Raw genomic sequence first — 55127 nt, 5'->3', positions numbered from 1 at the left:
TCCATCCGCGAACGCGGGACGCTGTGCCTCTTCGACGACCACGACATCCCTTTCGTGGTCAACGAGCACCTGCATTTCGAGCGCGGGGAATCGCTCCCCGGCCACCCCAACGGCATGCGTTTCACGGCCTGCGACGACTCCGGCGAAGAACTGCGCTCGAAGGTGTACTACTCGGTCGGCGGCGGCTTCATCGTGGACGAGAACGCCACCGGCGCCGACCGCATCAAGCCGGACGACACCGTCCTGCCGCACCCCTTCGACACGGCCGCCGACCTCCTCGACCGCTGCCGCGAGACGGGCCTGTCCGTCTCGGCCCTGATGCTGGAGAACGAGACGGCGTTCGGCCGCACCCCCGAGGAGATCCGCGAGGACCTGCTCAGCCTCTGGCACGTGATGCGGGCCGCCGTGACCCGGGGCTGCACCCGCGAGGGCCTTCTCCCGGGCGGCCTGAAAGTACGCCGCCGCGCGCCCCAGCTCCACCGGCAGCTCTCCACCGAGAAAGCCTCCGACCCTCTCCACGCGATGGACTGGGTCACCCTTTTCGCCCTCGCCGTCAACGAGGAGAACGCCGCCGGCGGCCGCATCGTCACCGCCCCCACCAACGGCGCCGCCGGCATCATCCCGGCCGTCCTGCACTACTACGACCGCTTCCTGCCCAGCGACGACGAAGGGGTCGTCCGCTTCCTCCTCACCGCCGGCGCCATCGGCGTCCTGTTCAAGCAGAACGCCTCCATCTCCGGCGCCGAGGTCGGCTGCCAGGGCGAGGTCGGCTCCGCCTGCTCCATGGCCGCCGCGGGCCTCACCGAAATCCTGGGCGGCACCCCGGAGCAGGTGGAGAACGCCGCCGAGATCGGCATCGAGCACAACCTGGGCCTGACCTGCGACCCGGTCGGCGGCCTGGTCCAGGTCCCCTGCATCGAACGCAACGCGGTAGGCGCCATCAAGGCCATCAGCGCGGCCCGCATCTCCCTGCGCGGCGACGGCCGCCACTTCGTCACCCTCGACAAGGCCATCAAGACCATGCGCGACACCGGCCGCGACATGCTCGACAAGTACAAGGAGACATCGCGCGGCGGCCTGGCCGTCAACGTCATCGAATGCTGACCCGCCCCGTCAGCCGTTCGCGGACATGTCCGCGAGGCGGCGGGCGAGGCGGACGGTGGCGTCGCGTAGTTCCGGCGGCTCCAGGATCTGTGCGGTGAAGCCGAGGCGGGCGATGTGGACGGCGAGCCAGTCGAGGTCGTCGCCGCCCACGGTGAGCAGGCACCAGCCGTCGCCGTCGTCCTCGACGCGTCCCACCTGGGGCGGGATCAGCTCGCGCACCTGGCCGGACGTGGCGCGGAGCCGGACGCGCGCGAGATGGCGGTAGGGCGCCTCGGTCACCGAGCGCTGGACGTAGGCGACCGGGTCCGGATGCTCCCTCGGCCGGAAATGCCAGGTCGTCGGCGCGGCGTCGCGCATCCGGTCCAGGCGGAAGGTGCGCCAGTCGCCGCGGCCGACGTCCCAGGCCATCAGGTACCAGCGGCGGGCGGTGGCGACCATCCGCACCGGCTCGACCGTCCGCTCGCGCTCCTCGCCGCCGCGGGCGGCGTACCGGAACCGGACCCGGACGGCGTCGCGGCACGCCCGCGCGAGCGTCACCAGCAGCTCGGCGTCGATCTCCACCCCGGGGCCGACGAGGGTCTCGGTGGCGCCGCGCACCGCCCGCACCTCGGCGCGCAGCCGGGGCGGCATCACCTGGTCGAGCTTCGCGAGCGCCCGCAGCGCCGCCTCACCGGTCCCGGCGACGGTGCCGCCCGACGCCAGCCGCAGGGACACCGCCGTCGCGATCGCCTCCTCGTCGTCCAGCAGCAGGGGCGGCAGCCGGGTGCCCGCGCCGAGCCGGTAGCCGCCGCCGACGCCCGCCGTGGCGTGGACGGGGTAGCCGAGCGCGCGCAGCCGTTCCACGTCGCGGCGCACCGAACGGTCGGTGACGCCGAGTTCCGCGGCGATCTCGGCGGCGGTCCAGGGCGAGCGGCGCTGCAGCAGCGCCAGCAGCCGCAGCACCCGCTCGGTCGTCCCCTCGACGGTCACGCGGCTCATCGTTCCACAGATCGCGGAACGTACCTGTCCGCGATTGGGGGAAGACTCGCGTCATGACCTGGAACACCCTGCTGCGGGACCAGCTCACCTGGCACTGGGACCGCCAGCTCCGAGCCCGGCTCGACGGCCTCACCGACGACGAGTACCTCTGGGAGCCGGCACCCGGCTGCTGGAGCGTGCGCCCGCGCGGCACCGGCACCGCGCCGGTGCAGGCGGGATCGGGCGCGATGACGATCGACTTCGCGTTCCCACCGCCGGACCCGCCGCCGTTCACGACGATCGCCTGGCGGCTCGGCCACGTCATCGTCGGCGTCCTCGCGATGCGCAACGCCTCGCACTTCGGCCGCGCACCAGCCGACTACCAGTCGTTCGAGTACGCCGGTACCGCGGCCGGCGCGCTGGCCCAGCTGGACGCCGAGTACGCCGCGTGGCTGGCCGGCGTGGAGTCCCTCGGCGAGGACGGCCTCTCCCGCCCGTGCGGGGAGGCAGAGGGACCGTTCGCCGCCGACTCCATGGCGAGGCTGGTCCTGCACATCAACCGGGAGCTGATCCACCATCTGTCCGAGGTGTGCCTGCTCCGTGACCTCTACCTGCACAGGAAGGCGAGCTGACATGGCCCGCGAGATACAGATCACCTTCGACTGCGCCGACCCCGCCGGGCTGGCCGCGTTCTGGGCCGAGGCCCTCGGCTACCGGCTCCAGGACCCGCCCGGGGACTTCGCGTCCTGGGACGACGCCCTGGAGGCGATGGGCGTCCCGCCCGAGCGCCGCAACGACGCCTCGGCGCTGGTCGACCCCGGCGGCGCCGGGCCCCGGCTGTTCTTCCAGCGGGTGCCGGAGGGCAAGCAGGCCAAGAACCGCGTCCACCTGGACGTGCGGGCCGCGCCCGGCCTGGACGGCGACGCCCGGATGAAGGCGCTGGAGGCGGAGGCCGAGCGCCTCGTCTCGCACGGCGCCACGCGGCTCCAACGGCACGAGCCCGCTCCTCCGCTCGGCGCCGGCCACATCGTGATGGCCGACCCCGAGGGCAACGAGTTCTGCCTCGACTGACCGTCCGGAGGACACGTCGAGCCCGGGGCGCGGCACGTGTGATGATCGCGGATCGCGCTGGCAACGCGTTCTAGCGGAGCGGGATGTCGGCCCCGTGCTCGCTTTCGGGGCGCGGGCCGTGGATGCGGCGGTCGGCCTCGGCGATGGGCACGTCGTTGATGCTCGCCTCGCGGCGCCGCATCAGCCCGTGCTCGTCGAACTCCCACAGCTCGTTGCCGTAGCTGCGGTACCACTGGCCGCCGGTGTCGTGCCACTCGTACTGGAACCGGACGGCGATCCGGTTCTCGCGGAACCCCCACAGGCTCTTGCGCAGCGCGTAGTCGAGCTCCTTCTCCCATTTCTCGGTCAGGAAGGCGATGATCTCGTCCCGGCCGGTGACGAACCGGTCGCGGTTCCGCCAGACGGAGTCGGGCGTGTAGGCGCCCGCCACCTTGCGCGGGTCGCGGGTGTTCCACGCGTCCTCGGCGGCCTGGACCTTCTGCCGGGCGGTCTCCCCGGTGAACGGCGGGTAGGGCGGGCGGTCTTCCGGCATCACGGCCTCCTCGTATTGAGAACGTACGTTCTCAGTCAGTGTGGCCTAATCTAGGGAACGACCGTTCTCAACGTCAAGCGGGAGTGTCGATGCCGGCCGCCATCACCGAGGAGCAGCAGGCCCGGGACCGCCGGGCGCTGCTCGACGCCGCGGAGGACCTCTTCTACCGGCAGGGCATCCAGGCGGTCGGCATGGACGACCTGCGAAGCGCCGCCGGGCTGCCCCTCAAGCGCATCTACCGGCTGTTCCCGACCAAGGAGGCGCTGATCGTCGCGATGCTGGAGCGCCGCGACCTCCGCTGGCGCGGCGACCTGGCCGCCCATCTGGACGCGGTGACCGACCCCCGGGAGCGCGTCCTCGCGCTGTTCGACTGGCTCGGCGCCTGGTTCGCCGAACCCGGCTTCCGCGGCTGCGCGTGGGTGAACGCCCACGGCGAACTCGGCCCGTCGGCCCCGGCGATCGCGGCGGCGGCGCGGTCGCACAAGCGCGCCTTCCATGCCCAGATCACCGCCCTGGTCGACCCCGTGGCCCCGTCCGCCACCGAATCGGTCTACCTTCTCGCCGAGGGCGCCATCGTGGTGGCCGGCATCCACAACGACCCCGCCGTAGCGGCGCGGGCGCGAACCGCGGCCCGCGCCCTCCTCGATGCGACGCCGGACCTGGCAGACGCCCCGCCCGGCAGGTGAGCACGCACCCGCACAGACCTCCGGCCGGCCGCCGCGCCTCCGGACGCGGCGTCAGGACGTGCGGGCGCCGCGGCCGGTGGGCGAGTGGGCGCCGGCGCGGGCCTCGGTGCCGCAGTGGCGGCAGACGACCACGGGGCTGACCGTCTCGCCGCAGGAGTGCTGCCAGCGGACGGGCGGGTCGTCCGGGTGCAGGTGCCGGTCGCCCCAGCTCATGAGGACGAGCAGCACGTCGCACAGCTCCCACCCGGCGGGCGTCAGGTGGTACTCGTAGCGCGCCGGGTGGTCGCTGTAGCGCTCGCGCCGGATGATGCCGTTGGCCTCCAGCTTGCGGAGCCGGGACGTGAGGATGTCGCGGGACGCACCCGTGTTGCGGACGATCTGGTCGAACCGGCGCACGCCGTAGCTCAGCTCCCGGATCACGAGGAGGCTCCAGCGTTCGCCGACCAGGTCCAGGGTGTCGGCGACCGAGCATTCGCGCGGGTCGGCGTCCTTCGGCATGTCCGCAGCCTAGCCGCCGGTCAGAGCCGCTCGACGATGGTGGCGTTGGCCTGGCCGCCCGCCTCGCACATGGTCTGGAGGCCGAACCGCCCGCCGCGGTCTTCGAGGGCGTGCAGCAGCGTCGTCATGATGCGGGCGCCGCTGGCGCCGAGCGGGTGGCCGATCGCGATCGCGCCGCCGCGCACGTTGACCCGCGCCAGGTCGGCGCCCGTTTCGCGCTGCCAGGCGAGGACGACCGGCGAGAACGCCTCGTTCACCTCGAACAGGTCGATGTCGTCCAGCGTGAGGCCGCCGCGGCGCAGCACCTTCTCGGTCGCCGGGATGATCGCGGTGAGCATCAGCAGCGGGTCGTCGCCGGTCACGGCGAACGCGTGGAAGCGGGCGCGGGGGCGCAGGCCGAGCCGCGCGGCGACGTCCGCGCCCATGACCAGGACGGCGGCGGCGCCGTCGTTGACCGGCGACGCGTTGCCCGCGGTGATCTTCCACTCGATCTCCGGGAACCGCTCGGCCATGCGCTCGTCGTAGTAGGCCGGCCTGAGCGCGGCGAGGATCTCCGGGGACGTCCCGGGACGGACGGTCTCGTCCCGCTGCCCCGTCCAGGCGACCTCCCGGTCGAACTCGCCGTTCTTCCACGCCTCGGCGGCGCGCCGGTGCGACTCGTAGGCGTAGGCGTCGAGTTCCTCGCGCGCCAGGTCCCAGCGGGCGGCGATCAGCTCGGCGCTGATGCCCTGGCCGACGAGCCCGCCCGGGTACCGCTCGCCCAGCATCGTCCCGAACGGGTTGCTTCCGGGCAGGACGCTCGACCCCATCGGCACCCGCGACATCGACTCGACCCCGCAGGCGATCGCGATGTCGTAGGCGCCGCTCTGCACGCCCTGCGCCGCGATGTGCAGGGCCTGCTGGGACGAGCCGCACTGCCGGTCGACGGTCATCGCGGGGACGCTCTCGGGGAACCCGGCGGCGAGCACGGCCGTCCGGGTGATGTTGAGCGCCTGGTCGCCGGCCTGCGTGACGACGCCGCCGATGACGTCGTCCACGTCGGCGGGGTCGATCCCGGCCCGCTCGACGAGCGCCTTCAGCGTCCGGGCCAGCAGGTCGGCCGGATGGTCGCCGTGCAGGACCCCGCTCGCCTTGCCCTTGCCGAGCGGAGTCCGCACCGCCTCTACGATCACCGCGTCCCGCACCACGACCACCTCCGTTGTGTTTTCCTACTCACTCTCCCGCAGTATCCGGCGACAGAGTTGGAAAACACAACTCACCCCGCCCGTGGGCTCCCTCACATCACCCGCCGCACGGCTCCGGCCGGGCGCACAGAAAGACCCGGGGGCGCGGCGTACTGCCGCGGCCCCCGGATGCCGGGCCGCTCAGCGGGAGGGGCCCATGCCGTGGTCCGTCTGTTCCCTCCATGCGTCGAAGAGCCCCTGGGTGGAGCCGCCCGTACTTTCACGGTGGGACAAATGCGCCTCCTCGCCCTCGACGTCACGTTCACTTCGGACATTAGTCGCGCGCACGAACATTCCCGACAAACCACACCCAAAGGTGTCGTAAACATGGGAACGCCCGGACTCGCGTCCGGGCGCCGGGGTGCGGTCGGTCAGCCGCCCTTGAACATCGCGCGCATCTTGCGGGCCGCGTCGCCCGGTTTCTTCTTCTGGGGCGCGCCCGTGGCCCGCTGCTCGCGGGGCGGGTCCTCCGCGCGCTCCGGTTCGGTGTTCGCCTTGCCCTCGGGCTTGCCAGGCTTGTCGGTCACGACAACTCCCCCGATGTCGCTGCACTGTCGTCCCATAGGTACCCCGTCTAGCCGGGGTAGAAGCGCACTTCGGGACGGCCGACCTGTCCGTAGTGCGGTTTGCGGTGCGCCAGGCCGTTCGTCGCGAGGTACTCCAGGTACCGGCGGGCGGTGACGCGGGAGACGCCGGTTAGGTCGGCGGCAGCGGCGGCGGACAGGCCCCCGGACGTGCGGGACAGCACGTCGGTGACGGCCTGCAGCGTCTCGCCGCTCATGCCCTTCGGCAGCGCGCGGTGGTCCGGGGTGCGGAGGGTGGCGAGCATCCCGTCCACGTCGGCCTGGCCGCTGACCTCGCCGGTCCCCACCGTCTGCTCCCGGAAGCGGGCATAGCGGTCGAGCTTGTCGCGCAGGGACGCGAACGTGAACGGTTTGAGGAGGTACTGGACGACGCCGACCGAGACGGCCGACCGGATCACCGCCAGATCGCGGGCCGAGGTGACCGCGATGACGTCCACGTCGCGGCCGCCGGCGCGGAGCGCGCGGCAGACGGTGAGGCCGTGCGTGTCCGGCAGGTAGAAGTCGAGGAGGACGACGTCCACGGGGGTGCGGTCGCAGAAGCGGAGCGCCTCCGCCCCGGAGTGGACGACCCCGGCGACGGTGAAGCCGGAGACGCGCTCGACGTAGGTGCGGTGCGCCTCGGCGGCGACCGGGTCGTCCTCGACGATGAGCACTTCGATCATCGGTGGTCCAGGGGGATGCGAACGGTGAACACGGCGCCGTCGTCGTGCCCCACCCGGACCTCGCCGCCGTGCCGCCGGACGGCCTGGCCGACCAGCGCGAGCCCGAGCCCGTGCCCGACCGGCCAGCCGCCGGACGTCTTCGTCGTCCAGCCGCGCCGGAACATGTCGGGCATCACGGACGGATCGACGCCCCGTCCGCTGTCGGACACTTCCAGCAGGAGCGTACCCGCGTCCTCCCGGGCCGCGACGACGACCCGTGGCGGCCGGGCGGACGCGTTCCCGATGGCGGCCTCCACCGCGTTGTCGATCAGGTTGCCGAGGATGGTGACGAGGTCGCGGGCCTCGACCGTCCCCTCGATCGCGGTGTCCTCGGTGATGACCAGCTCGACGCCGCGCTCGGCGGCCTCGGCCGACTTGCCCAGCAGCAGCGCCGCCAGGACGGGTTCGGTGACGGAGTCCACGACCCGGTCGGTGAGGCGCTGCGCGGCCGCCAGGTCGGCGGTGGCGAACGCGACGGCCTGGTCGGGACGGCCCAGCTCGACCAGCGACACCACCGTGTGCAGGCGGTTCGCGGCCTCGTGCGCCTGCGAGCGCAGCGACTCGGCGAAGCCGCGGACGGTGTCCAGCTCACCGGTCAGGCTCTGCAGCTCGGTGTGGTCGCGGAAGGTGACGACGCTGCCCATCGCCCGGTCGCGGGACCGGACGGGCGAGGTGTTCACGACCAGGACGCGGGTGTCGCCGACGTGGATCTCGTCCGAACGCGGGTCCGGCGCGACGAGGGCGGCGACCAGCTCGTCCGGCAGCCCGAGGCCCGTGACGGGACGTCCGCGCAGGTCGGGCGGAGGCAGCACCGGCGACCGGCCTTGCCGCGCCCGCACCGCGCCGTCCGGCGGATGGGCGCGCAGGCCGAGCAGGTCGAGGGCGGCGTCGTTGCACAGGACGACGCGGCCCGCCCGGTCGAGGATGAGCAGGCCCTCCCGGACGGCGTGCAGGATCGCCTCGTAGTACTCGAACATCTCGCGCAGCTCGCCGGGCGCGACGCCGCGGGTCTGCCGGCGCAGCCGGGCGGAGACGAGGTAGCTGCCGGCCATCCCCGCGGCGAGCACGATGCCGGCGACGGCGCCGAGGGCCAGCAGCCGCTGCCGCAGCCGGCCGGTGATCACCCGGACGGTGATGCCGACCGCGACGAGCGCGACGACCTCGTGCCGGTCGTCGAAGACCGGGGCGACGGTCCGGACGGACGGGCCGAGCGTGCCGGTGTAGGTCTCGGTGAACGTCCGGCCGGCGACGGCGGGCGCGGTGTTGCCGACGAAGTGCCCGCCGATCCGGGCCGGGTTGGGGTGCGTGTAGCGGATCCCCGCCGGGCTCATGATCGTGATGAAGTCGACGCCGGTGTCGTACCGGACGCGCTCGGCGTACGGCTGCAGCACCGCGCTCGGATCGGGCGTGGTGAGCGCCGCCCGGACGTTCTGCGCGTCGGCGATGCTGACCGCGACCGCCGTGACGGTCTGCTCCGCGCCGTCGTCGGCGGACCGCCCGGCGTCCAGGTAGGCCAGGACGGCACCGGCCGCGACGAGCAGCCCGACGATCGCGGCCTGCAGCACGAGCAGCTGCCGGGCCACGCTCCAGTTGCCGGGCACCGCCCAGCGGGGACGCCGCATCGGACCTTCGTACCTCCCGTTCCGGACAGGCCGTGAACGAAATGTACACAAGCGTGACCGCCGTCACAGGTTCGTCGCATAGTGACGGTGCAGGAACCGGCCCCTCCGCCGGCCACGCTCCCATCCTGCGCGGCTTACCCCCCACCGCGGGCGCCCACCGTGTGCATGCGCCGTCCGTCCCGGCGCATGGGCGCCCGCCGACGAAGGGGCGCCCGTCCCGGTTCGACCCGGGACGGGCGCCACTCCTCCCCCAGTCCTCCCACCGCGTCAGGGGGCGTCCGTCGCGCGGTGCGGACTCGGCCGCCCGGTGCCAAGCGCCCCGGCACCGGGCGGCCGTCAGGCGGTCTCGGCTTGCGGGCGGCGGCGCCGGGAGCGGGCGACCAGCGGGCGGAAGCGGATCACCACCGGCAGGTCGGGCATCCCGACCGCGCGGCGGTAGCGCTCGACCGGGCCCGCGCCGAGCTCCCCGTACACCTCGCCCACCAGCGTGTCGCCCGCGCAGGAGACGTTCAGCAGGAGGCGCGGTCTGTCCGCCGTCCCGGTCAGGCGGACGCGGACGTCCTCGACGCCGGGCAGCGCGCGCACGTCCCGGTCGAGGTCGCCGCCGGCCGCCCGCGCCCGGGCGCGGGTCTCGGCGTCCAGGTCGGGCCACCACCGGTGGACGAGCGTGCGGCACTGCAGGACGAGCCAGAGCTGACCGGCGAGGGCCAGCAGTTCCGCGGCGCCCGCCGCGGACGGCAGGAACCACCCGGCGCCGTCCGCGAAGCGCACCAGCGCCGGGTCGAGCAGCGGCCTGGACGACAGGGCGCCGAACGCGTCGAACGCGCCCAGTCCGAGAGCGGCGGCGGACGTGCCGGCCAGCAGCAGCACCGCCCCGGTCACCGCGATCGCGATCCGCATCATCAGTCCTTCCGCCAGCCGAGCCGGACGTCGACCGGCGGCCGGTGCATCGGCTCGATCCGGTCCAGGCGCGCGTCGACGGCGGCCCGGACCAGCTCCGCCAGGTTCGACGGGTTCCGGTAGTAGGTGCCGGCCCGGACGATCAGGCCCCGCCGGAAGACCCCGAGGCCCCGGACGCGGGCGCGCTCGATGCCGGGGACGTCCAGCGCCGCGTCGGCGAGCGTGCGGCGCAGCGCGGCCCGCCCGACGAGGCCGGCCTGGCGCGGGTCGGAGCCGGCCAGCGGCACCCCGCGCAGCCGGCCGGGCAGCGCGGCGACCAGGAACGCGGCCCCGAGGGCGGCGACCGCCGCCGCCACGACCACGACGTCCGGGTCGCTCCACGCGTAGCGGCGCAGGACGTCCGCCAGCGCGGCCACGCCCGGCACCGGATGCACCGCGGACCCGAGCGCCGCGGCGAGCAGTTCGATCGCGGCCACCCCGCCCGCCGTCGTCACCAGCAGCGCCGCGGCGAACCCCGCGAACGCGCGGCGCGGCCGGAACGCGCGGACGGCGAGCCGCCGCGCCTCCCGCCTGCTCTGTTCCTCCTCGATCAGGTCCTGGACCAACGCCTCGGCCATAGCCACCCCCGTGAGCCATCGGCACGTCCGACATCGTCACTTGCCGATATCGTCACCCATGGTGCGGCAATGTCACGCGGAGTGAAACACGCCATGCCGACATCTCACGGGAAACCCCAGGTCAGCGTCAGCGGAAGATCACTGTTCGGTCGCCGTTGAGCAGCACGCGGTGCTCGGCGTGCCAGCGGACCGCGCGGGCCAGGGCGAGGCACTCCACGTCGCGGCCGACCGCCACCAGCTCCTCGGGGCTGTGGGTGTGGTCGACGCGCGCGACCTCCTGCTCGATGATCGGCCCCTCGTCCAGGTCGGCGGTGACGTAGTGCGCGGTGGCGCCGATCAGCTTGACCCCGCGCGCGTGCGCCTGGTGGTAGGGGCGGGCGCCCTTGAAGCTCGGCAGGAACGAGTGGTGGATGTTGATGATCTGCCCTGGCAGCTTGGCGCAGAAGTCGTCCGAGAGGATCTGCATGTACCGGGCGAGGACGACGAGGTCGGCGCGGTAGTGCTCGACCAGCGTGAAGATCTCCGCCTCCTGCGCGGCCTTGCCGCCGGAGCCGGCCGGCAGGTGGTGGTAGTCGATGCCGTACGACTGGGTGAGGGGCCGCAGGTCGGGGTGGTTGGACGCGACCGCGACGATGTCGATGTCGAGCAGCCCCGACCGCGTCCGGTAGAGCAGGTCGTTCAGGCAGTGCCCGCCCTTCGACACCATGATCAGGACGCGCGGGCGCTCGGCGAGCGCGTGCAGCCGCCACTGCAGCCCGAGCTCGGGCACCAGCGACGCGAACGCGCCGCGCAGCTCGTCGGGGTCGGTGTCGTCCAGGGCGGCGAACTGCACCCGCATGAAGAACGTGCCGGAATCGCCGTCGCCGAACTGCTGGCTCTCCAGGATGTTGCACCCGCGCTCGGCCAGCAGCCCCGAGACGGCCGCGACGATGCCGGGCCGGTCCGGGCAGGACAGGGTCAGGACGAATTCGTTCAACGGTCTCACTCTTATCGCGGCGCGGCAGCTCAGAACGGGTCACTTCGAGCTTACGCGGCCCCCGCTCGTCCCGCCGCCGTCCTTTCACCCCGTGTCACCGGCGCGGACCGCTTCGTTTACTGATGAGTAGTTTGCGGCCTCCCGTTGGGGTTAGTTTTGCCTGCATGCGGCGAATCCTGCTCGTGGTACTTGCGGTCACCCTCGTTCTGGCTGGCTGCACAGAGGAGCGCGGCAAGAAGGGCGAGGAGGGCGGGCGCCCGGCCAAGGTGGACGGCATCCCCACCTCCCAGGGCACGCACAAGCAGAAGATGGACGTGGGGACATTCGGGCACCGCGAGTTCCTGCTGCACGTCCCGGCCAAGGTGTCGGACGGCAAGTGGGAGGACGGCAAGCCCGCCGATCCGCCCGCGCTGGTCATCGCCCTGCACGGAGGGCTCGCCAACATGGGCCAGATGCAGGACCTGACCGGCTTCGACAAGCTGTCGGACGAGCACGGCTTCCTCGCCGCCTACCCGGACGGGTTCATGACCACGTGGAACGCGGGCGACTGCTGCGGCGCCGCGAAGATCGGCAACATCGACGACGTCGGCTTCCTCACCAAGCTGATCGACACGATGACCGGTGCGGGGCTCGCCGACCCGAAGCGCGTCTACGTCACCGGGTTCTCCAACGGCGCGGGCATGGCGTACAAGATGGCCTGCGAGAAGCCGGGCAAGGTGGCGGCGATCGGGGTCGTCGAGGGCGCGCTGGTGACCCCCTGCGACCCGGACCGGCCGGTCTCGGCGATGATCTTCCACGGGACGGCGGACCGGAACGTCCCGTTCAACGGCGGCGGCGACCGCGACTTCAACGACAAGCGCCCGTTCCCGCCCGTGTCGAAGGCGGTCGAGTTCTGGCGCGAGAAGGCCGGCCTGCCGGAGCTCCACCAGGACGTGAAGGCGCTCGGCGGGAGCACCGACTGCCGGAGCACCGGGAAGGGGTCGCAGGGCGTCGCGGTGACGTTCTGCAAGATCAAGGGCGGGAAGCACCAGTGGCCGGACGAGGCGGCCCCCATGCTGTGGGAGTTCTTCGCCTCTCATCCCCGCGGCGGATCGTGAGAGCTTTTCACATTAGCCGCTAGTGTGGCAGTGTGACGGACATGAACCTCCGGGACCGCTATGACGCCGCGACCGCCGGGATCGAGGCGCCGTTCGCCGTCGTCGACCTGGCGGCTTTCCGCGCCAACGCCGACGGCCTCGTGCGCCGCGCCGCCGGCAAGCCGATCCGCGTCGCCAGCAAGTCGGTGCGCTGCCGGGCGCTCCTGGAGGACGTCCTCGCGATGGACGGGTTCGCCGGGATCATGGCGTTCACCCTCCCCGAGGCGCTGTGGCTGGCCGGCGAGGGCGTCAGCGACGACATCCTGGTCGCCTACCCGACCGCCGACCGCACGGCCATCGCCGCGCTCGCCGGCGACCCCGAGGCGGCCCGCGTCATCACGCTCATGGTCGACTCCCCCGAGCACCTCGCGCTGATCGAGGACGCCGCCGGCGACCGGACGGTCCGCGTCTGCATCGACATCGACGCCTCCTACCGCCCCCTGGGCGGACGGGTCCGGATCGGCGCGCTGCGCTCCCCGCTGCGCACCGCCGCCGAGGTGTGCGCGTTCGCCGAGCGGGTCCTGAAGCGGCCGTCGCTCGACCTGGTGGGGCTGATGGCCTACGAGTCGCAGATCGCCGGCGTCGGGGACGTCCCGCCCGGACGTCCCGCGCGGGGCCGCGTCATCCGCGCCATGCAGCGGCAGTCCCGGCTGGAGCTGGCCCGGCGGCGCGCCGCGATCGTGCGGTCCGTCCGGGAGCTGACCGACCTGGAGTTCGTCAACGGCGGCGGCACCGGCAGCGTCGAGAAGACCGCCGCCGAGCGCGCCGTGACCGAGGTCGCGGCGGGCTCGGGCCTCTACCAGCCGCACCTGTTCGACCAGTACTCCAACTTCACCGGGCGTCCCGCCGCGCTGTTCGCGCTGCCCGTCGTCCGGCGCCCGGCCCCCGGTGTCGCGACCTGCCTCGGCGGCGGCTACCTGGCGTCCGGCCCGGCCGACGCCGTCCGCCTGCCGCAGCCGTACCTGCCGACCGGGCTGTCCTACGACCCCAACGAGGGCGCCGGCGAGGTGCAGACGCCGCTGCTCGGCCGCGCCGCCGACCTGCTGGCCATCGGCGACCGCGTCTGGTTCCGCCACACCAAGGCCGGCGAGCTGTGCGAACGCTTCGACGCCCTGCACCTCATCGACGGCGACCGCCCCGTCCGCACCGTCCCCACGTACCGGGGCGAGGGCCGGACGTTCCTGTAGGACGTAGGTTGGGGGGATGAGCGACGCTCCCCTGATCAGTGTTCGCGGCGAGGCCGTGCTGGAGGCCGAGCCGGAGATCGCGCGGCTGTCGGTGCACGTCCAGTCGCAGGAGTCCGACCGGCGCACCGCGCTGGACCGGCTCACTGAGCGGAACCAGCGGTGCCTCGACCTGGTCAAGTCCTACGGCGAGGCCGTGGAGAGGCTGGAGACGGGCGGGCTGTCGATCACGCCGCTGCTGAAGTACAAGCGGCGCGAGGGCGACGTCCGGGCCTACCGGGGCACCGTCTGGATCAAGATCGCGGTCACCGACTTCGCGGTGCTCGGAGAGCTGGTCACGCGGCTCGGCGACCTGGAGCGGACGTACGTCAGCGGGCCGGAGTGGGAGCTGCGGCGCGACAGCGAGGTGTACGGGCGGGCCGCGCGGCAGGCGGCGCACGAGGCCGTGGTCCGCGCGCGCAGCTACGCCGAGGCGCTCGGGGCCCGGCTCACCGGCCTGGTCGAGCTGTCGGACGAGGGCGTCGGCCGCATGGCGGACGCCCCGGTCGCGCTCGCCGCCGCCTACGGGCGCGCGCCGGGCGGCGCGGCCGACGAGCCCGAGCCGATCGACCTGGAGCCGGAGACGCAGATCGTCCGCGCCGCGGTCGAGGCCCGCTTCACCGCGACGCAGCCCGACCTGGGGCCGCGGTGAGGATCGCGATCGTCGGGGCCGGCAGCGGCTACATGCCCGGGATCATCCGCGGCCTGCTGCACCGCGCCGACGACCTCGCCGGCACCGAGCTGGCCTGCTACGACATCGACGCCGCACACCTGGACGTCATGACGCGGCTCGCGCGGAACATGTTCGCCGCGCGGGGCGCCGCGCTCACCGTGTCGTCGCACACCGTCCTCCGGGCGGCGCTGGACGGCGCGTCCTACGTCTTCACCACGTTCCGTCCGGGCGGGCTGGCCGCGCGGCACCTGGACGAGTCGATCCCGCTGAAGCACGGTGTCGTCGGGCAGGAGACTGCGGGTCCGGGCGGGTTCCTGATGGCGCTGCGGTCCGTGCCCGTCCTGCTGGACATCGCGGCCAAGGCGGACCCGGGCGCGTGGATCGTCAACTACACGAACCCGACCAATGTGGTCACCGATGCCGTGGCGCGCCGTACCGGCGCGCGGATCATCGGGCTGTGCGACCAGTTCATCGGCGACACCGAGATGTGGGCCGACCTGCTGGGGCTGCCGTCCGACGGGCTGGAGGCCGACTGGATCGGCCTCAACCACGCCACCTGGGCGCAGCGGCTCCGCCTCGACGGCCGCGAACTCGACCTCCCGCTCCTGCTCGACGACCTGAAGGTCCCGGGCGGCGGCGCCACGCCGTGGCGCGACCCGTCCCGGATGGCCGAACTCGCCAAGGCGCTCGGATTCCTGCCGAACTCCTACTCCAAGTACTACTTCTTCCACGACGAGGTCGTGGAAGAACTGCGGGCGAAGGGCACGACCCGCGCGCAGGACATCCTCGCCATGCTGCCCGGCTACTACGAGCAGGTCACGGGCGAGTCCGGGAAGGCCGACCCGGACCCGTCCCGGGAGCGCGGCGGCGGCGAGCACGGCGAGTTCGCGGTCGACGTCATCTGCGCCCTGCACCGCGACGAGGGCCGCCGGATGATCGTCAACACGCGGAACGACGGGGCGATCCCGTCCCTGGACGCCGACGCGATCGTGGAGGTCCCGTCCCTGGTCGGACGGTCCGGGCCCGTCCCCCTGACGATGGGCCCGCTGCCCGCCCCGGTGCGCGGCCTCACCCAGGCGATCCACGCCTACGAGCGGCTCGCGTCCGAGGCCGCCGTCACCGGTGACCGCCGCACCGCGCTGCAGGCGCTCATGGCGCACCCGTTCGTCCGCAGCAAGCACACCGCAGGGAAGATCCTGGACGAGGGCCTCGCCGCCCACCGCGACCATCTCCCCCAGTTCCGCTGAACGGGCCGGGCCGCCGTCCCGTACTCCAGGGCGTGGGAGGAACCGACTGCGGGACGTACCGGATCGGCCTCGGCGTCTACGCCATCGGACGGCTGGCGGGCACCGAGGCCGACGAGCTGTCGGCGCACCTGGTGGAGTGCCCGCCCTGCCGCGCGGAGCTCGCGGAGCTGCGCGGCGTCGCCGAACTGCTCGCGCACTCCGTGCGGAGCACCGGCCAGGCGCGCAAAGGCGCCGGCCGCGGACCGCGGACCGGCGCCTCCAGGATGGGCCTCAGCGGTGCCTGCGCCTACGGCGCCAGAGGACCAGGGCGGTCACGGTGACCGCGGCCCCGACGCCCGCGAGCACCACCCGCTTGTCGATCCCGCCGCCCTGACCGTCCTCGTCCTCACCGGAGGGGCGGACCAGCGCGCCGAACGCCTTGGCGACCTGGCCGGCCTCCTCCTTCAGCCGCTCGGCGCCCCGGTGCGCGACGTTCTTCGGGTTGACCCGGTCGGCGAGCTCGTCGACGTTGCGCGCCAGGTCCTTGCGGGTGCGCTCTATATAGCGTTCCAGCTCCTCCGGGTCGCTGAACCTGTCAGCCATGCCGTGTCCTTAATCGTGTCGGGCGAACTCGCGGCGGGGCGGGACGCGAGTGAAGCATGATCCGAACAGTGTTGCAGGTCTTGCCCGTGGACGCCCGCCCAACCCCGGCCGGTACGCTCGGTCCCACCATCCGAGCGAAAGGCGGGTCAGGGTGTCCGAGCGGCTGCAGCCGGGCGACGTCGCCCCCGATTTCGAGCTTCCCGACGCCGGCGAGGACGCGGTGTCGCTGGCCTCCCTGCGCGGCAGGCGCGTGATCCTCTACTTCTACCCGGCGGCCATGACGCCCGGCTGCACCAAGGAGTCCGTCGACTTCGAGGGCAGCCTGGCCGAACTGGAGGCCGCCGGCGCCACCGTGGTCGGCGTCTCCCCCGACAAGCCGGCGAAGCTGGCGAAGTTCCGGGAGAAGGAGGGGCTGACGTTCCCGCTCCTGTCCGACCCGGACGCCGAGGTCCTGCGGGCCTACGGCGCCTACGGGGAGAAGAAGCTGTACGGGAAGGTCGTCGTCGGCGTCATCCGGTCCACGTTCGTCATCGACGCCGAGGGCAGGATCGAGAAGGCGTACTACAACGTGAAGGCGACGGGGCACGTGGAGCGCCTCCGCCGCGACCTGGGGATCTGACTCCGGGGACCGGACCTGCGCCTCGGCCCGCGCGTCACGCGCGGGCCGGGTGCGGGCGGGGGGATTCGAACCCCCACGGTGTCGCCACCAACAGGACCTAAACCTGCCGCGTATACCTGATTTCGCCACGCCCGCCGGGGCCTGCCTCGGTCAGCTTATCGGCTTGATCGGCGGGCCCGGCAACGGAATTCGCGGCCGCCGGCCGGGGCGCGCGGTACAGGGCCGCGACGGTGACGGCGGTGACGGCGAGGGCGATGGACGCCGTGAGGAACGCGGACTGGACGCCGTCGCTGAACGCCGCCCGCGCCTGCTCGGCGACCTGCGGGCCGAGCCGCATCGCCCCCGCGAGCGACTCCTTCGCCCCTTCGGCGGCCGGGCCGGGCAGGCCCTCCAGGGTCAGGTTCGCGCGGTAGGCCGACTGCAGGAGGCTGCCGAGGACGGCGATGCCGAGCGCGCCGCCGAGCTCGCGGGCCAGGTCGTTCATCGCCGAGCCCACGCCCTGCTTCTCGCTGGGCAGCGCGTCGGTGATGGACGCGGTCGCGGGCGTCATCGCCAGGCCCATGCCGGCGCCGAGCGGGATCAGCCCGGCGAGGAGCAGCCAGTAGGTGCTGTCCTCGTCCAGCAGGGAGAAGACCAGCATCGCGACGCTGACCAGCAGCAGGCCGGCCGTGATGACGCGGCGCGGGCCGAGCTTGGCCGCGGCGCGGGGCGCGACGACGCGGGCGAACGGCATCATCGTGAGCGCCATCGGCACCAGGCTCAGCGCCCCGACCAGCGCGCTGTCGCCCTTCACCAGCTGCAGGTACTGCAGGATGATGAAGACGAAGCCGAAGAAGGCGAAGAACTGCAGGGTGAGCGAGAGGGCGCCGGCGGAGAACGCGCGGATCCGGAACAGCCGCGGGTCGAGCAGCGGGTTCGGCCGCTTCAGCTCCCACCCGACGAACCCGGCGAGGATGACCAGCGCGGCGGCGAGGCCGAGCAGGGTGCGGGCGCTGCCCCAGCCCTCGGTCGGCGCCTCGATGATCGAGTAGACGCCCGTGCCGAGCCCCGCGACGGTGATCACGGCGCCGGTCACGTCCAGCCGCGGGGCGTCCGGGTCGGCGGATTCGGGGACGACCGCCAGCGTCGCGACCAGCGCGATGACCGCGAGGACCACGTTCATCCAGAACACCGACCGCCACGACCACACCTCCAGCAGGCTGCCGGACACCAGCAGCCCGAAGATCGCGGACGCCCCGGCGACGCCCGCCCAGGCGCCGACCGCCCGGGTGCGCTGCGCGGCCGGGAACGTCGAGGTGATCGTCGACAGCGTCGCCGGCATCACCAGCGCCGCGCCGACGCCGAGCACGCCGCGCATCGCGATCAGCCAGTTCGGGTCGCTGGCGAGCGCGGCGGCGGCCGACCCCGCGCCGAAGATCACGAGCCCGGCGGTGAGCGCCCGCCGCCGCCCGTAGCGGTCCCCGATCGCGCCGCCGAGCAGCAGCAGCGCGGCGAAGACGAGCGCGTACGCGTCGATGATCCAGGACAGCTCGGTCAGCCCGGCGCGGGTGTCGCGGGCGATGGACGGCACCGCGGTGTTGAGGGACGCCACGGCCGACACGACCGTGGCGAGGGCCAGCATCACGGCCGGCAGCACCGCGCGGTGGACGGTGTCCGGGCCTTCCTTCGCAGTGGTGTTCATACCTCGACCCTCGCTCCCGCCGGGCCTATATTTCAATCATGATGAATAAATCGGGAGCGGGGTCGCGCGGCCGGCGGCGCGGCAGCCCCGACACCCGCGAGGCGATCCTCACCGTGGCGCGCCGCCGCTTCCTCGCCGACGGCTACGGGCCGGTGACGATGCGGTCCATCGCCGCCGAGGCCGGCGTGGACGCCGCGCTGATCAGCTACTTCTTCGGGTCGAAGAAGGGGCTGTTCGGCGCGGTGCTGGGCCTGGTCGCCAACCCGCCCGAGATCCTGGCCGGCGCACTCCCCGGCGACCCCGCCACGCTGCCCGAACGCGTCCTGCGGGCACTGCTGACCGCGTGGGACGACCCCGCGGGCGGCGCCCGGCTCCAGCTGCTGGTGCGGGCGGCCGTGCAGGAACCCGAGCTCGCCCGGCTCCTGCGCGACCTCCTCGAACGGGAGATCATCGGCCGCATCGCCGAGCACATCGGGGGTCCCGGGGCGAGCGCGCGGGCCGGCGCGTTCGGCGTCCAGCTCGCCGGGCTGATCTTCACCCGCTACATCATCGGCGTCGAACCCGTCGCGTCGATGACGCCCGATGAATTAATCGCACGCCTCACCCCGGGGCTGCGCGCCGTCCTGTACCCGCCGCCGCGCCCCCGCGTCCGGTAAGGGACAGGCCGCGGCCCGCGTTCCGGGCAGGACGCCGGGCGACTGTGGCGGCCATTTGAGAAACGGGCCTCGGCAGGCCGGAGACGGGGGCCTAGGCTGGGTGGGTCCGTCCGGCACGCACAGTCGGTGACATCATGATCACACGAGCGGCGGGACTGCCGTGAGCGACACCTTCACGCATCGCGTGCTGCCCTACGACGGGGTGGACGAGTTCCTCGGCGGCGCCCTGCCGTTCCTGCGGGACGGCGTCGACGCCGGCGACCGCGTCCTCGCCGTCTGCGGGACCGCGCGTCAGACGCTGCTCCGCGACGCTCTCGGCTCCGCCGCGGACGCGGTGCGGTTCGCCGACGCCGCCGCCTGGTTCGGCCACCCGTCCCGGACGCTCGCCGACTGCCTGGGCGACGCCGACGAGAGCGCCCGGCAGGGCCGCCGGCTGCGCCTGCTCGGGGAGCCGGCGTGGGCGTCGCGGCCGCAACTGGAGGTCGTCGAGTGGCAGCGGGCCGAGGCGCTGCTGAACGTCGCGTTCCGCGGCACCGGCGCGTCCGTCCTCTGCCCGTACGCCGCCTCGCTTCCCGCCGCCGTCGTCGCGGCGGGCCGCAAGACGCACCCGGAGACCGTGCGCGGCACCCGCGCCCTGCCCAACCCCGGCTTCGTCGACCCGTGGACGTTCTGCGCCCGCTGCGACGCCGAGCCGCTGCCCCCGCCGCCGCCCGGCGCCGACGCGCTGGAGTTCGACGACCGGCCCGACCTGTTCTGGCTGCGCGCCTGGGTCACCGACTGCGCGCTGCAGACGGCGCTGCCCGAGGAGGGGCGGCAGCGGCTGCTGGTCGCGGTCACCGAGGTCGTCACCAACGCGCTCCGGCACGGCGCGCCACCCATCGTCCTGCGGATGTGGGCGGACGCGCCGGACGGCGTCCCGTCCCTGGTCTGCGAGGTCACCGACGAGGGGCGGTGGCCGCCCGGCACCGGATACGGGCTGCTGCCGCCGCGCCCGGCGGACACACCGGCCGGCGGGCGCTTCGGGCTGTGGGCGGTGCGGCTGCTGTGCTCCACCGTGCAGATCCGGACGGGTGCGAAGGGCACCGCGGTACGGCTGCGGCTGGCCCTCCCGGGCCCGGACCGCGCCGTATAGACAGAGCGTGAGGAACTCCATGCGTTGGGCTTCCAAAATGTCCCGAGCGGCGTACTCTGAACAGATCCGACCCGAATCCGATGGGCAGGCCATGGAGACACCCTGGTTCGCCAAACGCCCTGTCAGCGCCGTCCGGCCCGGAGACCACGGCTGGCTGGCCTACACCGGCCCGGAGGAGCGCGACCGTGTCATCGGGCCCTTCCTCCGGGAGGGCCTGGAGACGGACGAGAAGGTCGTGTACGTCACCGACGTCCCCGCCGATCGCCTCCCCGGCATCGGCCCCGGGATCGGCCCCGACATCGACATCGACGCGTGCGTCAGGTCGGGCCGGCTGCGGGTCATCTCCCGGCGGGACGCCTGCCTCGACCGACGCGGCGCCTTCGCCCCGGCCATGATGATCGACACCATCGGGCGGGAGGTCGGCGGGGCGTTCGACCAGGGTTTCCGCGCGGTGCGCCTCACCACCGACTACAGCTGGCTGCTGCACGAGCCCGCGAGCACCCCTCTCGGCCGGATGCTGGGATGCGAGCACCGGGTCGGCGACGCCGTCTCGCCGAGCACGATGGCGATGGCGATCTGCCAGATCGACCGGCGCGCGTGCCCGCCCGGCCAGCTCACCGCCCTCCGCGACACACACGAGGTCCTCGTGGAAGTGAACCCCGAGTTCGACGACGGGATCCTGAAGATCGTGCGCACGTTCGAGCCGGCCGGGCTGCGGATCGAGGGTGAGCTCGACGCCGCCCGGCACACGGTGGTCGCCGAGACGCTCGCGCGGGTGGCCGCCCAGCGCGGCAGCGTCCACCTCGACGTCCACCTCGACCTGTCCCGGCTCGGCTTCATCGACCTGGGCGGGCTGAACCTGCTGGCGCGGCACGCCACCCGGCTGCCCGCCGAGGGATCGCTCGTCCTCGACCACCTCCGGCCGAACGTGGAGAGCGTCATCGAGACGGTCGGCTGGCACCGGCTGCCGGGCCTGGCCCGCGGCGCCGGGCGGGGGCTGCCGAAGACGGAGGACATCGCCTGATGACGTTGGAGCACAGGGCATTCATGTACGACGGCGCCGACGACTTCCTGTCGGTCGCGGTGCCGCACCTGAGATCCGGGCTGGAGCGGGACGACGCCGTCGTCGCGGTGGCGCGCGAGCCCAATCTCACCGCGCTGCGCGACGTCCTCGGCGACAAGGAGATCGCCTACGTCGACTCCGCCGGCTTCTACGAGCATCCCGTCCGCACCCTGCGGGACTACCAGACCATCGTGCGGGTGAGCGCCCCGCGCGGCGTGTGCGCGCTCGCCGAACCGGTGTGGGACCGCTGGGACGAGCGGCAGACCCTGGAGTGGCTCCGGTACGAGTCCCTCATCAACGTGGTGTTCGGGGAGGCCGACGCGCGCGCACTGTGCCCGTACGACACCCGGACGCTGCCGCCCCGCGTCCTCGCGGAGGCGCGCCGCACCCACCCGCTGCTGCTGGCCCCCGGCCACGACGGCGCGAACGCCGAGTACACCGACCCGGTGGACTTCGGTGCCGGCTGCGACCGCGGCCCGCGCGCGGACCGCCCGCACGACGCCGAGTACCTGCCCATCAACGGCGCCGACCTGCACCGGCTGCGGTCGTTCGTCGCGGAGCGGTCGGCCCGGCACGGCCTCGGCGACCAGGCAGCGCAGAATCTCGTCACCGCCGTGAACGAGGTCGCGGCGAACGCGCTGCAGCACGGCACCCCGCCGATCGGCCTCTGGACGTGGCGGGACGGCGACGGCCTGGTCTGCGAGGTCGCCGACCACGGCTTCTGGCGTCCCAGCCCGCTGACCGGCTTCATCCCGCCGGAGTCGGCCCTGCAGAGCGGCTTCGGCCTCTGGACCGTCCGCCTCCTGGTCGACCTGATGGACCTGCGCGCCGGCTGGGACGGCACCTTCGTCCGGCTCCTCAAAAAGATCTAGCCCGGTTGACTGGGCGTCGGGGTGGCGGTGGGCGGGGTGGCGGTTGGTGTAGCGGTGGTCGAAGGGTTGGCGGAGGACAGCTCCCCTGGTGAGGGAACCTGGGTGGTCGGCAAGGCGCTCGGGCTCGGTGCCGGACGGGCGGTCGGCGCCATGGGCCGTGCGGGCGTCGCCGGCGGTGCCATCGGGCGGGGCGGCTCCGGGGCACGGGCATCCGGCCAGAACAGGACGGCGGCCGCCACCAGGACGGCAGCGGTGACGGCGGCGGCCAGCACGGGGAACGTCCAGCGGCGCAGGACGCTCATCCGGGCGGGCGCGGCCGCGTGCCCGGCGTCCTGGAACCGGCGGACGGCGGCGGCGTCCGCGTGGATCTCGTCGGCGGCGGCGCGGTAGTGGTCGCGCAGCAGGGCGTCCAGGTCGTCGTTCACGCGCGGCCCTCCCGCATGTGCTCCCGCAGCGCGGCCATGGCCCGCGCCGCGTGGCTCTTCACCGTCCCCCGGGAGATCCCGAGCGTCTCGGCGATCTCGTGTTCGCTCAGGTCGCACCAGTAGCGCAGCACGACCACCGCGCGCTGCTTCGCCGGCAGCGCGCGCAGCACCTCGTCGAGGTCGCCCCCGGCGGCCCCCGGCGCCGGGGGCGGCCCCGCGAGCCGCTCCACGTCGGCGACGGTCCCGACCGGGGTGTCGCGGCGCCGGGCCCGCCGCTTCTTCTCGTCGATGGCGAGGTTGACCAGGACGCGGCGCGTGTACGCCTCCGGGTCGCCGTCCGCGAGCCGCCCCCACCGCCGCGCGACCCGCTCGTAGGCGATCTGGAGCAGGTCCTCGGCGAGGTGCCGGTCGTAGACGAGGAACACGGCGGTGCGCAGCAGCCGGCCCGCGGTGGCGGCCACGAAGTCGTCGAACGTGGCCTCCGCCCCGCGGATCTCCTGGGCGCTCAACGTGGACAGACCGCACCTACCCGCCGTGGGACGGCTCGGCCGGCGCCGGCGCTCCGGGCGGCTCGTACCCGGGCGGCGCCGGGGACGGGGTGGCGGTCGGCGGTGCCGGCCGCGCCGTCGGGGCCGGCACCGGCGGCGTGGCGGTCGGCGGTTCCTCGCAGGGCGTCGGCGACGGCACCGGCACGGCGGTCTCCGTCGGCACCGGCGTAGCACTCTCCGTCGGCACCGGCGTAGCGCTCACCGTCGGCACCGGCGTAGCACTCTCCGACCGCGCGTGCCCGGGGCGCTGCGACGGCGGCGGGCTCGGCACGGGCGTCGGGCTTTCCGTCCGCGCAGGCTCCGGGACCCGGCACGGCGTGGAAGGCACCGGCGACGGCGTCCGCGCGGGGGCCACCGCGTCCTGGGCGGCGACGGGCCTCGCGTCCGGCGACGAGTCCGAACCGGCGGCCAGCCAGACGCCCGCGGCGACGAGTCCCGCCGCGCCGAGCCCGGCCAGCGCGAGCAGCGGGCCGCGGCGGATGTGACCCTTGTCGGTCATGTTGCTCCTCGGGGGAAAGTTTCCTTACACCCCCGATAACCCCCGCCCGGCCCCGGCAGGTTGTCACGCGCCCGGGATTTCTTGCGGACGGCTCAGGAGCGGCCGGCCGCCGCCAGCGCGTCCGGGAGAATGCCGGCGAGCTCGCGGAAGGCCCTGCCGCGGTGGCTGATGGCGTCCTTCTCGGCCGCGGCCATCTCGGCGGTCGTGCGGGTCTCGCCGTCCGGGACGAAGACCGGGTCGTAGCCGAAGCCGCCCGTGCCGCGCGGCTCGCGGATCACGGCGCCGTGCATGCGCCCCTCGACGGAGCGCTCGACGCCGTCCGGGGTGGCGAGGACGGCCGCGCACACGAACGCGGCGCCGCGCCGGTCGTCGGCGACGTCGGAGATCTGGTCGAGGAGCAGCTCCAGGTTGGCGGCGTCGCGGTCGTCCGCGGCGGCGCCGAAGCGGCCCGACCAGCGCGCGGACAGGACGCCCGGCATGCCGTTCAGCGCGTCCACGCACAGCCCGGAGTCGTCGGCGACGGCGGGCAGGCCGGTGAACGCGGCGATCGCGCGGGCCTTCAGGAACGCGTTGCCCGCGAAGGTCAGCTCGGTCTCGGCGACGTCGGGGGCGCCCGGGAACTCGTCCAGGCCCACGACGTCGAGGTCGCCGAGAATGCGGTGCAGTTCGGCGACCTTGCCCTTGTTGTGGGTGGCGAGGACGATCCGGGTCATCGGCCGAGCGCCTTCTCCTGCAGCAGGGTCAGCTCGGCGCAGCCGCCGGCGGCGAGGTCGAGCAGCGCGTCCAGCTCGGCGCGGTCGAACGGGGCGCCCTCGGCGGTGCCCTGCACCTCGACGAACCGGCCGTCGCCGGTGCAGACGACGTTCATGTCGGTGCCGGCGGCGGAGTCCTCCTCGTAGCAGAGATCGAGGCGGGCCTCGCCGTCGACGACGCCGACGCTGACCGCCGACACCGAGGTGGTCAGCGGGTCGCCCTTGAGGAGCTTGCGCTCCCGCATCCAGCCCACTGCGTCGGCGAGCGCGACGTACGCGCCGGTGATCGCGGCGGTGCGGGTGCCGCCGTCGGCCTGCAGGACGTCGCAGTCGAGCTGGACGGTGTTCTCGCCGAGCGCCTTCAGGTCCAGGCACGCGCGGATCGAGCGGCCGATCAGCCGGGAGATCTCGTGGGTGCGCCCGCCGACCCGGCCCTTGACGGACTCGCGGTCGTTGCGGGTGTTCGTGGCGCGGGGCAGCATCGCGTACTCCGCGGTGACCCAGCCGAGGCCGCTGTCGCGCCGCCAGCGGGGCACCGACGCCTGCACGGACGCGGCGCACAGCACGCGGGTCGCGCCGAACTCGATGAGCACCGAGCCCTCCGCGTGGTCGAGCCATCCGCGCTGGATCGTGACGGGACGGAGCTGGTCTGAAGCGCGATCATCGGGGCGAGCCATGCGCCCAACCCTAGCGGGACTCAGAGCGTGTACCGGGCCCCCACGCGTGCCAGCTCGATGTCCCCGTCGTAGCCCGCCGCCCTGGCCTCCTTGAGGGACAGGTCCTGGTCGTTCCACGGGACGAGGTGGGTGAGGACGAGCCGTCCGGTCTCGGCGCGGGCGGCGTGCTCGGCGGCCTCCCGGGCGGTCAGGTGCAGCTCGGGCGGGTGGCCCGGCCCGTCCAGGAAGGACGCCTCGCAGAGGAACAGGTCGGCGCCCGCGGCCAGCTCGACCAGCGCGTCCGACGGGCCCGTGTCGCCCGAGTAGGCGAGGGCCTTGCCGTTGTGCTCGACGCGGAACGCGTACGCCTCCACCGGGTGCGGCATCAGCGCGGTCGTGACGCGGAACGGCCCGATGTCGTAGGGGCCGCTGCGGAGGGTGCGGAAGTCGAACGTCTCCGTCATGCCGGGGACGGGGTCCAGGTCGTACGCGCGGGCCATGCGGGCGGCGGTGCCGGCGGGCCCGTGCACCGGGATCCTCGGCGCGGGGCCGCCCGGCCGGTAGGTGCGCGCCACCCAGTACCCGCACAGGTCCAGGCAGTGGTCGGCGTGCAGGTGCGAGATGCAGACGGCGTCGATCTCGTACAGCGAGCGGAACCGCTGCAGCGACCCGAGCGCCCCGTTGCCGAGATCGAGCACGAGCGCGAAGCCCTCCGCCTCGATCAGGTAGCTGGACGCCGGGCTGTCCGGCCCAGGGAAACTGCCGGCGCAGCCGATCACTGTGACCCGCACGCTCACTCCTCCTCTTAGAGTCCCCGAGGAATCAGGTGGTCAATGCCTTGTCCGGCGCGGCCTCGGCAGACGCGGCCTCGGCAGACGCGGCCCCGGCCGGTGCGGGCTCCACCGAGCCGATCTCCGGCCCGAGGAAGCGGCGGCCGAGCTCGGCGAACACGGCGGGGTCCCCGGTCGCACGGAAACGGTGCCGCGGCCGGGGCGTCGCCTCGGCGCGGGCCAGCCCCCGATCGTGCAGCACTCGGTACACGTCCTTGGCGGTCTCGTCGGCGCTTGAGACCAGTGTGACCCCGTCTCCGACGACATACGAGATGACGCCCGTCAAAAGTGGGTAGTGCGTGCAGCCGAGGATGAGCGTGTCGCAGCCCGCGTCCACGATCGGGCGCAGGTAGCCGCGGGCCTCCTCCAGCAGCTCCCCGCCCATCGTCACGCCCGCCTCGACGAACTCGACGAAGCGCGGGCAGGCGGCGCTGACCAGTTCGATGTGCGGGGCGGCGGCGAACGCGTCGTCGTAGGCGCGGCTGGTCACGGTGGCCTGCGTGGCGATCAGCCCGACCCGGCCGTTGGACGTGGCGCGGGCGGCGCGCCGGGTCGCGGGGTTGATGACCTCGACGACCGGGACGGCGTAGCGTTCGCGGGCGTCCCGCAGCATCGCGGAGCTGGCGCTGTTGCAGGCGATCACCAGCATCTTCACGCCCTCGTCCACCAGCTGGTCGAGCATGTCGAGGGCGAAGGCGCGGACTTCGGCGATGGGGCGCGGCCCGTACGGCTGGCGGGCCGAGTCGCCCAGGTAGATGATCGGTTCGTTCGGGAGCTGGTCCAGGATGGCTCGGGCCACCGTCAGCCCGCCGAAACCGCTGTCGAAGATCCCGATGGGAGCGTCTGGGAGGCCGTCCCCCCCGGATGGATCTGACATGGTGCACAAGGCTAGGCGACACGGCCCCGCGCAGGTGCGTCATGCGTCGGACATCACACCGTAACGCCCCGGAAAACCGTCCTGGTCACGGGATGCGCGCGCGTTCCGGTCGTCGGGCCGGGCGAAACGCCGGTGAATCGGTCCGCGAGGTCAGGGGCGGGTGCGCGGGACGCGGGCGATCTGGCGGCTCTGCGCGACGAGCCGGCCGGCGGTGTCCCACACCTCGACCTCCTCGTCGAACCAGCCGCCGGCGAGCAGCCGCCCGGTGCCGTGCACGGCGAGCCAGCCGGGCGCCGGGACGGCCCGCATGTGCCAGGTCAGCTCGACGGTCGGCGCCCAGCCCTGCGCGCCGAGGTTCAGCGCGACGGGCGGCAGCGCGTCCACGGCGAGGGCGAGGGAGTAGGCGTCGATCTCGTAGCCGTCGTGGTGCCGGAACCAGGCCCGGATCTCGGGGCTGCCGGTCGGCTGCCCGTCCAGCCAGCCCATCGTCGTCCGGTCGAAGCGCATGTCGACGGTGTCGGCGAAGCCGCCGCCGCTGGGCGGCCGGAACTCCGTGCACGCGTCGAGCGGCGGCACCGGGGTGGCGGGCGCGGCGCCGGCGTAGGCGGGTTCGGCGGACGCGTCGAGGGTGCCGGTGGTGACCAGGGCGTCCACGACCGGGCTGTCGTTCTGGACGAGGGTGACCAGCGCCGAGGCGGCGGTGCGGCCCGTCTTGCGGACGTCGACGATCACCTGCGCGGGGCCGGCCTTCGCGACGCGGTGGAAGTTCGCCGCGGTCGAGACGGGGTGGGCGTGCGGGGAGGCGTCCACGGCGGCGCGGCCGAGCACGGCCATCAGGTAGCCGCCGTTGAGGGCCTCGCCGATGGCGTAGCCCGCGTCCAGGTCGACCTCGTACCGGCCGTCGCCGACCCGCTCGACGGCGGTCGCCTCGCCGAACCCGCTCATCCGCACACTCCCACGTCGACCGGGGCGCGGACGTCCCGCCGGCCCGGTTCTAGAATCACGTTCGAAAACGAACTCTACCGTGCCGGGCAGGGTGCCACACGGACCGGGTCAGGCCCAGAGCTGCCCTTCGAGGCGGGCCTCGGCCTCCTCCAGCGTGCCGCCGTACGCGCCGGTGGACAGGTACTTCCAGCCGCCGTCCGCGACGACGAACGCGATGTCGGCCCGCTCACCGGCCTTCACCGCCTTCTTCGCCATGCCGATCGCCGCGTGCAGCGCACCGCCGGTCGAGATGCCCGCGAAGATGCCCTCCTGCTCCAGCAGTTCGCGGGTGCGGCGCAGCGCGTCCCCGGAGGTGACGGAGAAGCGGGTCGTCAGCACCGTGTCGTCGTACAGCTCGGGGATGAATCCCTCGTCGATGTTGCGCAGCCCGTACACGAGGTCGCCGTACCGGGGCTCCGCCGCGACGATCTTCACGTCCGGCACCCGCTCGCGCAGGAACCGGCCGACGCCCATCAGCGTGCCCGTGGTGCCGAGCCCGGCGACGAAGTGCGTGATCGTCGGCAGATCCGCCAGGATCTCCGGGCCGGTCGTCTCATAGTGCGAGAGCGCGTTGGCCTCGTTGCCGTACTGGTAGAGCATCACCCAGTCGGGGTTCTCCGCCGCCAGCCCCTTCGCCACCCGGACGGCCTCGTTCGAGCCGCCCGCCGCCGGGGACGAGATGATCTCCGCGCCCCACATCTCCAGCAGCTGGCGGCGCTCGGCGGAGGTGTTCTCCGGCATCACGCACACCATCCGGTAGCCGCGCAGCTTGGCGACCATGGCGAGGGAGATGCCGGTGTTGCCGGACGTCGGCTCCAGGATCGTGCAGCCCGGCGTCAGCAGCCCGTCCTTCTCCGCCTTCTCGATCATGTAGAAGGCGGGGCGGTCCTTCACCGAGCCGGTGGGGTTGCGGTCCTCCAGCTTGGCCCAGATGCGGACGTCCTCGCCCGGCGACAGCCGCGGCAGGCCGACCAGCGGCGTGCGGCCGAGCGAGTCCAGTAGCGAGTCGAAGCGCATGCTCGTCCGTGCCCGGCTCAGCCGCCGGCCACGGCCGGCAGGATGGTGACGTTGTCGCCGTCGGCGACCTGCGTCTCCAGCCCGCCGAGGAAGCGCACGTCCTCGTCGTTCAGGTAGACGTTGACGAACTTGCGCAGCCCGTTGCCGTCCACCAGCCGGTCGCGCAGGCCGGCGTGCCGGCTCTCCAGGTCGCTGAACAGCTCGTCCAGCGTGCCTCCCTTGCCCTCGACGGCCTTCGCGCCGTCGGTGAGGTTGCGCAGGATCGTCGGGATCCGGACCTCGATCGCCATCGCGGTGATCTCCTTCTACGTCGTACGGGGGCTCCCCGCCCTCAGGCGTTGCAACCGGGCGGGCAGCGGGATGATTCCGGGCGTGATCAGCGCGTCAGCGACAGTCGTAGACGACCTCGGCGCGCGAGTGCCCGAACAGGAAGCTCTGCACGGGTGGCACGGCGGCGGACCCGGCACGCCGCCGCGCACCGCCCGTCTCATGCCCGCTCGTCCACATGTCGACCAGTTTACCGGCCGCGACCATCCCGATCCGTTCCGGCTTACGCCTCGTAGACGTCCACGACCCTGACCTCTTCTTCGGTCACTTCGCCGTCGACGATCCGGAACGACCGGAACTCGGTCTCGTCGTCCTCGCGGGTCGACACGAGCACGTAGTGGGCGTTCGGCTCGGACGCGTAGGAGATGTCCGTGCGGGACGGGTACGCCTCCGTGGCGGTGTGCGAGTGGTAGATCACCACCGGCTCCTCGTCGCGGTCGTCCATCTCCCGCCACACCTTCAGCTGCTCCCGGGAGTCGAACCGGTAGAAGGTGGGGGACCTCTCGGCGTTCTCCATGGCGACGTACCGGGCGGGACGGTCCGAACCGGCCGGGCCGGCGATGATGCCGCAGGCCTCGTCCGGGTGGTCGGCACGCGCGTGCGCGATGATCTTGTCAACGAGAGCGCGCTCGATCGTCAGCATGGCCCCGAGCTTAAGGCAACGGCTCCCAGAGGATCTGGACGAGGCTCTCCTGCAGCATCGTCAGCCAGTCGTAGACGGCGAACAGGGAGACGCGCGGATCCTGCGGGTCCATGGTGCTCGCCTCCTCGTACCACTCCTCGGTGACGTCGAGCCGGGTGCCGAGCGCCAGCCGGACGTCGTTCAGCGCCCGCAGCCAGCCCTGCGCCTGCTCGTCGTCCAGGACGATGTCGGCGCCGTCGTCGGTCAGCGCGCCGAGCACCAGCCCGGCGGCCTCGCGCTTGCCGTCCCGCAGGCCCATCTCGGTGTAGCGGCGGAACTCCCCCGCCGCCTCGCCGTCGTCGCGGTAGGCGTCCGGGAACAGCCGCGCCAGGACCGGGTCGTCGGGCTTCGCGGCGTTCTCGGCGATGCCCATCGCGGCCAGCTCGTCGTCCGCGGCGGGCGCGTCGCCGATCAGCGCGAGCAACTGCTCCATGAGGGCGCGCAGCAGCGCGGCCTCCTCGGACTCCAGCCGCACCCGGACGCCTCCGCGGGTCTTCCGCACGTCGGTCATCGGCTCAGTCGTCCCGTTTCACTGTCGCCCACAGCCCGTAGGAGTGCAGGATCTCCACGTCCCGCTCCATCTCCTCGCGGGTCCCGTTCGCCACGACCGCGCGGCCCTTGTGATGGACGTCGAGCATCAGCTTCTCGGCCTTCGTCTTGGGGTAGCCGAACACGGCCTGGAACACGTACGTGACGTACGACATCAGGTTGATCGGGTCGTTCCAGACGATCGCCAGCCAGGGCCGGTCGGCGCTCAGGTCCTCCTCGGCGTCCGGCCGTTCCAGCTCGACCGGTGCGGGCGCCGCGCTCATGGCGCTCATTGCCCGGATCGCCCCCTTTCTTCGCGAACTCTCTGCGCGCTGCCGTTCGCTGTGTAGGTTCGCCCACCCCACCCGATGCTATGCGCCGCTCCCCCGCCGGGTGGGCGGGCCCACACATCCATGGTGCCCACAGTCGGGCTTAGGGTTCCACTTGTGGACCTTGGTGACGGCACCGCGCTGCTGACCGACCAGTACGAGCTGACCATGCTGCAGGCCGCGCTGCGCAGCGGCACCGCCGGCCGCCGCGCGGTGTTCGAGGTGTTCGCGCGCAGCCTGCCCGCGGGACGCCGCTACGGGGTCGTCGCGGGCGTCGGGCGCCTGCTGGACGCCATCGAGGCGTTCCGCTTCGACCCCGCCGAGCTGGACTTCCTCGCGTCCAACGGCATCGTGGACGAGCCCACGGTGCGATGGCTGGAGAAGTACCGCTTCACCGGGAACGTCTGGGGCTATGCCGAGGGCGACTGCTACTTCCCGGAATCGCCGATCCTGGTGGTCGAGGGGACGTTCGGCGAAGCGGTCCTGCTCGAAACGCTCGCGCTGTCCATCCTCAACCACGACAGCGCGATCGCGTCGGCCGCGTCCCGGATGGTGCAGGCGGCCCAGGGCCGCCCGATCATCGAGATGGGGTCGCGGCGCACCCACGAGCGCGCCGCCGTCGCCGCCGCCCGCGCCTCCTACATCGCGGGGTTCACCACCACGTCCAACCTGGAGGCCGGCCGGCTGTACGGCGTCCCGACCGCCGGGACGAGCGCGCACTCGTTCACCCTCCTGCACGACAGCGAGCGGCACGCGTTCGAGGCGCAGCTCGCCTCGCTCGGTTCCGGCACGACGCTCCTGGTCGACACGTACGACGTCGAACGGGCCGTCCGCACCGCCGTCGAGCTCGCCGGGCCGTCCTTGGGCGCCGTCCGGCTCGACAGCGGCGACCTCGGCGTGATGGCCCGCCGCGTCCGCGACCAGCTCGACTCGCTCGGCGCGCACGACACCCGCATCGTGGTGACCGGCGACCTGGACGAGTACGGCATCGCCGCCCTCGCCGCCGCCCCGGTCGACGGCTACGGCGTGGGAACGTCCCTCGTCACCGGCTCGGGCGCGCCCACCGCGTCCCTCGTCTACAAGCTGGTCGCCCGCTGCGACGGCCCGGACGACTCCGCGCCCATGCGCCCGGTCGCGAAGCGCTCCCCGGGCAAGCCGAGCCGAGGCGGACGCAAGAAGGCCGTGCGCCGGATCGACGGCCACGGCACGGCCTACGCGGAAACGGTGTCCACCGGCGAACCCGTCCACGGCCCCCGCGACCGCCTCCTGCACACCCCCCTCGTCCGCGACGGCGAGATCGTCGGACGCGAGTCGCTCCAGAAGGCCAGGGAACGCCACGCGCACGCGATCTCGGAACTGCCGCCCACCGCGACCCAGCTCTCCAACGGCGAGCCCGCCGTCCCCACCGAATTCGTCGACGGCGGGCCCCGCCCATAACGCCGTATCCACGCGGGCCTGGGGTACGGTCGGTTCCGGGGCAACCGGTAACAGGGAGCGGTCATGGGCAAGAAGGCTCTGATCATCGTGGACGTGCAGAACGACTTCTGCGAGGGCGGCTCGCTGGCCGTCGGCGGCGGCGCCGACGTGGCCACCGCCATATCCGCGCACGTGGCCGGTCACCGGCCCGACTACGCGCACATCGTCGCGACGCGGGACTTCCACCTCGACCCGGGCCACCACTTCTCCGACGAACCCGACTTCGTCGACTCCTGGCCGCCGCACTGCGTGATCGGCACCCCCGGCGCCGACTTCCACCCCAACCTGGCCCTCGCCCCCATCGAGGCCGTCTTCAGCAAGGGCCGCGAGGAGGCCGCCTACAGCGGCTTCGAGGGCGCCTCCGACGACGAGACGCCCCTCGCCGACTGGCTGACCGCCCGCGGCGTCGACACCGTGGACATCGTCGGCATCGCCACCGACCACTGCGTCCGCGCCACCGCCGTCGACGCCGCCCGCACGGGCCTGCGCACCACCGTCCTCCTGGACCTCACCGCCGGCGTAAGCAAGGCCACCGTCGACCACGCCCTCGACGAACTTCGCACCGAAGGCGTCACCCTGTCGGGCGCCCCGGTGGTGAACGCCTGACCATGCCGAATCCCCCCAAGGTCATCCTGATCGCCGGCGTGTCCGGCAGCGGCAAGACCACCATCGGCACCCTGCTCGCCGAACGCCTCGGCTGGGAGTACGCCGAGGCGGACGCGTTCCACTCCGAGGCCAACATCGCCAAGATGCGCGCCGGCCACCCCCTCACCGACGCCGACCGCCTCCCCTGGCTCCGCTCCATCGCCGCCTGGATCACCGAGCGCCTGGCCACCGGCCGTTCCGGCGTGGTCACCTGCTCCGCCCTGAAACGCAGGTACCGCGACCTCCTGGCCGGCGGCAGACCCGAGATAGCGATGGTCCTCCTGGACGGCGACCGCGAACTCATCGCCGCCCGCATGAAGTCCCGCAAGGGCCACTTCTTCAAGGAAACGCTCCTGGACACCCAGTTCGCCGACCTGGAGAAGCCGGCCCCGGACGAAGACGTCCTCCTGGCGCCCATAACAGGCACGCCGGAAGACACGGTCGCCCACATCATCAAGGCCCTGAACCTGTCCCCCACCGGCCACCCCTTGTAGGACGGCGACGCGGGGGCGCCCTTGGGCTGACGGCCTCGGGTGATCGCTACGCGGGCGTGCCCGGTTCGGTGGCCTGGACGAGGCGGGTGACGAGCGCGGCCGGGTGGCCCTCCCGCGCGGGAACCTGATCGGCTCGAAACCGTCGGTTCCTTTGCGGAAGGGGCACCCGGCTCGCCTGCGCGCCGGTGGCCACCGGCGCGCGATCACCGATCGCGCGGGCTAGCGCTGCAGCGTCAGCAGACCCGGACGCCACGGCAGCTGGTCGTAGGGGCCGCTGGCGCTCGGGGACTTGCCCTGGTAGAGGAACTGCAGGTTGCAGGGATCGATGGTCATGGTCTGGTCAGGGTTGCTGCGGACCAGATCACCGTGGCTGATGTCGTTGGTCCAGGTGGCGCCGCTGTTGGCCTTGCCCGCGAACGGGTTGCTCTCGCTGCTGGCCTGCGGAGTCCACGAACCGCTCAGGCTGGAGGCCGTGAACGAGCGGAAGTACCGCCCGTTCGCGCCCATCGCCTCAACGATCATCAGGTACTGGTTCTGCCCCTGGACCTTGTAGACCTGGACCGCCTCGAAGAGGTTGGCCGTCGAGTCGCTCATCACCGTCGTGTACGACGAGCCGAAGCTGCCCGGGAAGTTCCCGATCGGCATGCTCGCCCGGTAGATCTTGCCGTTGTCGCCGGCGAAGAACAGGTACATGTTCGAATCGTCGGCGATCAGCGTCTGGTCGATCGGGCCGGTGCTGGAGTCGGAGATGCTCCCGGTGAACAGCGCCTGCGGCGAGGACCAGCCGTTGGGGTCGGTGGGGTCGCTGGACGTCCGGTAGATGAAGGGCCACGCACCCCACTGGTACGCCAGCACCCAGATGTTCTTGGGCGCGAAGTAGAACAGCGTGGGCGCCACCGCGGCCTGACTCATCCCGATCTGGTCGGCCGAAGCCATGTCGGACCAGTTCGTGAAGGGACTGAAGGCCATCGACCCGTACGACGATCCCGACACGTTCGACGCGTAGACCAGGTGCTTGCCGTTGTAGACGACGTTGGTGAAGTCCTTGAGCGAGACCCAGCCGTGCTGAGGCGTCGCCAAGACACCCGTCGACGTCCAGTGGTACGCCGATGGAAGAGAGCACGTGCCCGTCGGGGTCGGAGTCGGGGTCGGCGTGGGGGTCTCTGTCGTGTCCGACAGGCCGGTCCACTTCTGGTTGCCGCCGCCCCAGCAGGAGTACAGCTGGATCTGCGTGCCGTTGCCGGTGCCCTGGCCGGACGCGTCCAGGCACAGACCGGATTGGACGCCGACAATGGTCTCGTCGGAGTTGACGCGCCATTTCTGGTTGTCGCCGCCCCAGCAGGAGTAGATCTGGACCTTGGTGCCGTTGCCGGTGCCGGCGGCGTCCAGGCACTTGTTGCCGTAGACCTTGAGTTCGCCGGCGGAGGTGTAGGTCCACTCCTGGTTGCTGTTGCCGTTGCAGTCCCACAGCTGCACCTGGACGCCATCGGTCGTGCTCGCGTTGGGCACGTCCAGGCAGCGGCCGGAGGCGACGCCCTTGATCTGCCCGCTGCCGCCGGGCGTCGGGGTCGGGGTCGGGGTCTGGGTCGGGGTCTGGGTCGGGGTCGGAGTGGAGGATGACCCGCCGTTCAGGGCGCCCAGGACGGAGGTGTAGGCGGGCTTCTTATTGCCGTTGCCATCGAAGAGAAGAGGGGTGTCGCCGGACCGCCAGGAGTCGCTGTCCCGCACGCCCCAGACCGTGATGCCGACGCAGCGCGAGACGGCGAGGCAGTCGTTGGTCACGTTGGCGTAGGTGGTGGCCGAGGCGCCCTGGATGTCCAGTTCGGTGATGGCCACGTCGACGCCCAGGGCGGCGAAGTTCTGCAGGGTGGTGCGGAAGTTGCTGTTGTAGGGGCTGCCGCTGTTGAAGTGGGACTGGAAGCCGACGCAGTCGATGGGCACGCCGCGCTGCTTGAAGTCCTTGACCATGTTGTAGACGCCCTGGGTCTTGGCCCAGGTCCAGTTCTCGATGTTGTAGTCGTTGTAGCAGAGCTTGGCGTTCGGGTCGGCGGCGCGCGCGGTGCGGAAGGCGACCTCGATCCAGTCGTTGCCGGTGCGCTGCAGGTTGGAGTCGCGGCGGCCTCCCGAGTTGCCGTCCGCGAAGGCCTCGTTCACCACGTCCCAGTAGGCGAGCTTGCCTTTGTAGTGGGCCATCACGCCGTTGATGTGGTTGATCATCGCCTGGCGCAGGGAACTGCCGCTGAGGTTCTGCATCCAGCCGGGCTGCTGGTTGTGCCAGGCCAGCGTGTGGCCGCGTACCTGCATCCCGTGCTGTATCGCCCAGTTGTAGACCTGGTCACCGGCGCTGAAGTTGAACTGGCCCTGCTGGGGCTCGGTGGCGTCGATCTTCATCTCGTTCTCGGGCGTCACCATGGTGAACTCGCGGCCCGCGATCGTGGTGTACGCCGAGTCGCCGAGCTTGCCGGCGGCGATGGCGGTGCCGAAGTACCGCCCGCTCTGCGCGGCCGCCGCGCCGAGCGTACTCGCAGCGGCATTCGAAGGAACCGCCACCGCCAGCGCCACGGCCGTCATCCCGGCGACGCCGAGGGCAAGGGCGACCAGGGCGCGGCGGAAGCGGCTGACGGATCGTCGTATCCCGGGTGAGGGTATTTCTCGGGTGCTCACTCCTGAGCCTCCATAACTGAAGCACGGGGAATGTCGGAAAACGCGGGGGCATTCCCCGCGGAATCGACGCCGCGTCCCTTTCCCAGGAGCGCACACCACCAAGGCGTCGCCAGTTGGTGGGCCATGCCATGCCCGGCACGCCCAACCGCCTCGGGGACTCAGTGTGAGTAATGCCCGCAAAACATGTCAAGGCTTTCGAAGAACTTTCGGGTGCTCATCCCGGGGTCTCCTGCGTCTTCTCCCTCGTGCTGGGACGAGTGCGCCGTCGCAACCTTTCGACGACCTACTTCTGAGCGTGGACCCCCACATGAAAGCTTTCATGCTGACACTTCACCGGCCAGGTGTATCTGCGCGGATAACCCCAGATGAGCCGTAGTCAGCCCCCGGTCACGTATTCACGATGCGCATCGGGCGCTTGACATACCTCCCCGGCTCATATTTGCTCCGGTCCACCACCACCTTCGACTGGCCCGCCGAGGGAAGGGAGCTCGATCGACCGTCCGGATCGTCAGCGATGACATTCCGCCCACCGCGCCCGACGCCGCGTCCTGCGCTTCGATGAGCGTGAGCGCCGGTGGCGACAACGGCGACGCGGCCGTCGGCCACCCGTAGCAGCGAGGTCCGGACCCCACCCAGGCCGGCCGGCCGCCCCTTACACGGTGGAGGCCGGCCGCTGGCGTTCGACGCCTAGGAGCGTTACCGAAAGTCCCTCCAGCGCCCGCGGTCGCGCGATCACCTCCTGCATCCACCGCACGTACTTCTCCACCAGCGCCCGTACCCGCGGTCCCAGCCCCAGGTGCCAGAGGCCCCATATCGCCCGATTTGGCCGAATATTGGTCATCGCGCGGTCGATGGGTTTCTCAAGGCTGGGTAGGCGCGGGGTATCGCCGAAGCGTCCAGTGCGGGAGGAGACGCTGATCATGACTGCACCAACCCAGGCTGCACCGGCCCAGCAGTGGGCCGACGCCTTCGCCGCGGCCAGTAACGACGATCCCGAGATCCAGGCCCACGGGAAGTACTTCACCTGCACCTACCTGCTCGACGCCGCCGACCGCAGCTACGCGATCAAAGTGGAGTCGGGACGGGTGACCCAGGTCACGGTGGATCCGGGTCCGCTCGACGTCCCCTACGAGTTCGCGATCCGGGCGAGCGCCGAGACGTGGCGGGGGTTCGGTGAGCCGGTGCCGCCCCCGATGCACCACGGGATCTGGGCGGCCACCTTCCAGCGCGACATGCGATTGGACGGAGACGTCCTGGTCCTCATGCAGAATCTGCGCTGCATCACCCGTCAGATCGAACTGCTCCGCGCCGTCGGCTCACCCGTCTGAGGAAGGAGATCACCGTGAGCAAGGTATCCCCGGTCACCGGGCACTATGTGACCATCGAGGTCGACGGCCTGGAGTACAGGGTCTTCTACCTCGAGAACGGCACCGGACAGCCGCTGGTCTGCCAGCACACCGCCGGCTGCCACAACCACCAGTGGCGCGGCCTGCTGGAGGACGAGGAGATCACGGCGGACTACCGCGTCATCGCCTACGATCTGCCCCGCCACGGTAAGTCCGATCCGCCGGAGAACGTCGAGTGGTGGAAGGAGGAGTACACCCTCACCGCGGACCACTTCGTCAACTTCATCGTCGCGCTGTGCGACGCCCTCGAACTCGAAGACCCGATCTTCATGGGCTCCTCCTTCGGCGGGAACGTCGCGCTGCAGCTCGCGCTGCGTCGCCCCGACCGATTCGCAGGCGTCCTGGCGGTCGAGGGCGCGGATTACTCGCCCGGGTTCTACCTCGACTGGTGGCAGCACCCGCACGCCAACGCCGCGCAGGTCTGCGCGAGCGGCGTATGGGACCTGATGGCGCCCCAGTCGCCCGACGCCGACCGCTGGAAGACCTGGTTCTACTACTCCCAGGGCTCCGAGGCGTTCAAGGGGGACCTGTACTTCTACTCCGTCGACCACGATCTGCGGGACCACCTTCACGAGATCGACGGGGACCGGTGTCCCGTCGTCATGCTCACCGGCGAGTACGACTACCTGACGACCCCGGAGAACAGCGCCCGCACCGCGGACGCGATCCAGAACGGCACCTTCATCAAGATGGAGAAGATCGGGCATTTCCCGATGAGTGAGAACCATGCCGTCTTCCGCGGCTACCTCCTCGAAGCCCTCAGGATCCTCGACAGAAGAAAGGTGCCCGCCTGAGCGAGCAAACGCCGGAGTGGAGCCAGGGCGTTCCTGGCTCCACTCCGTTGTGCGGGTGTGCTACTGGAACTGTGCGAAGAACCTCCAGATCTCTCCCTTGGTCCAGGTGGCGACGCCGCTCTCGTTGGGGGAGCCGTCGACCGGACCGGGTGTGTGGTCCCCGTCGAACGCGGCCCATTGGACCGGGTACCCGGCGCGGCAGCCCGAGTAGGTGGTGGTGATGTGCGTCCGGCTGCCCGGGGCGGGCTCGCGCGGGCTCTGGGGAGTGCAGCCGTTGTTGGCGACGAACTTGTCGCGCAGGGACCGTCCTTGCGTGATGTTGAGGACGGAGTCGCTGACTCCGTGGATTCCGAAGTAGGCGATGGGCTGGGCGCCGCCGCTGCACCCGCTGATCTGGGCGCCGGACATGACCGCGACGGCCCGGAAGGTGTTCGCCCGGGCGCATGCGAGGGCGTAGCTCATACCGCCGCCCCAGCTGAAACCCGTGGCGAAGCGCTGTGCCGTGTTGACGCAGAGGCCGCTCTCGATGAGCCGGACCATGTCGTCGACGAAGGCGACGTCCTCACCGCCCGAATTGGCCCAGCCGTTGCCGAGGCCCTGGGGGGCGACGAGGATCGCGCTGTTGTTCGACTGCTCCTGTTGGCCGTAGTAGGACCAAGCGGCTCCGCTCGTCCCACCCGAGGCGACGTCCCCGGCGGTTCCACCCCGCCAGTGGAACGCGAAGATCAGCCGGTAGGGGTGGCTGTTGTCGTAGTTGGCGGGAACCCTGAGGATGAAGCTGCGGCTCTTGCCGCTGCTCTGGATCGTGTGCGTGCCGCTGGTGAGCGTCGGGGCGCTGCCGCATCCGCCGCCGCCACCGGACGACAGTTCGACCATCTCCCACTGCTGGTTGGCGCCGCCCCAGTCGGTGTACTGGACGACGTTGCCGCCGTCGGCCGTGGAGGCGCCCTGGACCTCCACGGCCTTGCCGCTGCTGCGGCTGATCAGCCGGACGTGGCCCGCGTCGGAGTCGGCCAGGCGGAACTGCTGGTTGGCCCCGCCGTGGTCGGTCCACTGCTGGATCGCGGCACCGTCGGCCGTCGAGGCGCCGGCAACGTCGAGCACCTTGCCGGAGTGCCGGGCCTTCAACCGGTAGAAGCCGCCGCCGGAGTCCACGAACTGCCACTGCTGGTTGGCTCCGTCGTTGCGCGTCCATTGGTCGACTCGCGCACCGTCGCCGGTGGACGCGCCATAGACGTCGAGCGCCTTGCCGCTGTTGCGGTTGACCAGGACGTACCAGGCACCGGTGTCCACCGTCGCCGCCTCGGCCGGCGCCGGGTTCACCGCGACGAGCATGCCGATCCCGAGGGCCGCCGCCACCGCGGCGGCCAACCGGGACCGCCGGCGGCGCCTTCGCGGAGGCGCGGGAGAAGCCGCAGCATGGGTCTTCATCGATTCGCCCTTTCCCGATGGCAGGTCAGGTGCGGGTCCAGTGCTGGTTGCTGCCGTTCCAGCAGGAGTAGAGCTGGATCAGGGCGCCGTTGCCGGAGCCGGCGGCGTCCAGGCAGAGACCGGACTGGACGCCGACGATGGATCCGTCGGAGTTGAGGCGCCACTTCTGGTTGTCGCCACCCCAGCAGCTGTAGATCTGGACCTTGGTGCCGTTGCCGGTGCCGGCGGCGTCCAGGCACTTGTTGCCGTAGACCCTGAGCTCTTGCGCGTCGGTGTAGGTCCACTGCTGGTTGGTGCCGCCATGGCAGTCCCACAGCTGGACCTGGGTGCCGTCGGTGGTGCTGGCGTTGGGCACGTCCAGGCAGCGGCCTGAACCGACGCCCTTGATCGTCCCCGCGTCCTGGGGCGGGTCGCCCGGGTCGCCCGGGTCGCCGGGGTCGCCGGCGTTGAGGGCGTTGAGGACGGAGGAGTACGCGGCCTTCTTGTTTCCGTTGCCGTCGAACAGCAGCGGCGTGTCCTGCGAGCGCCAGGAGTCGGTGTCGCGCACGCCCCAGACGGTCATGCCGAGGCAGCGCGAGACGGCGAGGCAGTCGTTGGTCACGTTGGCGTAGGTCGTGGCCGAGGCGCCCTGGATGTCCAGTTCGGTGATGGCCACGTCGACGCCGAGAGCGGCGAAGCTCTGCAGGGTGGTGCGGAAGTTGCTGTTGTAGGGGCTGCCGCTGTTGAAGTGGGACTGGAAGCCGACGCAGTCGATGGGCACGCCGCGCTGCTTGAAGTCCTTGACCATGTTGTAGACGCCTTGGGTCTTGGCCCAGGTCCAGTTCTCGATGTTGTAGTCGTTGTAGCAGAGCTTGGCGGCCGGGTCGGCGGCGCGCGCGGTGCGGAAGGCGACCTCGATCCAGTCGTTGCCGGTGCGCTGCAGGTTGGAGTCGCGGCGGCCTCCCGAGTTGCCGTCGGCGAAGGCCTCGTTCACGACGTCCCACTGGGCGATCTTGCCTTTGTAGTGGGCCATGACGCCGTTGATGTGGTTGATCATCGCCTGGCGCAGGGAACTGCCGCTGAGGTTCTGCATCCAGCCGGGCTGCTGCGAGTGCCAGGCCAGCGTGTGGCCGCGTACCTGCTTGCCGTTCTGGACGGCCCAGTTGTAGACGCGGTCGCCCGAGCTGAAGTTGAACTGGCCCTGCTGGGGCTCGGTGGCGTCGATCTTCATCTCGTTCTCGGCGGTCACCATGTTGAACTCGCGGCTCGCGATCGTGGTGTACGCCGAGTCGTTGAGTCGGCCCGAGGCGATGGCGGTGCCGAAGTACCGCCCGCTCTGCGCCGCCGCGGCGCCCAGCGTGCTCTCCGCGGCGACGGCCGGAGACGGTGCCACCAGAGCGGCGACCGTGCCGAGCCCGAGGGCGCCGGCGAGGAGGGCCCGCTTGCGGGCCCCGGACCAGGGCATGGCGTTCGTACGCACGTCTGTTCCTCCATGAATGCACGAGGGATGAAAGCACGGACATAGCCGTGTAACAGACGCCGCGCTCCATCAGGAACGCCCACACCACCAAGGCGTCGCGGACACAGTGTGCGAGCTCTTGTAGATCCCGTCAATAGTTTCAAAATCTTTCACGGCGGATGTCCGGTGGGCGGCCTGTATGTGCGATCTGGCAGGCGACCCCGCGATCGAAACCTTTCGACAAGCGGGGGCCCTTGACGAGGCGCGCGGCCTCGTATTTACTCCGGCCCACCACCACCTCCCCCAATCGCCGATGGAGAAGAGGTCTCACCCGGGCTAGAAATGTTAGCGCTAACATCAACGCATGAAAGGAGGAGGTCCATGCTGAGGACCGGTGCAGCCGTGCTGGCATCGCTCCTGTTGTCGGTGTTCGTGTCCGTGATCAACACCCAGGCCGCCCAAGCCGCCACAGTGGACGTGAACAAGTGGTACGTCCTGGTCAACCGCAACAGCGGCAAGGCCCTGGACGTCTACAACCTGGCGACCAACGACGGCGCCCGCATCACCCAGTGGACCAGGAACGATCAGAACCAGCAGCAGTGGCAGTTCGTCCCCTCCGGCGACGGCTACTACCGCATCAAGTCCCGCCACTCCGGCAAGGTGCTGGACGTCTACAACTACTCCACCGCCAACGGCGGCTCGATCGTCCAGTGGACCGACCTGAACGGCACCAACCAGCAGTGGCGGCTGGCCGACAGCTCGGGAGGCTACGTCAGGTTCATCTCGCGCCACAGCAACAAGGCCCTGGAGGTACAGGGCGGCTCCACCGCCGACGGCGCGAACATCGTCCAGTACGACGACTGGGGCGGGAGCAACCAGCAGTGGCAGCTCGCCGAGGTCGGCGGCGGCGATGACGGCGGCGGCGATCCCGGTCAGTCGTGCGATCTTCCGTCGTCCTACCACTGGACGTCAACGGGCCCGCTGGCGCAGCCCAAGTCCGGATGGGTCTCGCTCAAGGACTTCACCGTCGCCCCCTACAACGGCCAGAACCTCGTCTACGCGACAACGCACGACACGGGGACGAGATGGGGCTCGATGAACTTCGGCCTGTTCAGCGACTGGTCGCAGATGGGCTCGGCCAGCCAGAACACGATGTCGAACTCCACCGTCGCGCCCACCCTGTTCTACTTCGCGCCGAGGAACATCTGGGTGCTCGCCTACCAGTGGGGCGGGACCGCCTTCTCCTACCGGACGTCGAGCGACCCCACCAACCCGAATGGCTGGTCGTCGGAGCATGCGCTCTTCACCGGAAGCATCTCCGGCTCCGGAACGGGACCCATCGACCAGACGCTCATCGGCGACGGCTCGAACATGTACCTCTTCTTCGCCGGCGACAACGGCAAGATCTACCGGGCGAGCATGCCGATCGGGAACTTCCCGGGCAGTTTCGGCTCGAGCTCGACAGTGGTCATGAGCGATTCGACCAACAACCTGTTCGAAGCCGTCCAGGTCTACAAACTCCAGGGCCAGAACCGCTACCTCATGCTCGTCGAGGCGATCGGCTCGCAGGGCCGGTACTTCCGCTCGTTCACGTCCACGAGCCTGAACGGTTCATGGACACCGCAGGCCACGTCCGAGGGCAACCCCTTCGCCGGCAAGGCCAACAGCGGCGCCACCTGGACCAACGACATCAGCCATGGCGAACTGATCCGCACCGGCGCGGACCAGACCTTCACCGTCGATCCCTGCAACTTGCGACTGCTCTACCAGGGGCGCAGCCCCAACTCCGGCGGCGACTACGGCCTCCTGCCCTACCGGCCGGGCCTGCTGACGCTGCAGCGCTGACGATGTGACACGGGCCGGCGTGGCGGGCTCGGCGGAAAGCCGAGCCCGCCACCCAGGTCACCGCGGACAGGGCGCCCCACCCCACGGACCGGCCTTCGAACCACTGCGGAGCGATCTCTATGAAAAGAAAACGAATCCGCGCGCTACTGACAACAATGGCCACGGCCGCGGCAATGGCCGTGGCACTCGGCCCGGCTCCCCAAGCCCAAGCGTTGGACAACGGCGTGGGCCGCACCCCGCCGATGGGGTGGAACACCTGGAACACGTTCGGCTGCAATATCAGCGAGGCACTGATCCGGCAGACCGCCGACGCGCTCGTCAGCTCCGGCATGCGCGACCTCGGATATCAGTACGTCGTGGTCGACGACTGCTGGTTCGATCCCAACCGCGACTCGGCCGGCAACCTGCAGGCCAATCCGTCGAGATTCCCGAGCGGCATGAAGGCGCTCGGCGACTACCTGCATTCCAAGGGCCTGAAGTTCGGTCTCTACGAAGTGCCCCTGGACCGTACCTGCGCCCAGTACTTCGGCTCCTACCCGGGTGCCACCGGCAGTCTCAACCATGAGGCCCAGGACGCCCGGCAGTTCGCCGCCTGGGGCGTCGACTATCTCAAGTACGACTGGTGCTCCCCCACCGGCAGCATCGACGACCAGGTGCGCACCTTCGCAAAGATGCGCGACGCCCTGGCGGCCACCGGACGTCCGATCCTCTACAGCATCAACCCCAACAGCATCCATGAGAAGACCGGCCCGCAGCGGAACTGGGGCGACGTCGCCAACATCTGGCGCACGACGGAGGACATCACCAACGTCTGGAACTCCGGCCAGACCAACGGCTACCCGATGGGCATCCAGAACATCGTCAACGTGAACGTCCCCCTGTCGGGCTACGCCAAGCCGGGGCAGTTCAACGACCCCGACATGATGGTGGTCGGCCGGGGCGGCATGACCGACACCGAGATGCGCAGCCACTTCGCCCTGTGGGCCATCATGGCCGCGCCGCTGATCGCGGGGAACGACGTGCGGAACATGGACGCCGCGACCGCCACGATCTTGAAGAACCAGAACCTGACCGCCATCAACCAGGATTCGCTCGGGCTCCAGGCGACCCAGGTCAGCAACGACGGCACCCGCCGCGTCCTGGCCAAACGGCTGAGCAACGGCGACGTCGCAGTCGCGCTGTTCAACCAGGGAGGCAGCACGACGACGGTCAGCACCACCACCTCGGCGATCGGCCTGTCCGGCAGCTCCTTCGGCCTCCGCGACGCCTGGACGAACGCCGTCACCTCGACCACCGGGGCCATCTCGGCGAGCGTGCCCTCCCACGGCACCGTCGTGTACCGGGTCAGCGGCGGAACACCCGCCCCCGTGTCCGAGATCCAGGGCGTGGGTTCGGGGAGATGCCTCGACGTCACCGGAGCTTCCCAGGCCAATGGAACGCGGGTGGAGATCTGGGACTGCCACGGTCAGAGCAACCAGCAGTGGACCTCTACGGCGGCCGGTGAACTGCGGGTCTACGGAAACAAGTGCCTCGACGTGAACAACAACGGCACCGCCGACGGAACCAGCGTCATCATCTGGGACTGCAACGGCCAGAACAACCAGAAATGGCGCCTGAACTCCGACGGAAGCATCACCGCCGTCGGCGCGAACAAGTGCCTGGACGTATCCGGCAACTCTACGGCCAACGGCGCCTACGTCCAGATCTGGACGTGCAACGGCGCCTCCAACCAACGGTGGACCCGCATCTGATCGTCTTCTCGAGCCCCTGGTCTGGACGATCCTCAAGAGACCGCCCAGGCCAGGGAGTGCGGTGACCCCACCGGGTGGCCCGGCACCGGACCTTGTTGATGATCTTGTTTCCGGCACGGGGGCGAACGTCGTGAGGAATTTATGGCGCAGCAGGTCGAAGGGGAGGGACTTGATGCGTTCGGTGAGGCGTTCCGGATCGATCTCACCACGGTCGACGGCGCGGTCGAAGAGTACGTCGAGAGACCTCCTTGCGCGCTGTCGTGGAGGGGTCGAACAGGTCGCCGGGGCTGGTTCCGGTCTCCTGGTAGTAGCGGGTCAGGTTCACGCTCATGACGGTGCCGAGTTGGAGGCGGATGGCGCTGATCTCCCGCATGAGGGTGAGGGCGTCCTCCCGAAGGCTTCCGGTGTCGGGAACGTCGATGACGTTCTCCCGCAGTGTGTGTGGCGATGGTCGCCCGGTTCAGTTCGTCGCGATCGGGCCAGCGGGAGCCCTCCGGATATCTTAGATAGACTTGCCTATCTAACTTTGGCGGCCTAGTGTGGCCCTCGTAAGATAGAGCCGCATATCTTAGGAGCGTCCATGAACGCCGACGACACCATGCCGTCCCCGCCCCCACCGGTCACCGCAGACCGCATCGACCCGGTCCTGCGGCGCCTGACCTTCACGTTGATCGTCGGCGCGCTCGCCGTCATCTTCGACACCACGATCATGAGCGTCGCCATCGACGGCCTCGCCGGGAAGCTGCACACCTCGCTCGCCACCACCCAGTGGGTGACCACCGCCTACCTGCTGGCCCTGTCCGCCACGATGCCGGCCGTCGGATGGGCGCAGTCGGTCCTGGGCGGCAAACGCCTGTGGATCACCAGCCTGGGCCTGTTCTTCATCGGGTCGCTGCTGTGCGCCGCAGCGTGGAGCGTCCAGAGCCTGATCATCTTCCGGGTGGTCCAGGGCGTCGGCGGCGGCACCATGATGGTGCTGATGTTCACGCTGGTCATGCAGGCGGCCAAGGGCCGCAACATCGGCGGGGCCATGTCCCTGATCACCGTGCCCACCGCACTGGGCCCCATCATCGGCCCGGTCATCGGCGGAGCCATCCTGCACGTGGGCGACTGGCGCTGGATCTTCCTGTTCAACGTGCCCTTCTGCCTCATCGGCGGCTACCTCGCCCGGCGCAACCTGCCCGAGGACAGGCCCCGCCCCGGCACCCGCACCCGCCTGGACGCCGTGGGCATGCTGCTGCTGTCCCCCGGCATCGCCGCGGTCGTCTACGGCCTGACACAGCTCGCCGGATCCGGCGGCCTGGCCGGCCTCAAGGTGGCGCTGCCGCTGACCGGCGGCCCGGCCCTGCTCGCCGGCTACGTCTGGTGGGCGCTGCGGCGCGGACCGGACGCCCTGCTCGACATCCGGCTGTTCCGCCACCGCGCCCTGGCCTCGTCCACGGCGCTGGTGTTCCTGACCGGCGCGGCCCTGTACGGGACCATGCTCCTGCTGCCGCTGTACTGGCAGCAGGTCCGCGGCGAATCCGCCCTGGGCGCCGCACTGCTGCTCATCCCGACGGGCGTGGGCGCCCTCCTCTCCCGCGCCCTGGCCGGCCGGTACATGGACCGCTTCGGCTCGCGTCCGGTCGCCATCGCCGCCTTCGCCCTCACCTTCGCCGCCACCGTCCCCTTCGGCTTCGTCACCGCCTCCACCAGCAACATCACGCTCATGGCCGTGCTGTTCGCGCGCGGCGTCGGGCTGGGCGGGGCCATGATCGCGATCATGGGCGCCGCCTTCGTCGGGCTGGAGCGCCAGGAGATCCCGGCCGCCGCCGGAATCAGCCGAGTCGCCCAGCAGGTCGGCGCGTCCATGGGCGTCGCTGTCCTCGTCATGATCCTCCAGCGTGCCTCGGCCGGCGCCCACACCCCCGCCGCCCTGGCTTCCGGATTCGGCGACGCCTTCTGGTGGTCCGCCGCGTTCACCGCCGCGGCCGTCCCGCTCTGCCTCCTGCTGCCGGGCCGCCCCACCCCCCAGCCACAGGTCCACAACCCCGCACCCGCCGAAGAACCCACCAAAGCTTGAACGATCGGGGCGCCCCGACCAGGGCGCCCCGACCAGCAGCAAGGTGCGCACCGCAATTGTGAACACCTTGTCCGATGCGAAGAGAAGTAGAAGTTCAGGAAACTGGCTTGAGCCGATGGCCTTGATTTCCTGGTGCCGGCCCGCCGACCGCACGCGCCGGAGCGGATACTGTACTCACCTGATAGCGGCAGCCCGATGAAACTCCCGCAATTCGTCGTCGGCTGCACGATAAGAGCGTCTGCGTGATGGCGAATCGGGACGGTGCGATGGCATGGAGAGGGCGGGCTGGCAGGCGGAGGGAGAAGGATCCGCTCGATGCGGTGGCCATGAGCCAGCGAGTCGAGCACTCGGAGATCCGCGGGCCGCTGTACCAGCACCAGGAGATCCACATCGCGGGCGGGACACCGCTGGACCATGCCGTCCGACGCCTCGCCGCGTCCGTGGACGCGCGGGTCCTCCAGGAGACCGGACAGCGCTCGTTATGGACGTCGTCACCGCTCGTGGTGCGTGTTCGTTCGACCGAACGGCCCGTTCAGGCCCGGGAGTCCGCGCTGCTGAATCTGGAAGGCGATTCGGCGGGCCTCGCCGGCATCTTCCGCGATCTGCCCCACCGACAGCTGGCGATCATTGGTGAGCAGGGCGCGGGCAAGACGGTCCAGGCCCTGCTGCTGACCCGGGAGCTGCTGCCGAAACCCGTACAGGAGGCGGACGGCCCCGTGCCGGTCTTCCTGTCGCTCGCCTCCTGGCATCCGGACATTCCGCTGATGACGTGGATGGCCGCGCGCATCCAGCAGGACCACCCGGACGTCGGCGAGTCCCGCGCGCAGGGCCGGGAGACGGCACTGCGGCTGATCAGGCAACGGCGGATCGTCCCTGTGCTGGACGGTCTCGACGAGGTTCGTGCAGGTTCCCTGGGGGAGGTGATCGAAGGCATCGGCGCGGCCTTCGACGACAGAGCGCCTTTCGTGGTGACGTGCCGCCGGGAGGAGTATGTGGCCGCGGTGGAGGCGTCCGGCGCCCCGCTCGCCAGGGCGGCCGTCGTCGAGATCGACTCCGTCAAGGTCGAGGACGCGATCAGGTATCTGAGCAGCGCGTTCACCGATGACACGCGGTGGCGCCCGCTGTTCCAGCGCCTCCGCGACGACCCCGACGGCCCAGTCGCCCACGCGCTGTCCACACCGCTGATGCTGTTCCTCGCTCGGACCGCCTACAAGCGGCCCACGACGAACCCGGATGAACTCCTTGCGCACTCCGACGTCCAGAGCGTGGAGGAGCACCTCCTGGACGCCTACATCCCCGCCACGTACGCGCGTCACCTCGGCCTGCCCTACAGCGAGTACCAGGCGAAGCGCTGGCTCGGCACGCTGGCGCGCAGCCCGCGCGAAGTCCACTGGTGGCATTTTCATTCACCTATAGCGGACTTCGCGGCCGGGCTGCTCTTCGGCTTGGGGACCGGCTGGATCCTTCATCTGATGTGGAACACCGCGGCGGCCATCGGCGGAACCCTCTTCGTCCTGGCCTCGGTGGCCCTTACTTCGCGTGCCCTACGCGAAGGCAAGGAGATCGTCATCACGGAACGGGAGACCGCGGATCCCCGCTCCCACCTGCGTCGCTACCGGATGCTCGCCGTCTTCGTCGCCGCGGTGGCCGGGATCGCGGGGTGGGTCGGGCTGAGCGCCTGGATCGGAGGCGCTGCCGGCGCCGACTCCGTCACCACGATGACCTACGCCTTGGTCTACGGGAGTTTCGCCGCGGCGGCGACGCTCATCAGTACGGCCTGGGGCCGGTACATGGCGGCCCGCCTCTGGCTCGCCGTGCGGGGTTTGCTGCCGTTCCACCTTCTGAGGTTCATTGAGGACGCCCACAGCCGTGGCGTCCTGCGAAAGCCCGGCGTCTTCTATGAGTTCCGGCACGTTCGGCTTCAGGAGCGGCTGCGAGCGGGCAATTCTCTGCTGCTGCAAGACCATCCGTACGAGGTCGTCAAGCCGGAAACGTCGCGCCTGCAGATCGCAAAGGCGCAGCTCTACGTGCCCGTGATCAGGTTGGTGGCACATCTCGCCGTCATTTTCATCACGGCTCTGGTCTTAGGCGCAACCTTCAAGGGCGGCCCATTGGAATATGAGACCGGAAAGGCGCCTACACGTTACGATGTGCACTTCCAGGTTGGTGGCGGAGTTGACGCGGATTTCACCCCGATACCGGCCTGGGGCTGGACGATGCCGCCAAGCAGCGCGGTGACGAGCACCTTCTCGGTCCCGCCGCATCGACTGGGGTGGCCCTACCGCAGGCTCGACGGGGCGATCAAGGTCAAGAACTGCGAAGCCGCCTCGATCATCATGTCGATTACCGCGAACGCGTCCAGAAGACCGCATACGCACGTCCTGAATACCGGTCGCGGCACTTCATTCAGTACCTTGGGGTGGAAACTCCCGAACGACCTGAACAGGCTGACCGTCACGTTCAGACGGATAGATCATGCACCTTGCACTGCGCATATAGAATGGCTGGACCCCGCGCTCTACGCCGACCAGCTCTTCGGTATCAGATCACATTTCGATTGAGCTCGAGGGAGCGCCATGAGCAAGGGAGTCAAGCGTGCCGTCGCAGCGGGCGGCACGTTCGTGATCGCCGGCGCGGTGAACGTCGCGACGGGTCTGCTCATCCAGGACTGGACCGCGGCCCTGTGGGCGGCGACCGTCGTCCTCCTCGTCCTCGGCGGGGCTCTCCAGGCGTCGGTGACCTGGTCCGACCGCCGGTCATCGGAGGAGAGCGAGGATGAGGGCCGCCGCCCGGGGCGCGGCACTCAGCGCGTCGAGGGGACGAAGGTCGGTGGTGACGCGCTGCAGAGCATGCCTGACCCGGGCGAACAGATCGTCTCCGACTCGGAGATCTCCGGTTCACTGAATCAACGCCAAGGCAATGACCCGTAATCAGAGTGTGAACTACTCGCCGAGCGGGGGTGGGTTGGTGGGTTATGGACGCCGGACGCGGTAGCGCAGGTCGCCTGGCTAGATGATCTTGGGGGTTACCCCGTCCGGCGGCCAGCCTGAGCGAGGTCACCGCCGGTGATCTCGACCGCAGCCTGCGCCAGCGGGAGATCCGCCGGCCCGGTGGCTTCGCCGACGAGTTGCGGGCGGTCCTCACGGTCGGCCAGGCGACCTGGGGCGCACTGACCGTGTTCCGGGAGGCCAAGCGCCCCTACTTCTCGGCGGCCGAAGTGAGGTTCGTGTCGTCGCTGGCCGGGTTGATCGCCGACGGACTGCGGCGAGGACTCTTGCTCGATGCCGCACGGGCCGGGGACGCCGACACCGGCCTGCTGATCCTCGACGCCGATGACGGCGTAGGAATGTCCAACCAGGCGGCGCAACGTTGGCTGGACGAGCTGGGCACCGGTGACCGGGCCGGTGTCGAACTGCCGCTGGTCATCCCCGCCGTCGCCCGCCAGGCCCGCGCCCTGTGCGACACCGCGGCAACTGCGGCACGTGCGCCGGCCGAAATCCGTCCGGCCAGGGCACGGGCGCGCACCCGGTCCGGTCAGTGGCTCATCGTCCGGGGCTCGCTGATGGGCGATGGGCCGGGATCACCGGTCGCGGTGATGCTCGAAGCGGCTCGTCCCGCCGAAATGGCGCCGCTGATGGCCGATGCCTACGGCTTCACCGGCAGCGAGCGGCGCGTGACCGAGCTGGTGGCGCAGGGCCTGTCCACCAGACAGATCGCCGACCGGCTGCACGTGTCGTCGTACACCGTGCAGGACCACCTGAAGTCGATCTTCGCCAAGTCCGGCACCGGCTCACGCGGCGACCTGATCGCCCGGCTGTTCTTCGATCACTACGCCGCCCCCTTGACGCTGGGAGCCGCAGCGCACCCGCGTGAGCTGCAACCGCCGCCGGTCGGCGTTGGGGATGCCAGGACTGAAGCAGCCGCCAGAGATTGATTATTCGGTCAGCGATCGTAGGTAGGCCGCGAGGGCCTTGCCGCGCGGGGAAAGGCGGTAGCCGGTCTCCAGGCTTTCGGTGAGGCCGAGGGCTTTGAGGCGGCGGACGTCGGCCTTGAAGGGGAGTCTGTCGCGGTTCAGGTGTTCGGCCAGGTCCAGGGCGCGCAGGCCGGGGGTGTTCCTCGATGAGGCGGAGGACCTCGCGGGTCCAGGGGGCGCGGCGGCTGCGGGTGTCGATGGTGTCCAGGGCGGTTTTGAGGTCGGCCAGTTCCTGGTCCGTCAGGTCGTCGTTGTCGGCCAGTTCCGATCGGGGGTCGGGGCCGCCCAGATGGAGCATGACGCGGTGGTAGCCACCCTCTTTGGTGCTCTTGGACAGGGCGGTGAGCAGCGCCGCGCGGCTTTTGAAACCCGAGCGGAGGGCGTCCTCCTCGGTGATCTCCGCGGGGGTGACGGCCGTGACCGAGTCGATGACGATGATCCCCGCCCAGGTGCGCTGGGTGCTCCCCGCGCGGACCCGGGGCTCGGCCCACACGCGGAACACACGGTCGATCCGCCCGCCCGCGATCCCCTCAAGTACCTCGCGCCTGAACAGCATCGTTCCCTCCCGGGCGATACGCCTGTCCTTCTGCAGCATCAAGCAGAGCACCCAATAGATCATGCTAAACGAGTCGCGGGAGGCCACCTGGGGCAGGAACGACCGTGTGGTCAGTCGCGCTGGAATCTCGTAGGCGCTGAGATGGTTGGTGTCGGTGTGAAGAAGATCGGTTTTCTCTCGTTCGGTCACTGGAGTGACAGCGCAGGCTCGCGGACCCGGACGGCGGCGGACGCGCTGCTGCAGTCGATCGATCTCGCCGTGGCCGCGGAGGAACTCGGCGCCGACGGCGCCTATTTCCGGGTGCACCATTTCGCCAGGCAGCTGGCCTCTCCCCTTCCGCTGCTCTCCGCGATCGGCGCGAAGACCTCGCGCATCGAGATCGGCACCGGCGTGATCGACATGCGTTACGAGAACCCGATGTACTTCGCCGAGAACGCCGGCGCCGCCGACCTGATCTCCGGTGGGCGGCTGCAGTTGGGCATCAGCCGGGGATCACCGGAGCAGGTCGTCGACGGGTGGCGGTACTTCGGGTACGAGCCGTCCGAGGGCGACACCGATGCCGACATGGCGCGCAAGCACACCGAGGTACTGCTCACGGTGCTGCAGGGCAGAGGCTTCGCCCAGCCGAGTCCGCGGCCGATGTTCCCCAACCCACCCGGGCTGCTGCGCATCGAGCCGCATTCCGCGGGGCTGCGCGACCGCATCTGGTGGGGCTCGGGCTCCAACGCGACCAGCGTGTGGGCGGCCGAGCTCGGCATGAACCTGCAAAGCTCCACGCTCAAGGACGATGAGACCGGCGAGCCGCTGCACGTCCAGCAGCGCAGGCAGATCGAGGCCTACCGGCAGGCGTGGAAGGACGCCGGACACGAGCGCGAGCCGCGCGTGTCGGTCAGCCGCAGCATCTTCGCGCTGACCAGCGATCTGGATCGCGCCTACTTCGGCCGGAGCGCCGACTCGGACGACCAGATCGGGATGATCGACGAGAAGACCAGGGCCGTCTTCGGACGTTCGTACGCGGCCGAGCCGGACGTGCTGGTCAAGCAGCTCGCCGGCGACGAGGCCATTCAGGCCGCCGACACGCTGCTGCTCACGGTCCCGAACCAGCTCGGTGTGGACTACAACGCGCACGTCCTGGAGAACATCCTGACCCACGTGGCACCCGAACTCGGCTGGCGCTGAGAGCGCAGCCGGCCCCGCCCATCACGGTACGAGAGTGCCGTTCGATAAAGCTGCCCTCGGGATCAAAGTCAGGTGGCCGCAGGCGCGTGGAGTGTGCGGCGGACGGCGTCGCGGAGCCAGTGGTGGGCTGCGTCGGCTGCGTGGCGGGGGTGCCAGGCCATGCCGATGGTCAGGGGCGGCAGCGGCAGCGGAATGTCGAGGAGGCGCAGGCCGAGGGCGGTGGCGGTGTGAGTGCTTGCCGCCGCCCTTGCCGCCAAGATCACCGACCGCTCGGGAGACACCGATCATGCCCGTTGAGGCCCCACCCCCGGAGCCGGCCTGGACGGCATCGCGGACGCGGCGGTCACCGGGGCGGTGCCAGGGGTCGGCGGGCGAACAGGATCGCGCCCGGCTTCGGCTCGTCCGGATTCAACAGGTGCTGCGCCTCCACGGTAAAGCCCGCCTCGCGGAGCCAGCCGGCCACGCGGGACGGTTGGCGGTGGTGGACATACGCCTGCAAGGCCTGGTCGCCGTCACCGGTCGTCTCGATCTTCGACCCGTTACCGACGTGGAATCCGACGGCCAGCACCCCGCCCGGCCGCAGTACCCGGTGGAACTGTCCGAGCACGCCCGGCACCGCCTCGTCCGGGATGTAGATCAGCGACCACCACGCGAGCACACCGGCCATGGAGTCGTCGGCGAGCTTCAGGTCGGTCATCGAACCGACCTCGAACCGCGCGCCGGGGTGCTCGCGGCGGGCGATCTCGATCATCGCGGGTGACAGGTCGATGCCGAACGCGTCCGCGCCCAACTCCCGTAGCAGGGCGGTGGTGTGCCCAGGTCCGCAGCCCACATCCGCGACGGGCCCGCCGCCGATCGCGCGGACCAGGTCGGCGAACAGCACAACCCCCGCGCGGACGTGGAGCAGCCTGTCGAGCAGGTCGCGCGTCTCGTCGGCGTAGCCGGCCGCGACGGCGTCGTAGGAGTTCCGGGTATCGGACAACCAGCTCATCAAAGGACCGTAGCCCAACTTCAGGGAACGACCACTACGGCGCCTCGCACGCCGCCTTGGGCAAGTCGGGTGTGGGCCGCCGCCGCGTCGGCGAAGGAGTACTCCGCGGCGACCCGTAGTGGAATGTCTCCGTCCTCTACCCGTTGGACCAGGTCGCTCAGCCGGGACCCGTCCGGTAGCACGTCAAGTGCGAACGTCCGGATTCCCCGTACCGGCTCGGGTCGCAGCGGGGGTGAGGCGGCCACATAGCCGCCGCCGTCCTTGACCAGTTCCATCAGTGAGGGGCCGATCACCGCCAGGTCGACGACCGCGTCGAAGGTGTCCGGCGCCGCCGCGACCGGATCGTCCGAGCGTGGCATGAACACCGCACCCTGCGATTCGGCGAACTCGCGGTCGCCGGGCCCCGCGAGTGCGGTGGCGTACAGGCCGGCTGCCCTGGCCAGGGCCAGAGTGAACCCGCCGACCTGCCCTGCGGCACCGGTGACCAGCAGGGACGAGCCCGCCGGAAGCGCGAGCAGGTCGAGGGCTTGGGCAGCGGCGAGGCCGTTGGTCGGCAGGGTCGCGGCCTCGGTGGCGGGAATCCCAGTGGGGGCGACGGTCAGCCAGGCGGCCTCCAGCACCACGTACTCCGCGTGGGTACCGACCGTGGTCCGTAGCCATGGTGAGAAGCCGATGACACCGTCACCAACGGTGAAATCGTCGACGGACGGGCCCACTGCGTCGACCGTGCCCGCCACGTCCCAGCCGGGTGTGTACGGCAGCCCGGCCGGCAGCGGTGCGGGGAATCGGCCGGCGCGAATCATGAGGTCGACCGGGTGCAGAACGGATGCGGCGACTTGCACTCGCACCTGTCCGGGTCCTGGCTCCGGTACCGGTAGGTCGGCCGCCACGTACAGGACCTCCGGCCCTCCGAACTGTGAATAGCTGACTGCGCGCATCGTCGTGCCTCCCGCTGTATGTCGTGGTTTCTTCACGGTAGGTACGGTCGGGCACCGCTAGGAAGTAGGTACCTTGGAGTGCCTAAGGCACCGGCACAGGAGGTGGCACGTGGCGACGACGACCGCCGTGCAACGTCGAGAACAGGCCAAACGCGACTATGACGCGTTCTTGGCAGGTTGCCCGACCCGGGAACTGCTGAACACGCTGACCGACAAGTGGGCGGCGCTGGTGATCCCGGCACTGGCCGGCGGCCCGCAGCGGCACAGCGAACTCGCCCGCCGCATCGCCGGCGTCAGCCAGAAGATGCTCACCCAGACCCTGCGCAAGCTGGAACGCGATGGGCTGGTCACCCGCACGGTGACCGCATCGGTGCCGGTGCGCGTCGACTACGCGCTCACGCCACTCGGCCAGGACCTGTTCCCGCTGATGGTCGCGATCAAGACCTGGGCGGAGACGCACATGGATCGCGTCTTCGAGGCCCGCGCCCAATTCGACGCGCGCTCATGAAACCGGTCGACGCCCGACCTCCCGGACGAGCCTCGCCGACGCCACAGCCACCCTGATCAGCGTGCCGCCCGTCCTCCGTGCCGGAGTCACCCGCCTGCGCACGAAACTCGGCATCGACGATTCAGACGAGACGTCCTCCCAGCAGGCTCAACGCGTGGGCATCACCG

60 protein-coding genes and 1 tRNA gene (1 of these 61 running past the window's edge) are annotated in these 55127 nt (G+C 71.0%); 28 read left to right on the top strand and 33 right to left on the bottom strand.

The annotated features are described in order from the left end of the window. On the top strand, window positions 1-1104 hold the 3' portion of the coding sequence (locus AL2_RS18020; RefSeq protein WP_067635040.1) for an L-serine ammonia-lyase. Its footprint begins 267 nt before the window's first position; the window shows 1104 of its 1371 coding nt (coding positions 268-1371); the start codon falls outside the window, past its left edge; it ends in the stop codon at window positions 1102-1104. A 9-nt stretch (window positions 1105-1113) separates the two neighbouring features. Here AL2_RS18020 and AL2_RS18015 read toward each other — a convergent pair whose 3' ends face one another. Next, entirely contained in the window at window positions 1114-2082 is a 969-nt protein-coding gene (locus AL2_RS18015; protein WP_083946641.1) for a helix-turn-helix transcriptional regulator, read from the bottom strand. A gap of 53 nt (window positions 2083-2135) precedes the next feature. Between AL2_RS18015 and AL2_RS18010 the strand changes: the two genes are divergently transcribed. Next, window positions 2136-2693, top strand: coding sequence for a DinB family protein (locus AL2_RS18010; protein ID WP_067635038.1), 558 nt, complete (start codon window positions 2136-2138; stop codon window positions 2691-2693). Window position 2694: 1 nt separating this feature from the next. Further along, on the top strand, window positions 2695-3132 hold the full coding sequence (locus AL2_RS18005) for a VOC family protein (RefSeq protein ID WP_067635037.1): 438 nt from the start codon (window positions 2695-2697) through the stop codon (window positions 3130-3132). A 70-nt stretch (window positions 3133-3202) separates the two neighbouring features. On the opposite strand, the gene AL2_RS18000 is transcribed toward AL2_RS18005, so the two are convergent. Beyond that, complete coding sequence (locus AL2_RS18000; protein ID WP_067635036.1) at window positions 3203-3664, bottom strand: nuclear transport factor 2 family protein; 462 nt, start codon at window positions 3662-3664, stop codon at window positions 3203-3205. 89 nt (window positions 3665-3753) lie between these two features. Between AL2_RS18000 and AL2_RS17995 the strand changes: the two genes are divergently transcribed. After that, window positions 3754-4350 carry a TetR/AcrR family transcriptional regulator gene (locus AL2_RS17995; protein WP_067635035.1) on the top strand — a complete coding sequence of 199 codons (597 nt, stop codon included), beginning with the start codon at window positions 3754-3756 and terminating at the stop codon, window positions 4348-4350. Window positions 4351-4401: 51 nt separating this feature from the next. Here AL2_RS17995 and AL2_RS17990 read toward each other — a convergent pair whose 3' ends face one another. The 8 genes from AL2_RS17990 to purU form a co-directional block, all read right to left on the bottom strand. Further along, window positions 4402-4848: a winged helix-turn-helix transcriptional regulator gene (locus tag AL2_RS17990; protein WP_067635034.1), complete on the bottom strand. Its 447-nt coding sequence runs from the start codon at window positions 4846-4848 to the stop codon at window positions 4402-4404. A 20-nt stretch (window positions 4849-4868) separates the two neighbouring features. Then, entirely contained in the window at window positions 4869-6032 is a 1164-nt protein-coding gene (locus tag AL2_RS17985) for a thiolase family protein (protein ID WP_067635334.1), read from the bottom strand. Between the two features lie 410 nt (window positions 6033-6442). Next, window positions 6443-6598 carry a hypothetical protein gene (locus AL2_RS37535; protein ID WP_157438222.1) on the bottom strand — a complete coding sequence of 52 codons (156 nt, stop codon included), beginning with the start codon at window positions 6596-6598 and terminating at the stop codon, window positions 6443-6445. 47 nt (window positions 6599-6645) lie between these two features. Then, window positions 6646-7317 carry a response regulator gene (locus AL2_RS17980; RefSeq protein ID WP_067635033.1) on the bottom strand — a complete coding sequence of 224 codons (672 nt, stop codon included), beginning with the start codon at window positions 7315-7317 and terminating at the stop codon, window positions 6646-6648. After that, window positions 7314-8978: a sensor histidine kinase gene (locus tag AL2_RS17975; protein WP_067635032.1), complete on the bottom strand. Its 1665-nt coding sequence runs from the start codon at window positions 8976-8978 to the stop codon at window positions 7314-7316. Before AL2_RS17975 ends, AL2_RS17980 begins: the two co-directional genes overlap by 4 nt. A 336-nt stretch (window positions 8979-9314) precedes the next feature. Next, the gene (locus AL2_RS17970) at window positions 9315-9881 is read right to left on the bottom strand and encodes a hypothetical protein (protein WP_168444715.1); all 567 of its coding nucleotides are present in this window, start codon (window positions 9879-9881) and stop codon (window positions 9315-9317) included. Continuing rightward, window positions 9881-10495: a DUF6286 domain-containing protein gene (locus AL2_RS17965; RefSeq protein ID WP_067635030.1), complete on the bottom strand. Its 615-nt coding sequence runs from the start codon at window positions 10493-10495 to the stop codon at window positions 9881-9883. Before AL2_RS17965 ends, AL2_RS17970 begins: the two co-directional genes overlap by 1 nt. A 127-nt stretch (window positions 10496-10622) precedes the next feature. Then, complete coding sequence (gene purU / locus AL2_RS17960) at window positions 10623-11471, bottom strand: formyltetrahydrofolate deformylase (protein WP_067635029.1); 849 nt, start codon at window positions 11469-11471, stop codon at window positions 10623-10625. Between the two features lie 164 nt (window positions 11472-11635). On the opposite strand from purU, the gene AL2_RS17955 reads away from it, so the two are divergent. The 5 genes from AL2_RS17955 to AL2_RS17935 are packed head-to-tail and all read left to right on the top strand — an operon-like array spanning window position 11636 to window position 16070. After that, complete coding sequence (locus tag AL2_RS17955) at window positions 11636-12568, top strand: CE1 family esterase (protein ID WP_067635028.1); 933 nt, start codon at window positions 11636-11638, stop codon at window positions 12566-12568. 41 nt (window positions 12569-12609) lie between these two features. Next, window positions 12610-13794 carry an amino acid deaminase/aldolase gene (locus tag AL2_RS17950; protein WP_067635332.1) on the top strand — a complete coding sequence of 395 codons (1185 nt, stop codon included), beginning with the start codon at window positions 12610-12612 and terminating at the stop codon, window positions 13792-13794. 16 nt (window positions 13795-13810) lie between these two features. After that, window positions 13811-14482, top strand: a complete 672-nt coding sequence (locus AL2_RS17945) for an SIMPL domain-containing protein (protein ID WP_067635027.1) — start codon at window positions 13811-13813, stop codon at window positions 14480-14482. Continuing rightward, the gene (locus AL2_RS17940) at window positions 14479-15750 is read left to right on the top strand and encodes a family 4 glycosyl hydrolase (protein ID WP_067635026.1); all 1272 of its coding nucleotides are present in this window, start codon (window positions 14479-14481) and stop codon (window positions 15748-15750) included. Before AL2_RS17945 ends, AL2_RS17940 begins: the two co-directional genes overlap by 4 nt. A gap of 32 nt (window positions 15751-15782) precedes the next feature. Further along, entirely contained in the window at window positions 15783-16070 is a 288-nt protein-coding gene (locus AL2_RS17935; RefSeq protein WP_067635025.1) for a zf-HC2 domain-containing protein, read from the top strand. Here AL2_RS17935 and AL2_RS17930 read toward each other — a convergent pair. Continuing rightward, complete coding sequence (locus AL2_RS17930) at window positions 16021-16332, bottom strand: DUF3618 domain-containing protein (RefSeq protein ID WP_067635024.1); 312 nt, start codon at window positions 16330-16332, stop codon at window positions 16021-16023. The two genes, AL2_RS17935 and AL2_RS17930, sit on opposite strands and share 50 nt — an antisense overlap. 151 nt (window positions 16333-16483) lie before the next feature. Here AL2_RS17930 and bcp point away from each other — a divergent pair, with 151 nt between their 5' ends. Next, the gene (gene bcp / locus AL2_RS17925) at window positions 16484-16951 is read left to right on the top strand and encodes a thioredoxin-dependent thiol peroxidase (protein WP_067635023.1); all 468 of its coding nucleotides are present in this window, start codon (window positions 16484-16486) and stop codon (window positions 16949-16951) included. A 50-nt stretch (window positions 16952-17001) separates the two neighbouring features. Here the strand turns inward: bcp and AL2_RS17920 are convergent. Next, a tRNA-Leu gene (locus AL2_RS17920) sits at window positions 17002-17086 on the bottom strand. After that, window positions 17049-18632 (bottom strand): MFS transporter, encoded by a 1584-nt coding sequence (locus AL2_RS17915; protein ID WP_083946640.1) that lies wholly within the window; start codon window positions 18630-18632, stop codon window positions 17049-17051. The genes AL2_RS17920 and AL2_RS17915 overlap by 38 nt, the downstream gene beginning before the upstream one ends. A gap of 38 nt (window positions 18633-18670) precedes the next feature. On the opposite strand from AL2_RS17915, the gene AL2_RS17910 reads away from it, so the two are divergent. From AL2_RS17910 to AL2_RS17895, 4 genes are all read left to right on the top strand, one after another. Then, window positions 18671-19288: a TetR/AcrR family transcriptional regulator gene (locus AL2_RS17910; protein ID WP_245666708.1), complete on the top strand. Its 618-nt coding sequence runs from the start codon at window positions 18671-18673 to the stop codon at window positions 19286-19288. A gap of 160 nt (window positions 19289-19448) precedes the next feature. Beyond that, a complete protein-coding gene (locus tag AL2_RS17905; RefSeq protein WP_067635021.1) occupies window positions 19449-20420 on the top strand; it encodes a sensor histidine kinase in 972 nt (323 codons plus the stop codon). A 91-nt stretch (window positions 20421-20511) separates the two neighbouring features. Continuing rightward, complete coding sequence (locus AL2_RS17900) at window positions 20512-21444, top strand: MEDS domain-containing protein (RefSeq protein WP_067635020.1); 933 nt, start codon at window positions 20512-20514, stop codon at window positions 21442-21444. Next, entirely contained in the window at window positions 21444-22355 is a 912-nt protein-coding gene (locus AL2_RS17895; RefSeq protein WP_067635019.1) for a sensor histidine kinase, read from the top strand. The genes AL2_RS17900 and AL2_RS17895 overlap by 1 nt, the downstream gene beginning before the upstream one ends. Here the strand turns inward: AL2_RS17895 and AL2_RS17890 are convergent. Together AL2_RS17890 and AL2_RS17885 are read right to left on the bottom strand one after the other, a co-directional pair. Then, window positions 22352-22780, bottom strand: coding sequence for a hypothetical protein (locus AL2_RS17890; RefSeq protein ID WP_067635018.1), 429 nt, complete (start codon window positions 22778-22780; stop codon window positions 22352-22354). The genes AL2_RS17895 and AL2_RS17890 overlap by 4 nt on opposite strands. Next, window positions 22777-23289 carry a SigE family RNA polymerase sigma factor gene (locus AL2_RS17885; protein WP_168444716.1) on the bottom strand — a complete coding sequence of 171 codons (513 nt, stop codon included), beginning with the start codon at window positions 23287-23289 and terminating at the stop codon, window positions 22777-22779. Before AL2_RS17885 ends, AL2_RS17890 begins: the two co-directional genes overlap by 4 nt. A gap of 89 nt (window positions 23290-23378) precedes the next feature. Between AL2_RS17885 and AL2_RS17880 the strand changes: the two genes are divergently transcribed. Continuing rightward, window positions 23379-23813 carry a hypothetical protein gene (locus tag AL2_RS17880; RefSeq protein WP_067635017.1) on the top strand — a complete coding sequence of 145 codons (435 nt, stop codon included), beginning with the start codon at window positions 23379-23381 and terminating at the stop codon, window positions 23811-23813. A gap of 106 nt (window positions 23814-23919) precedes the next feature. Here the strand turns inward: AL2_RS17880 and rdgB are convergent, their stop codons facing one another. The 11 genes from rdgB to clpS all read right to left on the bottom strand — a co-directional run bounded on the left by rdgB (window position 23920) and on the right by clpS (window position 30764). Beyond that, on the bottom strand, window positions 23920-24540 hold the full coding sequence (gene rdgB, locus AL2_RS17875; RefSeq protein ID WP_067635016.1) for an RdgB/HAM1 family non-canonical purine NTP pyrophosphatase: 621 nt from the start codon (window positions 24538-24540) through the stop codon (window positions 23920-23922). Then, on the bottom strand, window positions 24537-25256 hold the full coding sequence (gene rph, locus AL2_RS17870) for a ribonuclease PH (RefSeq protein WP_067635015.1): 720 nt from the start codon (window positions 25254-25256) through the stop codon (window positions 24537-24539). Before rph ends, rdgB begins: the two co-directional genes overlap by 4 nt. Window positions 25257-25276: 20 nt before the next feature. Next, window positions 25277-26026, bottom strand: coding sequence for an MBL fold metallo-hydrolase (locus AL2_RS17865; RefSeq protein WP_067635328.1), 750 nt, complete (start codon window positions 26024-26026; stop codon window positions 25277-25279). A 31-nt stretch (window positions 26027-26057) separates the two neighbouring features. Beyond that, complete coding sequence (gene murI / locus AL2_RS17860) at window positions 26058-26942, bottom strand: glutamate racemase (RefSeq protein ID WP_067635014.1); 885 nt, start codon at window positions 26940-26942, stop codon at window positions 26058-26060. Window positions 26943-27092: 150 nt separating this feature from the next. Continuing rightward, the gene (locus AL2_RS17855) at window positions 27093-27887 is read right to left on the bottom strand and encodes a thioesterase family protein (RefSeq protein ID WP_067635013.1); all 795 of its coding nucleotides are present in this window, start codon (window positions 27885-27887) and stop codon (window positions 27093-27095) included. 108 nt (window positions 27888-27995) lie between these two features. Next, entirely contained in the window at window positions 27996-28943 is a 948-nt protein-coding gene (locus AL2_RS17850; RefSeq protein ID WP_067635012.1) for a PLP-dependent cysteine synthase family protein, read from the bottom strand. Between the two features lie 17 nt (window positions 28944-28960). Continuing rightward, window positions 28961-29233, bottom strand: coding sequence for a MoaD/ThiS family protein (locus AL2_RS17845; protein ID WP_067635011.1), 273 nt, complete (start codon window positions 29231-29233; stop codon window positions 28961-28963). Window positions 29234-29327: 94 nt separating this feature from the next. After that, window positions 29328-29450 carry a hypothetical protein gene (locus AL2_RS39770; RefSeq protein WP_281181599.1) on the bottom strand — a complete coding sequence of 41 codons (123 nt, stop codon included), beginning with the start codon at window positions 29448-29450 and terminating at the stop codon, window positions 29328-29330. Between the two features lie 43 nt (window positions 29451-29493). Continuing rightward, window positions 29494-29913 carry a M67 family metallopeptidase gene (locus tag AL2_RS17840; RefSeq protein ID WP_067635010.1) on the bottom strand — a complete coding sequence of 140 codons (420 nt, stop codon included), beginning with the start codon at window positions 29911-29913 and terminating at the stop codon, window positions 29494-29496. 10 nt (window positions 29914-29923) lie between these two features. Continuing rightward, window positions 29924-30463, bottom strand: a complete 540-nt coding sequence (locus AL2_RS17835; protein WP_067635009.1) for a DUF2017 domain-containing protein — start codon at window positions 30461-30463, stop codon at window positions 29924-29926. A gap of 4 nt (window positions 30464-30467) precedes the next feature. Beyond that, a complete protein-coding gene (gene clpS, locus AL2_RS17830) occupies window positions 30468-30764 on the bottom strand; it encodes an ATP-dependent Clp protease adapter ClpS (RefSeq protein ID WP_067635327.1) in 297 nt (98 codons plus the stop codon). Window positions 30765-30893: 129 nt separating this feature from the next. Here clpS and AL2_RS17825 point away from each other — a divergent pair, with 129 nt between their 5' ends. The 3 genes from AL2_RS17825 to AL2_RS17815 all read left to right on the top strand — a co-directional run bounded on the left by AL2_RS17825 (window position 30894) and on the right by AL2_RS17815 (window position 33424). Further along, entirely contained in the window at window positions 30894-32246 is a 1353-nt protein-coding gene (locus tag AL2_RS17825; RefSeq protein ID WP_067635008.1) for a nicotinate phosphoribosyltransferase, read from the top strand. A 63-nt stretch (window positions 32247-32309) separates the two neighbouring features. After that, on the top strand, window positions 32310-32891 hold the full coding sequence (locus tag AL2_RS17820; RefSeq protein ID WP_067635007.1) for an isochorismatase family protein: 582 nt from the start codon (window positions 32310-32312) through the stop codon (window positions 32889-32891). Between the two features lie 2 nt (window positions 32892-32893). Continuing rightward, window positions 32894-33424 carry a gluconokinase gene (locus AL2_RS17815; RefSeq protein WP_067635006.1) on the top strand — a complete coding sequence of 177 codons (531 nt, stop codon included), beginning with the start codon at window positions 32894-32896 and terminating at the stop codon, window positions 33422-33424. A 219-nt stretch (window positions 33425-33643) separates the two neighbouring features. Here the strand turns inward: AL2_RS17815 and AL2_RS39225 are convergent, their stop codons facing one another. After that, window positions 33644-36088 (bottom strand): non-reducing end alpha-L-arabinofuranosidase family hydrolase, encoded by a 2445-nt coding sequence (locus tag AL2_RS39225; protein WP_083946638.1) that lies wholly within the window; start codon window positions 36086-36088, stop codon window positions 33644-33646. Between the two features lie 920 nt (window positions 36089-37008). Here AL2_RS39225 and AL2_RS17805 point away from each other — a divergent pair. Next, the gene (locus AL2_RS17805; protein WP_067635325.1) at window positions 37009-37416 is read left to right on the top strand and encodes a hypothetical protein; all 408 of its coding nucleotides are present in this window, start codon (window positions 37009-37011) and stop codon (window positions 37414-37416) included. 14 nt (window positions 37417-37430) lie between these two features. Beyond that, window positions 37431-38288 carry an alpha/beta fold hydrolase gene (locus AL2_RS17800; protein ID WP_067635005.1) on the top strand — a complete coding sequence of 286 codons (858 nt, stop codon included), beginning with the start codon at window positions 37431-37433 and terminating at the stop codon, window positions 38286-38288. Window positions 38289-38348: 60 nt separating this feature from the next. On the opposite strand, the gene AL2_RS39220 is transcribed toward AL2_RS17800, so the two are convergent. Further along, window positions 38349-39659, bottom strand: coding sequence for an RICIN domain-containing protein (locus AL2_RS39220; RefSeq protein ID WP_245666707.1), 1311 nt, complete (start codon window positions 39657-39659; stop codon window positions 38349-38351). 85 nt (window positions 39660-39744) lie between these two features. Next, complete coding sequence (locus tag AL2_RS17790) at window positions 39745-41178, bottom strand: endo-1,4-beta-xylanase (RefSeq protein ID WP_067635003.1); 1434 nt, start codon at window positions 41176-41178, stop codon at window positions 39745-39747. 360 nt (window positions 41179-41538) lie between these two features. Here AL2_RS17790 and AL2_RS17785 point away from each other — a divergent pair, with 360 nt between their 5' ends. Beyond that, complete coding sequence (locus AL2_RS17785; protein WP_157438219.1) at window positions 41539-43002, top strand: non-reducing end alpha-L-arabinofuranosidase family hydrolase; 1464 nt, start codon at window positions 41539-41541, stop codon at window positions 43000-43002. A 224-nt stretch (window positions 43003-43226) separates the two neighbouring features. Next, window positions 43227-44753: a glycoside hydrolase family 27 protein gene (locus tag AL2_RS17780; RefSeq protein ID WP_218003675.1), complete on the top strand. Its 1527-nt coding sequence runs from the start codon at window positions 43227-43229 to the stop codon at window positions 44751-44753. Window positions 44754-44955: 202 nt separating this feature from the next. On the opposite strand, the gene AL2_RS38565 is transcribed toward AL2_RS17780, so the two are convergent. Next, window positions 44956-45126, bottom strand: coding sequence for a hypothetical protein (locus AL2_RS38565; protein WP_210748346.1), 171 nt, complete (start codon window positions 45124-45126; stop codon window positions 44956-44958). A 207-nt stretch (window positions 45127-45333) separates the two neighbouring features. Here AL2_RS38565 and AL2_RS17770 point away from each other — a divergent pair, with 207 nt between their 5' ends. From AL2_RS17770 to AL2_RS17745, 5 genes are all read left to right on the top strand, one after another. Further along, window positions 45334-46815 carry an MDR family MFS transporter gene (locus tag AL2_RS17770; RefSeq protein ID WP_210748347.1) on the top strand — a complete coding sequence of 494 codons (1482 nt, stop codon included), beginning with the start codon at window positions 45334-45336 and terminating at the stop codon, window positions 46813-46815. Between the two features lie 320 nt (window positions 46816-47135). Next, window positions 47136-49376: an NACHT domain-containing protein gene (locus AL2_RS17765; RefSeq protein WP_067635000.1), complete on the top strand. Its 2241-nt coding sequence runs from the start codon at window positions 47136-47138 to the stop codon at window positions 49374-49376. A gap of 15 nt (window positions 49377-49391) precedes the next feature. Beyond that, the gene (locus tag AL2_RS17760) at window positions 49392-49745 is read left to right on the top strand and encodes a hypothetical protein (protein ID WP_067634999.1); all 354 of its coding nucleotides are present in this window, start codon (window positions 49392-49394) and stop codon (window positions 49743-49745) included. A 197-nt stretch (window positions 49746-49942) separates the two neighbouring features. Next, entirely contained in the window at window positions 49943-50749 is an 807-nt protein-coding gene (locus AL2_RS17755; RefSeq protein ID WP_067634998.1) for a helix-turn-helix transcriptional regulator, read from the top strand. Window positions 50750-51485: 736 nt separating this feature from the next. Next, complete coding sequence (locus AL2_RS17745; RefSeq protein WP_210748348.1) at window positions 51486-52523, top strand: LLM class flavin-dependent oxidoreductase; 1038 nt, start codon at window positions 51486-51488, stop codon at window positions 52521-52523. A gap of 68 nt (window positions 52524-52591) precedes the next feature. Here AL2_RS17745 and AL2_RS17740 read toward each other — a convergent pair whose 3' ends face one another. The 3 genes from AL2_RS17740 to AL2_RS17730 form a co-directional block, all read right to left on the bottom strand. Next, entirely contained in the window at window positions 52592-52786 is a 195-nt protein-coding gene (locus AL2_RS17740; RefSeq protein WP_210748349.1) for a hypothetical protein, read from the bottom strand. Between the two features lie 80 nt (window positions 52787-52866). Continuing rightward, window positions 52867-53514, bottom strand: a complete 648-nt coding sequence (locus tag AL2_RS17735; RefSeq protein ID WP_067634994.1) for a class I SAM-dependent DNA methyltransferase — start codon at window positions 53512-53514, stop codon at window positions 52867-52869. A gap of 20 nt (window positions 53515-53534) precedes the next feature. Further along, on the bottom strand, window positions 53535-54452 hold the full coding sequence (locus AL2_RS17730; RefSeq protein ID WP_067634993.1) for an NADP-dependent oxidoreductase: 918 nt from the start codon (window positions 54450-54452) through the stop codon (window positions 53535-53537). A gap of 109 nt (window positions 54453-54561) precedes the next feature. Here AL2_RS17730 and AL2_RS17725 point away from each other — a divergent pair, with 109 nt between their 5' ends. After that, on the top strand, window positions 54562-54960 hold the full coding sequence (locus tag AL2_RS17725) for a winged helix-turn-helix transcriptional regulator (protein ID WP_067634992.1): 399 nt from the start codon (window positions 54562-54564) through the stop codon (window positions 54958-54960). The last annotated feature ends 167 nt before the right edge of the window (window positions 54961-55127 follow it).

The organism is Actinomadura latina NBRC 106108, assembly GCF_001552195.1.
GTDB classification, from domain to species: Bacteria; Actinomycetota; Actinomycetes; order Streptosporangiales; family Streptosporangiaceae; genus Spirillospora; species Spirillospora latina.
Note: the sequence above shows the minus strand (reverse complement) of the source record. Positions and strands in the feature narration are given on the sequence as shown.

What these genes read in the sequence shown, in the direction of transcription:
- AL2_RS18015 (WP_083946641.1), bottom strand. Translation starts at nt 2,082, where the DNA reads ATGAGCCGCGTGACCGTCGAGGGGACGACCGAGCGGGTGCTGCGGCTG.
- AL2_RS18010 (WP_067635038.1), top strand. Translation starts at nt 2,136, where the DNA reads ATGACCTGGAACACCCTGCTGCGGGACCAGCTCACCTGGCACTGGGAC.
- AL2_RS18005 (WP_067635037.1), top strand. Translation starts at nt 2,695, where the DNA reads ATGGCCCGCGAGATACAGATCACCTTCGACTGCGCCGACCCCGCCGGG.
- AL2_RS18000 (WP_067635036.1), bottom strand. Translation starts at nt 3,664, where the DNA reads ATGCCGGAAGACCGCCCGCCCTACCCGCCGTTCACCGGGGAGACCGCC.
- AL2_RS17995 (WP_067635035.1), top strand. Translation starts at nt 3,754, where the DNA reads ATGCCGGCCGCCATCACCGAGGAGCAGCAGGCCCGGGACCGCCGGGCG.
- AL2_RS17990 (WP_067635034.1), bottom strand. Translation starts at nt 4,848, where the DNA reads ATGCCGAAGGACGCCGACCCGCGCGAATGCTCGGTCGCCGACACCCTG.
- AL2_RS17980 (WP_067635033.1), bottom strand. Translation starts at nt 7,317, where the DNA reads ATGATCGAAGTGCTCATCGTCGAGGACGACCCGGTCGCCGCCGAGGCG.
- AL2_RS17975 (WP_067635032.1), bottom strand. Translation starts at nt 8,978, where the DNA reads ATGCGGCGTCCCCGCTGGGCGGTGCCCGGCAACTGGAGCGTGGCCCGG.
- AL2_RS17970 (WP_168444715.1), bottom strand. Translation starts at nt 9,881, where the DNA reads ATGATGCGGATCGCGATCGCGGTGACCGGGGCGGTGCTGCTGCTGGCC.
- AL2_RS17965 (WP_067635030.1), bottom strand. Translation starts at nt 10,495, where the DNA reads ATGGCCGAGGCGTTGGTCCAGGACCTGATCGAGGAGGAACAGAGCAGG.
- AL2_RS17955 (WP_067635028.1), top strand. Translation starts at nt 11,636, where the DNA reads ATGCGGCGAATCCTGCTCGTGGTACTTGCGGTCACCCTCGTTCTGGCT.
- AL2_RS17950 (WP_067635332.1), top strand. Translation starts at nt 12,610, where the DNA reads ATGAACCTCCGGGACCGCTATGACGCCGCGACCGCCGGGATCGAGGCG.
- AL2_RS17945 (WP_067635027.1), top strand. Translation starts at nt 13,811, where the DNA reads ATGAGCGACGCTCCCCTGATCAGTGTTCGCGGCGAGGCCGTGCTGGAG.
- AL2_RS17930 (WP_067635024.1), bottom strand. Translation starts at nt 16,332, where the DNA reads ATGGCTGACAGGTTCAGCGACCCGGAGGAGCTGGAACGCTATATAGAG.
- AL2_RS17915 (WP_083946640.1), bottom strand. Translation starts at nt 18,632, where the DNA reads ATGAACACCACTGCGAAGGAAGGCCCGGACACCGTCCACCGCGCGGTG.
- AL2_RS17910 (WP_245666708.1), top strand. Translation starts at nt 18,671, where the DNA reads ATGATGAATAAATCGGGAGCGGGGTCGCGCGGCCGGCGGCGCGGCAGC.
- AL2_RS17900 (WP_067635020.1), top strand. Translation starts at nt 20,512, where the DNA reads ATGGAGACACCCTGGTTCGCCAAACGCCCTGTCAGCGCCGTCCGGCCC.
- AL2_RS17895 (WP_067635019.1), top strand. Translation starts at nt 21,444, where the DNA reads ATGACGTTGGAGCACAGGGCATTCATGTACGACGGCGCCGACGACTTC.
- rdgB (WP_067635016.1), bottom strand. Translation starts at nt 24,540, where the DNA reads ATGACCCGGATCGTCCTCGCCACCCACAACAAGGGCAAGGTCGCCGAA.
- rph (WP_067635015.1), bottom strand. Translation starts at nt 25,256, where the DNA reads ATGGCTCGCCCCGATGATCGCGCTTCAGACCAGCTCCGTCCCGTCACG.
- murI (WP_067635014.1), bottom strand. Translation starts at nt 26,942, where the DNA reads ATGTCAGATCCATCCGGGGGGGACGGCCTCCCAGACGCTCCCATCGGG.
- AL2_RS17855 (WP_067635013.1), bottom strand. Translation starts at nt 27,887, where the DNA reads ATGAGCGGGTTCGGCGAGGCGACCGCCGTCGAGCGGGTCGGCGACGGC.
- AL2_RS17850 (WP_067635012.1), bottom strand. Translation starts at nt 28,943, where the DNA reads ATGCGCTTCGACTCGCTACTGGACTCGCTCGGCCGCACGCCGCTGGTC.
- AL2_RS17845 (WP_067635011.1), bottom strand. Translation starts at nt 29,233, where the DNA reads ATGGCGATCGAGGTCCGGATCCCGACGATCCTGCGCAACCTCACCGAC.
- AL2_RS39770 (WP_281181599.1), bottom strand. Translation starts at nt 29,450, where the DNA reads ATGTGGACGAGCGGGCATGAGACGGGCGGTGCGCGGCGGCGTGCCGGG.
- AL2_RS17840 (WP_067635010.1), bottom strand. Translation starts at nt 29,913, where the DNA reads ATGCTGACGATCGAGCGCGCTCTCGTTGACAAGATCATCGCGCACGCG.
- AL2_RS17835 (WP_067635009.1), bottom strand. Translation starts at nt 30,463, where the DNA reads ATGACCGACGTGCGGAAGACCCGCGGAGGCGTCCGGGTGCGGCTGGAG.
- clpS (WP_067635327.1), bottom strand. Translation starts at nt 30,764, where the DNA reads ATGAGCGCGGCGCCCGCACCGGTCGAGCTGGAACGGCCGGACGCCGAG.
- AL2_RS17825 (WP_067635008.1), top strand. Translation starts at nt 30,894, where the DNA reads ATGGTGCCCACAGTCGGGCTTAGGGTTCCACTTGTGGACCTTGGTGAC.
- AL2_RS17820 (WP_067635007.1), top strand. Translation starts at nt 32,310, where the DNA reads ATGGGCAAGAAGGCTCTGATCATCGTGGACGTGCAGAACGACTTCTGC.
- AL2_RS17815 (WP_067635006.1), top strand. Translation starts at nt 32,894, where the DNA reads ATGCCGAATCCCCCCAAGGTCATCCTGATCGCCGGCGTGTCCGGCAGC.
- AL2_RS17805 (WP_067635325.1), top strand. Translation starts at nt 37,009, where the DNA reads ATGACTGCACCAACCCAGGCTGCACCGGCCCAGCAGTGGGCCGACGCC.
- AL2_RS17785 (WP_157438219.1), top strand. Translation starts at nt 41,539, where the DNA reads ATGCTGAGGACCGGTGCAGCCGTGCTGGCATCGCTCCTGTTGTCGGTG.
- AL2_RS38565 (WP_210748346.1), bottom strand. Translation starts at nt 45,126, where the DNA reads ATGCGGGAGATCAGCGCCATCCGCCTCCAACTCGGCACCGTCATGAGC.
- AL2_RS17770 (WP_210748347.1), top strand. Translation starts at nt 45,334, where the DNA reads ATGAACGCCGACGACACCATGCCGTCCCCGCCCCCACCGGTCACCGCA.
- AL2_RS17760 (WP_067634999.1), top strand. Translation starts at nt 49,392, where the DNA reads ATGAGCAAGGGAGTCAAGCGTGCCGTCGCAGCGGGCGGCACGTTCGTG.
- AL2_RS17745 (WP_210748348.1), top strand. Translation starts at nt 51,486, where the DNA reads ATGGTTGGTGTCGGTGTGAAGAAGATCGGTTTTCTCTCGTTCGGTCAC.
- AL2_RS17735 (WP_067634994.1), bottom strand. Translation starts at nt 53,514, where the DNA reads ATGAGCTGGTTGTCCGATACCCGGAACTCCTACGACGCCGTCGCGGCC.
- AL2_RS17730 (WP_067634993.1), bottom strand. Translation starts at nt 54,452, where the DNA reads ATGCGCGCAGTCAGCTATTCACAGTTCGGAGGGCCGGAGGTCCTGTAC.